53 protein-coding genes and 1 riboswitch (2 of these 54 only partly in view) are annotated in these 56,676 nt (G+C 63.8%); of the genes, 28 read left to right on the top strand and 25 right to left on the bottom strand.

Translation table 11 applies throughout. From position 1 onward, the window contains the following. Positions 1-90, bottom strand: partial view of a substrate-binding periplasmic protein gene (locus tag ACQKPS_RS11490; protein ID WP_427604089.1) — the start only. The gene continues 648 nt to the left of window position 1, outside the view; only the first 90 of its 738 coding nucleotides appear in the window; its start codon is at positions 88-90; the stop codon falls past the left edge of the window. A 168-nt stretch (positions 91-258) separates the two neighbouring features. On the opposite strand from ACQKPS_RS11490, the gene ACQKPS_RS11485 reads away from it, so the two are divergent. Then, on the top strand, positions 259-732 hold the full coding sequence (locus ACQKPS_RS11485) for a GNAT family N-acetyltransferase (RefSeq protein WP_254482822.1): 474 nt from the start codon (positions 259-261) through the stop codon (positions 730-732). Here the strand turns inward: ACQKPS_RS11485 and ACQKPS_RS11480 are convergent. The 9 genes from ACQKPS_RS11480 to tkt all read right to left on the bottom strand — a co-directional run bounded on the left by ACQKPS_RS11480 (position 707) and on the right by tkt (position 10,072). Next, the gene (locus ACQKPS_RS11480) at positions 707-1,003 is read right to left on the bottom strand and encodes a winged helix-turn-helix domain-containing protein (RefSeq protein WP_283724883.1); all 297 of its coding nucleotides are present in this window, start codon (positions 1,001-1,003) and stop codon (positions 707-709) included. The two genes, ACQKPS_RS11485 and ACQKPS_RS11480, sit on opposite strands and share 26 nt — an antisense overlap. A gap of 12 nt (positions 1,004-1,015) precedes the next feature. After that, positions 1,016-1,516 (bottom strand): M48 metallopeptidase family protein, encoded by a 501-nt coding sequence (locus tag ACQKPS_RS11475; RefSeq protein WP_027920691.1) that lies wholly within the window; start codon positions 1,514-1,516, stop codon positions 1,016-1,018. A 39-nt stretch (positions 1,517-1,555) separates the two neighbouring features. Further along, on the bottom strand, positions 1,556-3,676 hold the full coding sequence (locus tag ACQKPS_RS11470) for a putative bifunctional diguanylate cyclase/phosphodiesterase (RefSeq protein ID WP_313200726.1): 2,121 nt from the start codon (positions 3,674-3,676) through the stop codon (positions 1,556-1,558). A 198-nt stretch (positions 3,677-3,874) separates the two neighbouring features. Next, positions 3,875-4,939 carry a class II fructose-bisphosphate aldolase gene (fba, locus tag ACQKPS_RS11465; protein WP_008093958.1) on the bottom strand — a complete coding sequence of 355 codons (1,065 nt, stop codon included), beginning with the start codon at positions 4,937-4,939 and terminating at the stop codon, positions 3,875-3,877. A 100-nt stretch (positions 4,940-5,039) separates the two neighbouring features. After that, a complete protein-coding gene (locus ACQKPS_RS11460) occupies positions 5,040-5,369 on the bottom strand; it encodes an MliC family protein (protein ID WP_186601691.1) in 330 nt (109 codons plus the stop codon). 64 nt (positions 5,370-5,433) lie between these two features. Next, entirely contained in the window at positions 5,434-5,652 is a 219-nt protein-coding gene (locus tag ACQKPS_RS11455) for a hypothetical protein (protein ID WP_427604085.1), read from the bottom strand. Positions 5,653-5,684: 32 nt separating this feature from the next. Then, complete coding sequence (locus ACQKPS_RS11450; RefSeq protein ID WP_254482814.1) at positions 5,685-6,848, bottom strand: phosphoglycerate kinase; 1,164 nt, start codon at positions 6,846-6,848, stop codon at positions 5,685-5,687. Between the two features lie 12 nt (positions 6,849-6,860). Next, positions 6,861-7,922, bottom strand: coding sequence for an erythrose-4-phosphate dehydrogenase (gene epd, locus ACQKPS_RS11445; protein WP_283724886.1), 1,062 nt, complete (start codon positions 7,920-7,922; stop codon positions 6,861-6,863). Between the two features lie 152 nt (positions 7,923-8,074). Further along, positions 8,075-10,072 (bottom strand): transketolase, encoded by a 1,998-nt coding sequence (gene tkt / locus ACQKPS_RS11440; protein ID WP_427604083.1) that lies wholly within the window; start codon positions 10,070-10,072, stop codon positions 8,075-8,077. Positions 10,073-10,299: 227 nt separating this feature from the next. On the opposite strand from tkt, the gene ACQKPS_RS11435 reads away from it, so the two are divergent. The 4 genes from ACQKPS_RS11435 (at position 10,300) to ACQKPS_RS11420 (ending at position 14,869) form a co-directional block, all read left to right on the top strand. Further along, positions 10,300-11,292 (top strand): ArsR/SmtB family transcription factor, encoded by a 993-nt coding sequence (locus tag ACQKPS_RS11435; RefSeq protein ID WP_254482809.1) that lies wholly within the window; start codon positions 10,300-10,302, stop codon positions 11,290-11,292. Between the two features lie 19 nt (positions 11,293-11,311). Further along, on the top strand, positions 11,312-12,502 hold the full coding sequence (gene metK, locus ACQKPS_RS11430) for a methionine adenosyltransferase (RefSeq protein WP_103445962.1): 1,191 nt from the start codon (positions 11,312-11,314) through the stop codon (positions 12,500-12,502). 145 nt (positions 12,503-12,647) lie between these two features. Further along, positions 12,648-14,339 (top strand): NAD-dependent DNA ligase LigB, encoded by a 1,692-nt coding sequence (gene ligB / locus ACQKPS_RS11425; RefSeq protein WP_427604080.1) that lies wholly within the window; start codon positions 12,648-12,650, stop codon positions 14,337-14,339. Between the two features lie 131 nt (positions 14,340-14,470). Continuing rightward, positions 14,471-14,869, top strand: coding sequence for a DUF1090 domain-containing protein (locus ACQKPS_RS11420; protein WP_427604078.1), 399 nt, complete (start codon positions 14,471-14,473; stop codon positions 14,867-14,869). 30 nt (positions 14,870-14,899) lie between these two features. On the opposite strand, the gene ACQKPS_RS11415 is transcribed toward ACQKPS_RS11420, so the two are convergent. Then, positions 14,900-15,346, bottom strand: a complete 447-nt coding sequence (locus ACQKPS_RS11415) for a c-type cytochrome (RefSeq protein ID WP_254482804.1) — start codon at positions 15,344-15,346, stop codon at positions 14,900-14,902. A 119-nt stretch (positions 15,347-15,465) separates the two neighbouring features. On the opposite strand from ACQKPS_RS11415, the gene mltA reads away from it, so the two are divergent. Then, complete coding sequence (gene mltA / locus ACQKPS_RS11410; protein WP_254482803.1) at positions 15,466-16,617, top strand: murein transglycosylase A; 1,152 nt, start codon at positions 15,466-15,468, stop codon at positions 16,615-16,617. 93 nt (positions 16,618-16,710) lie between these two features. Here the strand turns inward: mltA and ACQKPS_RS11405 are convergent, their stop codons facing one another. Together ACQKPS_RS11405 and ACQKPS_RS11400 are read right to left on the bottom strand one after the other, a co-directional pair. Next, positions 16,711-17,097, bottom strand: coding sequence for an MAPEG family protein (locus ACQKPS_RS11405; protein WP_254482801.1), 387 nt, complete (start codon positions 17,095-17,097; stop codon positions 16,711-16,713). A 27-nt stretch (positions 17,098-17,124) separates the two neighbouring features. After that, positions 17,125-17,958: an EamA family transporter gene (locus ACQKPS_RS11400; RefSeq protein WP_427604076.1), complete on the bottom strand. Its 834-nt coding sequence runs from the start codon at positions 17,956-17,958 to the stop codon at positions 17,125-17,127. 312 nt (positions 17,959-18,270) lie between these two features. On the opposite strand from ACQKPS_RS11400, the gene ACQKPS_RS11395 reads away from it, so the two are divergent. Further along, positions 18,271-19,506: a cation:proton antiporter gene (locus ACQKPS_RS11395; protein ID WP_254482797.1), complete on the top strand. Its 1,236-nt coding sequence runs from the start codon at positions 18,271-18,273 to the stop codon at positions 19,504-19,506. Between the two features lie 32 nt (positions 19,507-19,538). Here ACQKPS_RS11395 and ACQKPS_RS11390 read toward each other — a convergent pair whose 3' ends face one another. Further along, entirely contained in the window at positions 19,539-19,940 is a 402-nt protein-coding gene (locus tag ACQKPS_RS11390; protein WP_054884326.1) for an acyl-CoA thioesterase, read from the bottom strand. 179 nt (positions 19,941-20,119) lie between these two features. After that, positions 20,120-20,216: riboswitch (S-adenosyl-L-homocysteine riboswitch) on the top strand. A 20-nt stretch (positions 20,217-20,236) separates the two neighbouring features. On the opposite strand from ACQKPS_RS11390, the gene ahcY reads away from it, so the two are divergent. From ahcY to ACQKPS_RS11370, 4 genes are all read left to right on the top strand, one after another. Continuing rightward, the gene (ahcY, locus tag ACQKPS_RS11385; protein ID WP_099815603.1) at positions 20,237-21,646 is read left to right on the top strand and encodes an adenosylhomocysteinase; all 1,410 of its coding nucleotides are present in this window, start codon (positions 20,237-20,239) and stop codon (positions 21,644-21,646) included. 126 nt (positions 21,647-21,772) lie between these two features. Then, the gene (gene metF / locus ACQKPS_RS11380; protein ID WP_254482796.1) at positions 21,773-22,618 is read left to right on the top strand and encodes a methylenetetrahydrofolate reductase [NAD(P)H]; all 846 of its coding nucleotides are present in this window, start codon (positions 21,773-21,775) and stop codon (positions 22,616-22,618) included. Between the two features lie 94 nt (positions 22,619-22,712). Continuing rightward, the gene (locus ACQKPS_RS11375) at positions 22,713-23,789 is read left to right on the top strand and encodes a hypothetical protein (RefSeq protein ID WP_427604073.1); all 1,077 of its coding nucleotides are present in this window, start codon (positions 22,713-22,715) and stop codon (positions 23,787-23,789) included. A 310-nt stretch (positions 23,790-24,099) separates the two neighbouring features. Then, entirely contained in the window at positions 24,100-26,001 is a 1,902-nt protein-coding gene (locus ACQKPS_RS11370; protein ID WP_283724892.1) for a DEAD/DEAH box helicase, read from the top strand. A 68-nt stretch (positions 26,002-26,069) separates the two neighbouring features. Here the strand turns inward: ACQKPS_RS11370 and ACQKPS_RS11365 are convergent, their stop codons facing one another. The 3 genes from ACQKPS_RS11365 to ACQKPS_RS11355 all read right to left on the bottom strand — a co-directional run bounded on the left by ACQKPS_RS11365 (position 26,070) and on the right by ACQKPS_RS11355 (position 29,246). Next, positions 26,070-26,669 carry a YceI family protein gene (locus tag ACQKPS_RS11365; RefSeq protein ID WP_427604070.1) on the bottom strand — a complete coding sequence of 200 codons (600 nt, stop codon included), beginning with the start codon at positions 26,667-26,669 and terminating at the stop codon, positions 26,070-26,072. A gap of 34 nt (positions 26,670-26,703) precedes the next feature. After that, on the bottom strand, positions 26,704-27,255 hold the full coding sequence (locus ACQKPS_RS11360; protein WP_283724893.1) for a cytochrome b: 552 nt from the start codon (positions 27,253-27,255) through the stop codon (positions 26,704-26,706). Between the two features lie 206 nt (positions 27,256-27,461). Beyond that, positions 27,462-29,246, bottom strand: a complete 1,785-nt coding sequence (locus tag ACQKPS_RS11355; protein ID WP_427604068.1) for a flavin monoamine oxidase family protein — start codon at positions 29,244-29,246, stop codon at positions 27,462-27,464. A gap of 213 nt (positions 29,247-29,459) precedes the next feature. On the opposite strand from ACQKPS_RS11355, the gene ACQKPS_RS11350 reads away from it, so the two are divergent. The 3 genes from ACQKPS_RS11350 to ACQKPS_RS11340 all read left to right on the top strand — a co-directional run bounded on the left by ACQKPS_RS11350 (position 29,460) and on the right by ACQKPS_RS11340 (position 32,211). After that, on the top strand, positions 29,460-29,951 hold the full coding sequence (locus ACQKPS_RS11350; protein ID WP_254482790.1) for a hypothetical protein: 492 nt from the start codon (positions 29,460-29,462) through the stop codon (positions 29,949-29,951). Between the two features lie 78 nt (positions 29,952-30,029). Beyond that, on the top strand, positions 30,030-31,436 hold the full coding sequence (locus ACQKPS_RS11345) for an adenosylmethionine--8-amino-7-oxononanoate transaminase (protein ID WP_427604066.1): 1,407 nt from the start codon (positions 30,030-30,032) through the stop codon (positions 31,434-31,436). A gap of 52 nt (positions 31,437-31,488) precedes the next feature. After that, positions 31,489-32,211, top strand: coding sequence for a 16S rRNA (uracil(1498)-N(3))-methyltransferase (locus tag ACQKPS_RS11340; protein ID WP_427604064.1), 723 nt, complete (start codon positions 31,489-31,491; stop codon positions 32,209-32,211). 8 nt (positions 32,212-32,219) lie between these two features. On the opposite strand, the gene trhA is transcribed toward ACQKPS_RS11340, so the two are convergent. From trhA to ACQKPS_RS11305, 7 genes are read right to left on the bottom strand one after another with little or no spacing between them, the layout of a single operon-like run. Further along, the gene (gene trhA / locus ACQKPS_RS11335; RefSeq protein WP_254482785.1) at positions 32,220-32,837 is read right to left on the bottom strand and encodes a PAQR family membrane homeostasis protein TrhA; all 618 of its coding nucleotides are present in this window, start codon (positions 32,835-32,837) and stop codon (positions 32,220-32,222) included. Between the two features lie 51 nt (positions 32,838-32,888). Further along, a complete protein-coding gene (locus ACQKPS_RS11330) occupies positions 32,889-33,362 on the bottom strand; it encodes a chemotaxis protein CheW (RefSeq protein ID WP_254482784.1) in 474 nt (157 codons plus the stop codon). Beyond that, on the bottom strand, positions 33,355-38,244 hold the full coding sequence (locus ACQKPS_RS11325) for an Hpt domain-containing protein (protein WP_427604062.1): 4,890 nt from the start codon (positions 38,242-38,244) through the stop codon (positions 33,355-33,357). The genes ACQKPS_RS11330 and ACQKPS_RS11325 overlap by 8 nt, the downstream gene beginning before the upstream one ends. A 9-nt stretch (positions 38,245-38,253) precedes the next feature. After that, positions 38,254-40,278 carry a methyl-accepting chemotaxis protein gene (locus ACQKPS_RS11320; RefSeq protein WP_427604261.1) on the bottom strand — a complete coding sequence of 675 codons (2,025 nt, stop codon included), beginning with the start codon at positions 40,276-40,278 and terminating at the stop codon, positions 38,254-38,256. A gap of 47 nt (positions 40,279-40,325) precedes the next feature. Next, the gene (locus ACQKPS_RS11315) at positions 40,326-40,880 is read right to left on the bottom strand and encodes a chemotaxis protein CheW (RefSeq protein WP_254482782.1); all 555 of its coding nucleotides are present in this window, start codon (positions 40,878-40,880) and stop codon (positions 40,326-40,328) included. Further along, positions 40,877-41,242, bottom strand: a complete 366-nt coding sequence (pilH, locus tag ACQKPS_RS11310; protein WP_136916931.1) for a twitching motility response regulator PilH — start codon at positions 41,240-41,242, stop codon at positions 40,877-40,879. The genes ACQKPS_RS11315 and pilH overlap by 4 nt, the downstream gene beginning before the upstream one ends. A gap of 46 nt (positions 41,243-41,288) precedes the next feature. Next, positions 41,289-41,690, bottom strand: coding sequence for a response regulator (locus tag ACQKPS_RS11305; protein WP_254482781.1), 402 nt, complete (start codon positions 41,688-41,690; stop codon positions 41,289-41,291). A 196-nt stretch (positions 41,691-41,886) separates the two neighbouring features. Here ACQKPS_RS11305 and gshB point away from each other — a divergent pair, with 196 nt between their 5' ends. The 14 genes from gshB (at position 41,887) to ACQKPS_RS11235 (ending at position 55,832) form a co-directional block, all read left to right on the top strand. Further along, a complete protein-coding gene (gene gshB / locus ACQKPS_RS11300) occupies positions 41,887-42,840 on the top strand; it encodes a glutathione synthase (RefSeq protein WP_254482780.1) in 954 nt (317 codons plus the stop codon). 91 nt (positions 42,841-42,931) lie between these two features. Further along, positions 42,932-43,837, top strand: a complete 906-nt coding sequence (locus ACQKPS_RS11295; protein ID WP_254482779.1) for an energy transducer TonB — start codon at positions 42,932-42,934, stop codon at positions 43,835-43,837. An 87-nt stretch (positions 43,838-43,924) separates the two neighbouring features. Next, the gene (locus tag ACQKPS_RS11290; RefSeq protein ID WP_254482778.1) at positions 43,925-44,494 is read left to right on the top strand and encodes a YqgE/AlgH family protein; all 570 of its coding nucleotides are present in this window, start codon (positions 43,925-43,927) and stop codon (positions 44,492-44,494) included. Continuing rightward, positions 44,494-44,919: a Holliday junction resolvase RuvX gene (gene ruvX / locus ACQKPS_RS11285; protein WP_254482776.1), complete on the top strand. Its 426-nt coding sequence runs from the start codon at positions 44,494-44,496 to the stop codon at positions 44,917-44,919. Before ACQKPS_RS11290 ends, ruvX begins: the two co-directional genes overlap by 1 nt. A 63-nt stretch (positions 44,920-44,982) precedes the next feature. Next, on the top strand, positions 44,983-45,501 hold the full coding sequence (gene pyrR, locus ACQKPS_RS11280; protein ID WP_254482774.1) for a bifunctional pyr operon transcriptional regulator/uracil phosphoribosyltransferase PyrR: 519 nt from the start codon (positions 44,983-44,985) through the stop codon (positions 45,499-45,501). A 13-nt stretch (positions 45,502-45,514) separates the two neighbouring features. Further along, positions 45,515-46,519, top strand: a complete 1,005-nt coding sequence (locus ACQKPS_RS11275) for an aspartate carbamoyltransferase catalytic subunit (RefSeq protein ID WP_254482772.1) — start codon at positions 45,515-45,517, stop codon at positions 46,517-46,519. Next, on the top strand, positions 46,516-47,787 hold the full coding sequence (locus tag ACQKPS_RS11270; protein WP_254482770.1) for a dihydroorotase: 1,272 nt from the start codon (positions 46,516-46,518) through the stop codon (positions 47,785-47,787). Before ACQKPS_RS11275 ends, ACQKPS_RS11270 begins: the two co-directional genes overlap by 4 nt. 226 nt (positions 47,788-48,013) lie before the next feature. Beyond that, the gene (gene hslV / locus ACQKPS_RS11265) at positions 48,014-48,544 is read left to right on the top strand and encodes an ATP-dependent protease subunit HslV (protein WP_054884302.1); all 531 of its coding nucleotides are present in this window, start codon (positions 48,014-48,016) and stop codon (positions 48,542-48,544) included. Between the two features lie 74 nt (positions 48,545-48,618). Beyond that, positions 48,619-49,962: an ATP-dependent protease ATPase subunit HslU gene (gene hslU / locus ACQKPS_RS11260; protein WP_254482769.1), complete on the top strand. Its 1,344-nt coding sequence runs from the start codon at positions 48,619-48,621 to the stop codon at positions 49,960-49,962. A gap of 165 nt (positions 49,963-50,127) precedes the next feature. Continuing rightward, on the top strand, positions 50,128-50,505 hold the full coding sequence (locus ACQKPS_RS11255; protein ID WP_103445993.1) for a gamma-butyrobetaine hydroxylase-like domain-containing protein: 378 nt from the start codon (positions 50,128-50,130) through the stop codon (positions 50,503-50,505). Positions 50,506-50,858: 353 nt separating this feature from the next. After that, entirely contained in the window at positions 50,859-52,538 is a 1,680-nt protein-coding gene (phaC, locus tag ACQKPS_RS11250; protein ID WP_427604057.1) for a class II poly(R)-hydroxyalkanoic acid synthase, read from the top strand. A 63-nt stretch (positions 52,539-52,601) separates the two neighbouring features. After that, positions 52,602-53,453, top strand: coding sequence for a poly(3-hydroxyalkanoate) depolymerase (gene phaZ, locus ACQKPS_RS11245; protein WP_060509739.1), 852 nt, complete (start codon positions 52,602-52,604; stop codon positions 53,451-53,453). Between the two features lie 68 nt (positions 53,454-53,521). After that, on the top strand, positions 53,522-55,204 hold the full coding sequence (gene phaC, locus ACQKPS_RS11240) for a class II poly(R)-hydroxyalkanoic acid synthase (RefSeq protein ID WP_427604054.1): 1,683 nt from the start codon (positions 53,522-53,524) through the stop codon (positions 55,202-55,204). 13 nt (positions 55,205-55,217) lie between these two features. Continuing rightward, positions 55,218-55,832 (top strand): TetR/AcrR family transcriptional regulator, encoded by a 615-nt coding sequence (locus ACQKPS_RS11235; protein WP_427604052.1) that lies wholly within the window; start codon positions 55,218-55,220, stop codon positions 55,830-55,832. A 96-nt stretch (positions 55,833-55,928) separates the two neighbouring features. On the opposite strand, the gene ACQKPS_RS11230 is transcribed toward ACQKPS_RS11235, so the two are convergent. After that, positions 55,929-56,676, bottom strand: partial view of a phasin family protein gene (locus tag ACQKPS_RS11230; RefSeq protein ID WP_427604050.1) — the 3' portion only. 53 nt of this gene lie beyond the right edge of the window; only the last 748 of its 801 coding nucleotides appear in the window; its start codon lies beyond the right edge, outside the window; its stop codon occupies positions 55,929-55,931.

Below are 56,676 nucleotides of genomic sequence, written 5' to 3'. Positions count from 1 at the left end.
GTCGGCCACCAGACGCAGTTTGTCCTGGCCGAATACAGGTGCTGCCAGGAACATGCCCAGCAAGCCCAACATGCGAAGCAGTGGCCGCATGCAGAAGTCCTTTTGCAGTGGAAGACACACGCTGAGGAAGGCGACGCGCAGATGAGAATACACAAAGGCTGCTATTCGGGCAGCGGCCAATGATGTCATTTAGCCTCTATTTTGGCCGAGGCGGGGAAATTTGCGATGATCGGCCATCCATTTCGAGGAGTTACCACCATGTCCATCCACTGGCTTTGCAAGCACCACTCCGACCTCGACACGCATGAGCTCTACGCCATCCTGCAACTCCGGACCGCCGTGTTCGTGGTCGAGCAACGCTGCGCCTACCAGGAAGTCGATGGCCAGGACCTGAAGGGCGACACCCTGCATCTCATGGGCTGGCAGGATGACAAGCTGGTGGCCTACCTGCGCCTGCTCGATCCGCAGTCGCAGGGCGGCGATGTGGTAATCGGCAGGGTAGTGACCTCGCCCGAGGCGCGCGCGCTGAAACTCGGCCATCCGCTGCTGCTGAAAGGGCTGGAAGCAGCCGGGCATTGCTGGCACGGGACACCGGTGTATCTGTCGGCGCAGGCACACCTGCAACGGTTTTATGCCCAGCACGGTTTTGCCGTGGTGGGCGAGCAATACCTCGAGGATGACATCCCGCATATCGGCATGCGCAAGGTCATGGATACCCCAGTACTGCCCTGATCTGCCGCAGGTGCCGGATGATCCACTGCTTGTCTATCGCCCCCCAGTCATGGATGCGGTAATGCCCGGCATGGTTGCGTGCGCCTTCCTGCTGCTCGAACTCGCAGACGATGTCCAGGTCGGCCAGTGCGGCGATAGTGTCCTGTGCCGTGCGCCGCGGCATGCCGGTGGCCTCCATCAGCGCCGGCACGCTGGTGGCGGTCTGGCTATCGATCAGCCACGCCACGTAGAGGCGGCGGTAGAAACTGCTCTTGGTCTTGCTCACATCCATGCTGCGTGATCCTTACAGGTTGCCTGGCAACTCCCGGTAGGTCAGGTAGACGCGCAGGTCGAATTCCAGTTGGTGGTAGGCCGGCTCCATGTGCTGGCAGAGCTGATAGAACGCCTTGTTGTGATCGCGCTCGCGCAAGTGCGCCAGTTCGTGCACCACGATCATGCGCAGGAACTCGGGCGCTGCCTCCTTGAACAGCGAGGCAATGCGGATTTCCTTCTTTGCCTTCAGCTTACCGCCCTGCACCCGCGAAACTGCGGTATTGAGCCCCAGGGCCCGATGGGTCAGGTCCAGGCGATTGTCGAACAGCACCTTGTCCAGGTTTGGCGCACTGCGCAGGTATTGCTGGCGCAAGTCCTGGGCATAGCCGTACAGCGCCTTGTCGCTCTGCACGTCATGGCGGCCCGGGTAGCGGCGCTGCAGGTACTCGCCCAGGCGGTCGCTGTCGATCATCTGCCGCACCTGCTCCTGCAGGTGCGGTGGGTAGGCTTGCAAATAGCGTAATACGGTCATGGCGTGGCATTCGGCGTAACGAATGCCGATTCTAGCCAATCACGGCAGCAGCCAGGGAAAAATCACCGGGAAGCCAGTGGCATCCGCCGCTGTCATCGGGTGCGCAACCAGAAAACCCTGGACGTAGGCGCAACCGTTTGCCTTCAGCCACGCAGCCTGGGCCTGCGTTTCGACCCCTTCTGCGATCACGGTGATGCCGTAGTCTGCACACAGGACGATGACGCTTCGCACCAATGCGGCATCCGCTGCCGAATCTGGCAGACGTGCCACCAGATGGCGGTCCAGCTTCAAGGTGTCGATGGGCAGGTCGCGCAACATGCGCAACGAACAGTCACCCGCGCCGAAATCGTCCAGCGCCACGCGAACGCCCAGTTCGCGCAGGCGGTGAATCTGCTTGATCGCCGCGTCGATGTTGTACATCAGCGAGGTCTCGGCGACCTCGACCTCCAGTTGCGACGGGTCGAGATGATAATCCTGTATCACCCGCTGCAGTTCATCGGCCAGGCTGGGCATGGAGAATTGTGCGCGGCTCAGGCTGATACCCAACACCAGCTCCGGGTCGAAACGCTGGCACCAGGCCTGGCGCTGAGCAGCGCCCTGGCGGTAGATCCAGCTGGCCAGGCGGTTGATCAGCCGAGCCTCTTCCAGCAAGGGTATGAACAGCCCGGGCGGCACATCGCCAACACTTGGGTGCTGCCAGCGCAGCAGCGCCTCGAAGCCCCGTAGCCTGCCATCGGCAAAGGCCACCTGCGGTTGATAGACGAGGCTGAAGTCCTGCACCTCGATGGCATTGCGCACGCTGTCTTCAAGCATCAACCGCGAGCGGGCGCGGCCATTGAGTTCCTGGTCATAGAAGCGGTATTGCTGGCGACCTGCCTGCTTGGCTGCATACATCGCCGTGTCGGCCGCGCGCAGCAGGCCTTCGACATTACCCCCGCAGTCGGGGAAAGTGGCGATGCCGATGCTGACGCCCAGGCAGATGTCGATGCCGTCCACCTGCTGCTGGATCGACACCCGCTCGAGCAGTTTTTCGGCATAGCGCCCGGCCTGCTCCGGGTACGGCAGGCCGTCGAACAATGCGGTGAACTCATCGCCGCCCAAGCGTGCCAGCAGCGCCTCGCTGCCCAGGCATTCCTTGATCTGTTCGGCCACCCAGAGCAGCACCCGGTCACCCGCTTCGTGGCCCAGCGAATCATTGATCCGCTTGAAGCCATCGAGGTCCATGTACATCAGGGCCTGGGCCTTGTTCGAGCGCTCGCCGCGCAGCAACGCGCCTTCGGCGGCCTGGTAGAAACCACGACGGTTGAGCAAGCCGGTCAGAGGGTCGGTCACCGCTTGGTATTCGAGTTGCTGATGCAGGTTACGCTCCACCGACATGTCCAGCACCGTGACCACCATGGCCTGCTGCTCCGCCGGTAACGGCGCGCATGACAGCGCAACGGGTACCAGCTGGCCACCGGGCGTGCGCAGGTGGGCATCATGCACCCGCACGATCTGCCGTGCGAGGTAGGCGTTGCGAAACTCGGACTCACTCCACAAGGTGGCATTGGCCAATTGCAGCAGATCGAGCAGTTGGGCACCCTGCAAGTGTTCCACCGAGCTCTGCAGCAAGCGCGAGATCGCCGGGTTGGCAAAGCTGATGGCACCCTCGGCGTCGACCACCAGGATGCCTTCGGCGGCATTTTCCAGGATCGAAGCGTTGAATGCACGGGCAGCCTCCAGCTCGCGGGTCAGCTGCTGCAGCATGCGCCGGCTGCGCTGCTGGTCGAGCTGCGCCTGCACCTTGGGCTTGAGAATCTGTGGATCGAACGGTTTGAACAGGTAATCCACCGCACCACTGGCATAGCCCTTGAGCACGGCGGCATCGGACTGCTCGTTGGCGGTGAGGAAGATAATCGGGGTCAGCCGGGTTCGCTGGCTGCCGCGCATCAGGCGGGCGACCTCGAAGCCGTCCATTTCCGGCATCTGCACATCGAGCAGTACCAGATCGACTTCATGTTCCAGCAATGTTCCCAGGGCTTCCATCCCCGAGCTTGCCGTCAGCACTTGCCAATCGTTGCGCGCCAGCAAGGCCCGCATACTGATCAGGTTTTCCGGGTAATCGTCTACCACCAGGAGAACCGATTTTCCATCCAGTGGTTCAGGGTAAGCGCCATCCATGCTGCTTCTCTTGTTTGACAGACTTCGACTTGCTATTGGATCCAGCTGATACTCTAGACCTGCAGTTGCGACAAGCAATGCAATCAGATCGCTATCAATTGATTAGTTTCACGGTAGCCGACTAACGGTCGCCGCGCAGCCTTTTCGACACATAAAAAAAACCCGCATCGCTGCGGGTTTTTCATTGACGCTGGGAGATCAGTTGACCTTGGCGGCCAGTTCACCCTTCAGATAGCGCTGGAACATGCCTTCCAGGGAGATCGGCTTGATCTTCGAGGCGTTGCCGGCAGTGCCGAACGCTTCGTAACGGGCGATGCACACGTCGCGCATGGCTTTCACGGTTTCACCGAAGAACTTGCGTGGGTCGAACTCGCTCGGGTTCTGTGCCATCAGGCGGCGCATGGCACCGGTGGACGCCAGGCGCAGGTCGGTGTCGATGTTGACCTTGCGCACGCCGTGCTTGATACCTTCGACGATCTCTTCGACCGGTACGCCGTAGGTTTCCTTGATGTCGCCGCCGTACTGGTTGATGATCGCCAGCCACTCTTGCGGTACCGAGGAAGAACCGTGCATCACCAGGTGGGTGTTAGGGATGCGCTTGTGGATTTCCTTGATGCGGTCGATTGCCAGGACGTCGCCGGTCGGTGGCTTGGTGAACTTGTAGGCACCGTGGCTGGTGCCGATGGCGATGGCCAGGGCGTCGACCTGGGTCTTCTTGACGAAGTCGGCGGCTTCTTCCGGGTCGGTCAGCATCTGGCTGTGGTCCAGCACGCCTTCGGCACCGATGCCGTCTTCTTCACCGGCCATGCCGGTTTCCAGCGAACCCAGGCAGCCCAGCTCGCCTTCTACCGAAACGCCGCAGGCGTGGGCCATGGCGACGGTCTGCTGGGTAACGCGGACGTTGTACTCGTAGTCGGTCGGCGTCTTGCCGTCTTCACCCAGCGAGCCGTCCATCATTACCGAGCTGAAACCCAGCTGGATGGAGCGCTGGCACACGTCAGGGCTGGTGCCGTGGTCCTGGTGCATGCACACCGGGATGTGTGGGAATTCTTCGATGGCAGCCAGGATCAGGTGGCGCAGGAACGGGGCACCGGCGTATTTGCGGGCGCCGGCCGAAGCCTGGACGATCACCGGGGAGTCGGTCTTGTCGGCCGCTTCCATGATGGCGCGCATCTGCTCAAGGTTGTTGACGTTGAAAGCTGGAACGCCGTAACCGAACTCGGCGGCGTGGTCCAGCATCTGGCGCATGCTAATGAGTGCCATTGTGTATCTCTCTCCCGACAAGCGTCGTTTGTTTCGTGCAAGCCTGCCGCAGGGGCGGTTGCTGTTCAAGTAGTGTGGGCCGCCTGCGCGGCCCGGCCAGTCACGGTGCCTTGCAGCCCCGCCCAATCAGATCGTTGGTTGCCACCCAGTACACCAGGCCTTCGTCGCCCTTGGTGTGGAAGGCCAGCACGCCATCGCTGTACAGCGCGCCAGAGGCGCCCGGCTCGGCCTTGAGCCGATAGACCTGGTCACCGCCGCCGAGGCGTACGTCAACCTGGTCCCGCTGTGCGTCAGCGAAGCGCCACAGCACTTCGGCCTGGGTGTCACAGACCCAGCGGGTCCAGTTGTCCGCCGGGGCCGAAGGTGCCGGCTGTATCAGCGAGCATCCTGCCAGTGTCGCCAGAGCCATCGAGGCCAGTAGCGCTTTCATTACACATCCTCTAGAGGACCACATAGCGGTCACTTGGTTGCCTGCTCCGACGAAACGCACAGCATCAGGGGCAACCCGGCGCCTGGCGCTGGTGTTCTTCGTCGTACTTTTCCAGGCCGTCCGGGCCAACGCGCTTGCTGATGACCGGCACGGTCTCGGCCTGCCACGCGGACTGGTAGCAGCCGCCCTTGGGCGGCTGCGCCGGGTCGGCATCCGAAGACGGGCTGCTGGCGCAGGCGCCCAGCAAGCCGGCCAGAATCATTACAGGCAATTGCTTGACCATCAGGTCGCTCCCTTTGCCAGGCGTCGCCATTGTCAGGCTTTTGCCCGCTCTTCCAGGATCGCCACGGCTGGCAGTACCTTGCCTTCGACGAATTCGAGGAAGGCACCGCCACCGGTAGAAATGTAGGAGATATCCTTGCCGACGCCATATTTGTCGATGGCTGCCAGAGTATCGCCACCACCGGCAATGGAGAACGCTGCACTTTCAGCGATGGCCTTGGCCAGCACCTTGGTGCCGTTGCCAAACTGGTCGAACTCGAACACGCCGACCGGGCCATTCCACAGAATGGTCTTCGACGACTTCAGCAGCTCGGCGAAGTTGGCAGCGGTCTGCGGGCCGATGTCCAGGATCATGTCGTCGGCGGCAACGTCGGCGATGGCCTTGACGGTAGCTTCGGCGTCCTCGGCGAACGCCTTGGCAACCACGACGTCGACCGGCAGCGGCACGCTGACCTTGGCGGCGATGGCCTTGGCGGTTTCTACCAGGTCAGGCTCGTACAGCGACTTGCCCACCGGGTGACCGGCAGCAGCCAGGAAGGTGTTGGCGATGCCGCCACCGACGATCAGCTGGTCGCAGACGCTGCTCAGGCTGTTCAGCACGTCCAGCTTGGTCGATACCTTGGAGCCGGCGACAATGGCCGCCATCGGCTTGGCCGGGGCTTTCAGGGCCTTGCCCAGCGCGTCCAGCTCTGCAGCCAGCAGCGGGCCAGCGGCCGCCACCTTGGCGAACCTGGCAACGCCATGGGTGGAGCCTTCGGCACGGTGAGCGGTGCCAAAAGCGTCCATCACGAATACGTCGCACAGCGCGGCGTATTTCTGGGCCAGCTCGTCGGCGTTCTTCTTCTCACCCTTGTTGAAACGTACGTTCTCGAACAGCACCAGGTCGCCGGCGCTGACCTGAATACCGTCCAGGTAATCGGCAACCAGCGGCACTTCACGGCCCAAGGCCTTGCTCAGGTAGTCGGCAACCGGCTTGAGGCTGTTCTCGGCAGAGAACTCGCCTTCGGTCGGGCGGCCCAGGTGCGAGCAGACCATTACCGCCGCACCCTTTTCCAGGGCCAGCTTGATGGTCGGCAGCGCTGCCAGGATACGCGCATCGCTGGTTACCACACCGTCCTTGACAGGTACGTTGAGGTCTTCGCGGATCAGTACGCGTTTACCTTGCAGGTCGAGGTCGGTCATCTTCAACACGGTCATGAATGCAGTCCTTCAGGGCTGTTTGCTGCGGGTTGGGTGAACGACGTGCAGATAGTGTTCGGCAACGTCGAGCATACGGTTGGCAAACCCCCATTCGTTGTCGAACCAAGCCAGCAGGTTCACCAGGCGGGGGCCTGAAACGCGGGTCTGGCTGGCATCGACGATCGCCGAATGCGGGTCATGGTTGAAATCACAGCTGGCGTGCGGCAGTTCGGTATAGGCCAGCAAGCCTTTCAGCGGGCCGCTCTGCGCGGCCTCGCGCAACACCCGGTTGACCTCGGCCGCACTGGTGTCGCGGGCGGTCTGCAGGGTGATGTCCAGGCACGAGACGTTGACGGTCGGCACGCGTACCGCTTTGGCCTGGATTCGCCCGGCAAGTTCCGGAAGCAAGCGCTCGATGCCGCGCGCCAGGCCTGTGGACACCGGTATCACCGACTGGAAGGCCGAGCGCGTGCGGCGCAGGTCCTCGTGGTGATAGGCATCGATCACCGGCTGATCGTTCATCGCCGAGTGGATGGTGGTGATCTGCACGTACTCGATGCCGAATGCCTGGTCCAGCACGCGCAACAGCGGCACGCCGCAATTGGTGGTGCAAGAGGCGTTGGACACCAGGCGTTCGCGGCCCGTCAGGCATTCCTGATTGATGCCATAGACCACGGTGGCATCGACATCGGCCTCGCTGGCCATCGGCTGCGAGAACAGTACGCGCGGTGCGCCAGCATCGAGGAAACGCTGGCCATCGGCGCGGGAGTGATAGACACCGGAGCACTCCAGCACCAGGTCGATACCCAGGGCGGCCCAGTCAATGCCTTCAGGGGTGGCGCTGCGCATGACCTTCACGCAGTCGCCATTGATATGCAGACAGTCGCCGTCGACCTTCACCTCGCCGGGGAATCGCCCGTGGGTGGAGTCGAAGCGTGTCAGGTATTCGATGCTGGCCTGATCGGCCAGGTCGTTCAGCGCAACGATCTCGAAACCGGCCTTTGCCCCTCGCTCGAACAGTGCGCGCAGGACACAGCGGCCGATGCGGCCGTAACCGTTGAGTGCAACTTTGTAGGGACGCGGGTGGGGCATTCGTTGGCTCGCTAACGCATGATGGCTATTGGGGCCGCCATGCGGCCCATTCGCGACACAAGGCCGCTCCCACAAAGACCGCGATGCAAGCGGACCCTGTGGGAGCGGCCTTGCGCCGCGAACGAGGGCCTACGGCCCTCGCCTTGCCTGTATCAGTCTTCCAGCAGCTCTTCGGCGGTACCCAGGATGTTTTCCAGGGTGAAGCCGAACTCCTCGAACAGTGCAGCGGCCGGAGCCGACTCACCGTAGGTGGTCATGCCGATGACACGACCTTCCAGGCCGACGTACTTGTACCAGAAGTCGGCATGAGCAGCTTCGATGGCAATACGCGCACCCACTTCCAGCGGCAGCACCGACTGCTTGTAGGCGGCATCCTGGGCATCGAACACGCTGGTGCAAGGCATGGAAACCACGCGCACCTTGCGGCCCTGCTCGGTCAGTTTGGCGTGCGCCTGAACGGCCAGGCCCACTTCCGAACCGGTGGCGATCAGGATCAGCTCAGGCTCGCCAGCGCAATCCTTGAGCACGTAGCCGCCGCGGCTGATGTCGGCGATCTGCTGGGCATCGCGCTCCTGGTGCTGCAGGTTCTGGCGCGAGAAGATCAGCGCCGACGGGCCGTCCTTGCGCTCCAGGGCGTTTTTCCACGACACGGCCGACTCGACCGCGTCGGCTGGGCGCCAGGTGTCCAGGTTCGGCGTGCTGCGCAGGCTGGTCAGCTGCTCGATCGGCTGGTGAGTCGGGCCGTCTTCGCCCAGGCCGATGGAGTCGTGGGTATAGACGTGGATCACGCGCTGCTTCATCAATGCCGACATGCGCACGGCATTGCGGGCGTATTCCATGAACATCAGGAAGGTCGCGCCATAAGGCACCAGGCCACCGTGCAGGGCGACGCCGTTCATGATGGCGGTCATGCCGAACTCACGCACGCCGTAGAACACGTAGTTGCCGCTGGCATCGTTGGCTTCTACGCCCTTGCAGCCCTTCCACAGGGTCAGGTTGGAGCCGGCCAGGTCAGCCGAACCGCCGAGGAACTCAGGCAGCAGCGGGCCGAAGGCGTTCAGCGCGTTCTGGCTGGCCTTGCGGCTGGCGATGGTTTCGCCCTTGGCGGCGACTTCGTTGATGTAGGCCTGGGCCTTCTCGCTGAAGTCGGCCGGCAGCTCGCCGCTGGCACGGCGCTTGAACTCGGCAGCCAGCTCCGGGTAGGCCTTGGCGTAGGCGTCGAAACGCTGGTTCCAGTCGGCTTCGGCCTTGGCACCGGCCGCCTTGGCATCCCATTCGGCGTAGATGTCGGCCGGGATTTCGAATGGACCGTGGTTCCAGTTCAGTTCCTTGCGGGCCAGGGCGATTTCGTCGTTGCCCAGCGGTGCGCCGTGGCAGTCTTCCTTGCCCTGCTTGTTCGGCGAGCCGAAACCGATGATGGTCTTGCAGCAGATCAGGGTCGGACGGTCGCTCTTGCGCGCGGTCTCGATGGCCATCTTGATTTCGTCGGCATCGTGGCCGTTGACGTTGCGGATGACCTGCCAGTTGTAGGCTTCGAAACGGGCCGGGGTGTTGTCGGTGAACCAGCCGTGCACTTCGCCGTCGATGGAGATGCCGTTGTCGTCGTAGAAGGCGATCAGCTTGTTCAGGCCCAGGGTGCCGGCCAGCGAGGCGACTTCGTGGGAAATACCTTCCATCATGCAGCCGTCGCCGAGGAACACATAGGTGTTGTGGTCGACGATGGTGTGGCCGTCACGGTTGAACTGGGCGGCCAGCACTTTCTCGGCCAGGGCGAAGCCCACGGCGTTGGCAATGCCTTGGCCGAGCGGCCCGGTGGTGGTCTCCACGCCTGGGGTATAGCCGTATTCCGGGTGGCCCGGGGTGCGGCTGTGCAGCTGGCGGAAGGCCTTGAGGTCGTCGATCGACAGGTCGTAGCCGGTCAGGTGCAGCAGCGAATAGATGAGCATCGAGCCGTGGCCGTTGGACAGCACGAAGCGGTCGCGGTCGGCGAAGTCCGGGTTGCTCGGGTTGTGCTTCATGTAGTCGCGCCAAAGCACTTCGGCGATATCCGCCATGCCCATGGGGGCACCTGGGTGGCCGCTGTTGGCCTTTTGCACGGCATCCATGCTGAGGGCACGAATGGCGTTGGCACGTTCACGACGGCTGGGCATCGCTGATCTCCTGGGGCTTGAATAGGTGGTGTCACGAAAAAGGCGGCCATTTTCGCCCACTGCGGGGGCTGGGGGCAATGACGGATGGTCGCAGTTGGGGGATTTTCCTGTGATTGGCCTGCATAACGGCGAAAAAACCGCCAGGCGCACCCCGCCCATCCGCCAATATCAAAACTTTTTGATATTGACCTTGCGGGGGCAGCCTCGCCTGTCTAGACTGCCGTCCCATGAACCTCCGTGCGCAACCGATCCCTCAGCAAAGCGACACACTGGCCGCCCTGTGCAAGGCCAGTGGCGACGAGCTGCGCCTGAACGTCCTGCGTGCCCTGGCCAGTGATTCGTTCGGCGTGCTGGAGCTGGCGCAGATCTTCGACGTCGGCCAGTCGGGCATGAGCCACCATCTCAAGGTGCTGGCCCAGGCCGAGCTGGTGGCCACGCGCCGCGAAGGCAATGCGATCTTCTACCGCCGTGCCCTGCCCGACGGCCAGCGTTTCGGCGGGCGCCTGCACATGGCCCTGCTCGATGAGGTCGACGACCTGACCTTGCCGGAAGATGTCCAGGCCCGTATCGCCCAGGTACAGCAACGCCGCGCCGCCACCAGCCAGGACTTCTTCCTGCGCGTGGAGGAAAAATTCCGCGCCCAGCAAGACCTCATCGCCGGCTTGCCGCAATACCGCGAAAGCCTGCTGGCGCTGCTCGACACGCTGAACTTCGCGCCGACCGCCAGCGCGCTGGAAGTCGGCCCCGGCGATGGCGGTTTCCTGCCAGACCTGGCACGGCGTTTCGCCCAGGTCACGGCCCTGGACAACAGCCCGACCATGCTCGAGCTGGCACGCCAGGTCTGCGAGCGCGAACGCCTGGGTAATGTAAACCTGCAGTTGGCCGATGCACTGGGTGCAACGGATGTGGACGCCGACTGCGTTGTGCTGAACATGGTCCTGCACCATTTCAGCGACCCGGCCCTGGCCCTGTGCCAACTGGCCAAACGGGTGAAGGCAGGCGGCAGCCTGTTGGTCACCGAACTGTGCAGCCATGACCAGGGTTGGGCGCGGGAAGCCTGCGGCGACCTCTGGCTCGGCTTCGAACAGGACGACCTGGCCCGTTGGGCCACAGCAGCCGGGCTGGTCCCCGGGGACAGCCTCTATGTGGGCTTGCGTAACGGTTTCCAGATCCAGGTCCGCCATTTTCAGCGGACGGCTGGCGACACTCACCATCGGTAAATTTTAGGAACCCGTCGAGATGAGCGAATACTCCCTTTTCACCTCCGAGTCCGTGTCCGAAGGGCATCCGGACAAGATCGCCGACCAGATTTCGGACGCGGTCCTTGATGCCATCATCACCCAGGACAAGTATGCCCGCGTGGCCTGCGAAACCCTGGTCAAGACCGGTGTCGCCATCATCGCCGGCGAAGTCACCACCTCCGCCTGGGTCGACCTGGAAGAGCTGGTGCGCAAGGTCATCATCGATATCGGCTACAACAGCTCCGACGTCGGCTTCGACGGCGCTACCTGCGCGGTGATGAACATCATCGGCAAGCAGTCGGTGGACATCGCCCAAGGCGTCGACCGCTCCAAGCCGGAAGACCAGGGTGCGGGCGACCAGGGCCTGATGTTCGGCTACGCCAGCAACGAAACCGACGTGCTGATGCCAGCACCGATCTGCTTCTCGCACCGTCTGGTCGAGCGCCAGGCCGAAGCGCGCAAGTCCGGCCTGCTGCCGTGGCTGCGCCCGGATGCCAAGTCGCAGGTCACCTGCCGTTACGAAAACGGCAAGGTCGTCGGTATCGACGCCGTGGTGCTGTCGACCCAGCACAACCCTGAGGTCTCGCTCAAAGACCTGCAGGAAGCCGTGATGGAGCTGATCGTCAAGCACACCCTGCCGGCCGAGCTGCTGCACAAAGGCACCCAGTTCCACATCAACCCGACCGGCAACTTCATCATCGGTGGCCCGGTGGGCGACTGCGGCCTGACCGGCCGCAAGATCATCGTCGACTCCTACGGCGGCATGGCCCGTCACGGTGGTGGCGCGTTCTCCGGCAAGGACCCGTCCAAGGTCGACCGCTCCGCCGCCTACGCCGGCCGCTATGTGGCCAAGAACATCGTTGCCGCCGGCTTGGCCGAGCGTTGCGAGATCCAGGTGTCCTACGCCATCGGCGTGGCCCAGCCGACCTCCATCTCGATCAACACCTTCGGCACCGGCAAGGTGTCCGACGACAAGATCATCCAGATCGTGCGCGAGTGCTTCGACCTGCGCCCGTACGCCATCACCAAGATGCTCGACCTGCTGCACCCGATGTATCAGGAAACCGCCGCCTACGGCCACTTCGGCCGCGAGCCGCAGCAGAAGACCGTCGGCGACGACACCTTCACCACCTTCACCTGGGAACGCACCGACCGCGCCCAGGCGCTGCGTGACGCTGCCGGCCTGTAATTTTTCCTGCAGCGGTAAATGAAAGCCCCTGCCGAGTGATCGGCAGGGGCTTTTTTGTGACATATCGGCTGACAACTGCGCGACGCAACGCTCGCTGCCGTTGCCTAGGCTGAGGCTTCCCCTCCGCCAAGCAAGGATGCTGGCCATGCCGTTGCTGCTCCTGTTTCTGCTCGTTCTATCGTTCCACGCGCAAGCCACTGGCTGTCCGAACTGGTCGGCCGAGCGGGCAGGTGCCGAAGTCACCCGCCTGCGCGAGGCGGTCAGCCAATGGGATGACCATTACCACCGCCTGGGCGAATCCCTGGTGGCCGATGAGGTTTATGACCAGGGCCGGCAACGCCTGCTCCACTTGCAAGGGTGTTTCGCCCTGGAGAGCGAGCTGGACTCACTGGCCAGCGCACGCGGGCCAATTGCCCACCCGATCCGCCACACCGGTGTCGGCAAGCTCCCGGATGAACAGGCCGTGGGCCAATGGATGGCCGGCAAGACAGGCGTATGGCTGCAGCCGAAGGTCGATGGCGTCGCGGTAACCTTGGTATATCGCCAAGGCAGGCTGGTGCAGTTGCTCAGCCGTGGTGACGGTACCCAGGGGCATGACTGGAGCCGGCATATAGAGGTTCTCCAAGGCATCAACCGGCAGTTGCCCACTCCACTGGACCTGGTCCTGCAAGGGGAACTGTACCTGCGCCTGGGTGACCATGTGCAGGCGCATGAAGGTAGCGTCAACGCTCGCGCTACCGTCGCGGGCTTGCTGGCACGCAAGCGGCTGGCCCGTGAACAAGGCGCAGCCATTGCGCTGTTTGTCTGGGACTGGCCGCAAGGGCCGAGCGATCAAGGCGAGCGTGTGGCTCAGCTGGCGGCACTGGGATTTCCCGATAGCCAGCGCTACAGCGTGGCTATCAGCAGCGCTGGCGAGGCGGCACACTGGCGCGAGCATTGGTATCGCTCTGCCCTGCCCTTTGCCACGGATGGGGTGATCCTGCGCCAGAACACACGGCCATCGGCCGAACGCTGGCAAACCAATGCGCCCTACTGGATTGCCGCCTGGAAGTATCCCTATGCCCGGGCGCTGGCCGAAGTGCGTGACGTGCGCTTTCGCATTGGCCGCACGGGCCGCATCACACCTGTCCTGAAGCTGCAGCCAGTAAGGCTTGACGACCGCCTTGTCACCCAGGTGAGCCTGGGCTCCCTGGCTCGCTGGCAAGAACTCGACATTCGCCCGGGAGACCATGTAGCCATCAGCCTGGCGGGGCTGACCATCCCGCGCTTCGAGCAGGTAGTGCTGCGCGCCACCGAGCGTGGTGCGGTCGCGGCGCCTGCGCCAGATCAATACAACGCTATGACATGCTGGCAGGCTAGCGAAGGCTGTGAAGACCAGTTCATTGCCCGGCTCACCTGGCTCAGCGGCAAACAGGGCCTGGCCATGCCGGGTACCGGGCCCGGTACATGGCGACGACTGGTACGAGGCGGGCAGGTCACATCGCTGGCAGACTGGCTGGCGCTGGATGCCGAGCGAATGGCCCAGTTGCCTGGCATCAGCGATAGCGGCGCCCTGCGCCTGCAACGAAGCTTCGAGGCTGGCCGTAGCAGGCCGTTCGCCCAGTGGATCAGCGGGCTTGGCGTGCCAATACCCCGCACTCTTCAACTCGAGGGCGACTGGGCAACCCTCACCCGGCGTTCAGCCAGGCAATGGCAAGCCTTGCCCGGTATTGGCGCATCCCGTGCCAGCCAGCTACACGCATTTTTCGCGGCAGAGCAGGTGCAGGCACTGGCGCAGCAGCTGAGCGAAAGCGGCATCCAGGGGTTCCCTGCTGCTGCCACCGGTGTGAGGCAATGAGTTTTTACAAAAACCGTTGTAGGAGATGGCCTGGATTGTTCCAGAAATATCCAACAAGGGTTCCTAAATAGGCAAAACCAAGGCAGGATTTGCCCCATCTTTTGCTGCCCCGCCCCCTCAAGGAGGCTTTGATGAAATTGTTTTCCACCCTGGCGCTGCTGACCACGCTTGGCCTGACTGCTGGCGCTGCCCAGGCCGCCCAGCCCGACGAGGGCCTGACCGGTTGCGCCGCCAAGCGCAGTGCCATCGAGAACCAGCTGAAAATCGCCCGCGACCACGGCAACGGCAACGGCGATCAGGTAGCAGGGCTCGAGGAAGCACTGCGTGGCGTCGACAATTGCACCGACGCCGGCCTGCGCAAAGAGCGCGAGCAGAAAGTGCTCGATGCCCGTCACGAGGTGGCGCAGCGCGAGAAGGACCTGAAGAAGGCCGAGAAAAAAGGCGACGCGGAAAAGATCAACAAGCGCAAGGACAAGCTTGCCGAGTCCCGTAAAGAGCTGCAGGAAGCGGTGGACGACCTGGATCGCTGATCTTCTGATCGCCCTTTGACACAGGGGCGATCAATGGTTGCGGAATTCGCTATGACACGCCTTGCACGCCGCCTCGACCTTGTCCATCGGCGCCTTCAGTTGCGCCGCGTCCAACGGCTGGGTCCGGGTCACGTCAACCAACTCACCGGTCACGCTCTCCAGTTGCCGGGCAAGTTCATGGAAGCGCGCCTGACGTTCCCACACCTCCGGTCGCGCGCTACTGTCACCCTCGTCCCGCGCTTGTGGAAAATGCTGCCACGGCGCATGGGCAAGGCCATCGAGCTTCAACGCACCTGCGGCGAATTTCACCCCGTCGAAGGGCAAGCGGCCGCGCAACATGCCGCCCATGTCTTCGCTGGTCTTGAGCATGTCCTTGAAGATTGCCTTGCGCTTGCCCAGCGGCGAATTGGGGTCGACCCGGTCACAGGCCGTCAGGGCAAGGGCAGCGAGCAGTACTACGGTCAATCGCTTGAACATCACAGTCACTTCAGCCTACGCAAAGGGGCGGCCAGTATCGCCGCCTGTCAGGCAAAGACCAATAGCCACATAAAACACAAGGGCGAATCTTCATGTTCGCCAGCCACAGGTAACCATTGATGAAATCTGCCCTGCGCCATCTGGCCTGGACACTCCCGGCACTCGCCCTGCTGGCCGGCTGCAACGGCGGCGAAAACGCCAAGCCCGAGCCTCATGCCATTGCTACCTATGCCCCTGCTACCTGGAAAGACCTGCCTGCGGTCAGCGATGAAGACCTGCTGGCCGGCTTCTACGCCTGGCGCAGCGGCTGCGAGAAACTCAAGCGCGACCCGGTGTGGGCCGCCACCTGTGAAGCGGCCGGCAACGACACGGCGAGTGCCACCCAGGTACGTACGTTCCTTGAGCAGAACCTGCAGGTGTATGGCCTGCGTGCCGCCGACAACAACGCCAACGGCCTGATCACCGGTTACTACGAGCCGGTCTACCCCGGCAGTCTGAAGCGCACCGAAGCGGCCCACGTGGCGGTTTATGGCGTACCCGAAGACATGATCGTGGTCGATCTGGCCAGCGTATACCCCGAACTCAAGGGCAAGCGCCTGCGTGGCCGCCTGGACGGTCGCGTGCTCAAACCCTACGACACCGCCGAGGTAATCAGCCGCGATGGCGTCAAGGCGCCTGTGCTGGCCTGGCTGACCGATCCGATGGACCTGCAATTCCTGCAGATCCAGGGTTCGGGCCGGATCCAGCTGGAGGATGGCCGCCAGCTGCGGCTGGGCTACGCCGACCAGAACGGCCACCCCTACCGGCCAATCGGCCGCTGGCTGGTGGAGCAAGGCCAGTTGAAAAAAGAAGACGTGACCATGGGCAGCATCCACGCCTGGGCCATGGCCAACCCGCAGCGCGTGCCGGAACTGCTGGCCAGCAACCCGAGTTATGTGTTCTTCAGTGCTCGCCCGGACAGCAACGAAGGGCCTCGCGGCTCGCTGAACGTGCCGCTGACCGCTGGATATAGCGTGGCCATCGACCGCAAGGTGATTCCGCTGGGTAGCCTGCTGTGGCTGTCTACCACGCGCCCGGATGGGTCGCCGGTGGTACGCCCGGTGGCGGCCCAGGACACGGGTGGAGCGATTGCCGGCGAGGTGCGTGCCGACCTGTTCTGGGGCACCGGGCCAGAGGCCGGTGAGCTGGCGGGGAACATGAAGCAGCAGGGGCAGATCTGGATGCTGTGGCCCAAGGGCAAGGCGTTGCCTGAGGTGCCTAAAGTGCCTTGATCGGCGGTGGATTCTTCGCGGGCTCGCCCGCTCCCACAGGTATCGCGTCAGCCTTGTGGGAGCGGGCAAGCCCGCGAAGCAGGCGACTCGGTTTCAGACGGAAACCACAAAGAACGCCACGATCATCGCCAACCCGGCAAACCACACCAGCGACCGCAGCGCTGCCCAGTCCGCCAGGTAGCAGATGATGTAAAGCAGGCGGCTGGTGATATACATCACCCCCAGCACATCCTGGGTTACCTGCTCGGCATTGCCGACGATATCCGCCACCAGTACCGCTGCGGCAAACGCCGGGAAGGCCTCGTAGCCGTTCTGCTGCGCGGCATGGGCACGCCTTGGCAGGCCCGACAACGTATCAAGGAAAGCACGCGGATCATGATTGTCCTTCAGGCCGAAGCGGCCACTGCTGACCTTGGCGATCAAGGCACACAGCGGGTTCAACAGCAGCGCGATCAGGATGCACCACAGGGCAACGGTCATGCTCATGACTCCTTGTTCGAAAATGGGTTAGAGCTTCATCACCAGCATACCTGCCAGGACCAGCCCGCAAGCTAGGAGTCTCGGCCCGCCAAAAGGTTCTTTGAGGTAGCGCATGCCCATCAGCACCACCAGGATCACACTCAACTCGCGCAGGGCCGCCGCTTCGGCCACAGACCCCAGGTGCATGGCCCACAGCACCAGTGCGTAACTGAACAGTACGCAAAAGCCCACCGCCAATCCCAAACGCCATTGGGAGCGCCAGAACAGCACGAATGGCGCCCGCCGCGCCACCCCGGCCAGCAACGGGAATGGCCAGGCGCTGAGCAGCGTCAACCACACCAGGTAATCCCAAGGCTTGCCCCACAAACGCACCGCCTGGCCATCGAACCAGGTGTAGCAACCGATACACAGGCCGATCAGCGCTACCACCGGCAACATCGACCAGGGCAACCGATCACCCCCTCCGCCTTGCCACAACAGGCAAGCCATGCCACACGGGATCAGCAGGATGCCGATGATCTGCTGCTGGGTGAGCGACTCACCTGCAAACGCCAGGGTCAGCCCCAATACGACCAGCGGTGACAAGCCACGCATCAGAGGATAGACCAGCCCCAGATCACCGACCCGATAGGCCTGGATCAGCAAGAACCGGTACAACTGCTCGGCCAGCGCCGAAGCCAGCAGCCAGGGCCAGATCCCGGCGGGCGGGATCTCAGTGAAGGCTACGGCACACACGGCGAACAGCAGCGCCACGGCATCCATGCTGGCGATCACCAACAGGCGCTCGGCGCTGAATTTGATCAGGGTGTTCCAGGTCGCGTGCAACAGGGCGGCGACCAAAACCAGGGAAGTTGCCAGCACGCCTTTGAATCCTTGTGACGTTTTTTGAGGGATGAATATATAGCGTTGGGCTGCGGGTTGCCTGGGATGTATACGCCGGTAGAGTTTCAGCGCCTGGGAGATCGAGCGCCGCGCGGGCGGCGCTCGATCTCCCAGGCGCTGAACATGTTGCGGCATGCCCCCAGCCGCCATAATGCGCCCTCTAACCACAACCACCCGGAACGTTTCCAACAATCCTGGTCAAATCCTGTGTCCCGACCCCCTCGCCAGATCATCAAAGAACTGCCCGAGCCATTCGGGTACGACTTGGAAGCCACTGTCACAGGATTCGGGATGCTTGAACTAGTTGCCGCGTTTATCTGCCTCACCACCCTCCTCACCTACGTGAATTACCGTTTCATCGGCCTGCCACCCGCCATCGGCGTGATGGTCACGGCGTTGCTGTTCTCCCTCATCCTGCAGGGCCTGAGCCTGATCGGCTTCCCCGGCCTGGAAGAACGCGTCGAAGGCCTGATGAACCAGATCGATTTCAACGACCTGCTGATGCACTGGATGCTGGCCTTCCTGCTGTTCGCCGGGGCATTGCACGTCAACCTCAGCGACCTGCGCAGCTACCGCTGGCCGATTGGCCTGCTGGCCACCCTGGGCGTGCTGATCGCCACCGTGGTGATCGGCTACCTGTCGCACTGGGTATTCGCCCTGTTCGGCTGGCAGGTGCCGCTGATCTACTGCCTGTTGTTCGGCGCGCTGATCTCCCCGACCGACCCGATCGCCGTGCTGGGTGCGCTGCGTACCGCCAATGCCTCCAAGCCATTGAAGACCACCATCGTCGGCGAATCGTTGTTCAACGACGGTACCGCGGTCGTGGTGTTCACCGTCCTGCTGGGCATCATCCAGCTGGGCGAGACGCCGGGCGTCGCCGACACAGCCCTCCTGTTCGCCCGCGAAGCCATCGGTGGGGTGCTGTTCGGCGGTGTGATCGGCTATGCCACCTACCGCATGATCAAGAGCGTCGAGCAGTATCAGGTCGAGGTGATGCTGACCCTGGCGCTGGTGATCGGTGGCTCGGCGATGTGCTACGAGCTGCATGTTTCGGCACCGATCGCCATGGTGGTCGCGGGGTTGATCATCGGCAACCTGGGCCGCAACCTGGCGATGAACGACATGACCCGCCGCTACATGGACGGGTTCTGGGAACTGATCGACGACATGCTCAATGCCCTGCTGTTCGCCTTGATCGGCCTGGAGCTGTTGCTGCTGCCGTTCAACTGGCTGCACCTGGCGGCGGGTGGTGTGCTGGCGCTGGCAGTGCTGCTCTCGCGGCTACTGACCGTGGCCCCGGCGATCGTGCTGTTGCGTCGCTGGCGGCCGGTGCCCCAGGGCACCATCCGCGTGCTCACCTGGGGTGGCCTGCGGGGCGGCGTGTCGGTGGCCCTGGCGCTGTCGCTGCCAATGGGCGACGAACGCGACCTGCTGCTATCGATCACCTACATCGTGGTGTTGTCGTCGATCCTGGTGCAGGGTTTGAGCATCGGGCGCGTGGTGCGCAAGGTCAGCGTACAACCTTGAAAACACTGGGGCCGCCCAGCGGCCCCAGACTGTCATTCGACTGCTGAATCCGGGAACTGGTCCTGGATGTACTTGATCTCGGTCCGCCCGTGCGCCGCCGGCAGGCCATCCTCACCCAGGTTGACGAAGACCATCTTGTCGACCGTCAGAATGCTCTTGCGGGTGATCTTGTTGCGTACTTCACACTTGAGGGTGATCGAGGTGCGGCCAAACTCGGTGGCGGTGATGCCCAGCTCGATGATGTCGCCCTGGCGCGAGGCGCTGACGAAGTTGATCTCCGACATGTACTTGGTCACCACGCGCTGGTTGCCTAGCTGGACGATCGCGTAGATCGCCGCTTCTTCGTCGATCCAGCGCAGCAGGCTGCCGCCGAACAGCGTGCCGTTGGGGTTGAGGTCTTCGGGTTTAACCCATTTGCGGGTGTGAAAGTTCATCTGTACTCCTGACCGGCTTGGCTAACGTGAAGTAATGATGGCAGAGCGGCCGCCACCGCTCCATTGAACATCGACTATCGTCGCGATAAATCGACAGAAAGCCTTGGGTGTGTCACACAGCCACGGCTATAATCGCTGCCGATTCTCATGGCTGCCCACACTGGCGGCCATCCCGCCACCCATCCGAGGGGCGCTGCAGCAGGCTCGGCCTGTCAGGCTCGGTTGGGGCGTTGTCCGCTGAAGCGGACGCTCAACGCACAACGGCGCCCATTCGCACACTACGAATGGAGGCTCTCATGAGCGCTGTAAACACGCCTGCTGGTTTTTCCGACTTCAAGGTCGCCGACATTTCCCTGGCCGACTGGGGCCGCAAGGAAGTCATCATCGCCGAATCGGAAATGCCCGCACTGATGGGCCTGCGCCGCAAGTATCAAGCCGAGCAGCCGCTCAAGGGCGCGAAGATCATCGGCTGCATCCACATGACCATCCAGACCGCCGTGCTGATCGAAACCCTGGTCGCACTGGGCGCCGAAGTCCGCTGGTCGTCGTGCAACATTTTCTCCACCCAGGACCAGGCCGCTGCCGCCATCGCCGCTGCCGGCATTCCTGTATTCGCCTGGAAAGGTGAAACCGAGCAGGAATACGAGTGGTGCATCGAGCAGACCATCCTGAAAGATGGCCAGCCTTGGGACGCCAACATGGTGCTGGACGACGGTGGTGACCTGACCGAAATCCTGCACAAGAAATACCCGGCCATGCTGGAAAAGATCCACGGCGTGACCGAAGAGACCACCACCGGCGTGCACCGTCTGCTGGACATGCTGGCCAAAGGTGAGCTGAAAGTCCCGGCGATCAACGTCAACGACTCGGTCACCAAGAGCAAGAACGACAACAAGTACGGCTGCCGTCACAGCCTGAACGATGCCATCAAGCGCGGCACCGATCACCTGCTGTCGGGCAAGCAAGCCCTGGTCATCGGCTACGGTGACGTGGGCAAGGGCTCGGCCCAGTCGCTGCGTCAGGAAGGCATGATCGTCAAGGTCACCGAAGTTGATCCGATCTGCGCCATGCAGGCCTGCATGGACGGCTTCGAAGTCGTTTCGCCATTCAAGGATGGCATCAACACCGGTACCGAAGCCGGCATCAACGCCGACCTGCTGGGCCGCATCGACCTGATCGTCACCACCACCGGTAACGTCAACGTCTGTGACGCCAACATGCTCAAGGCCCTGAAGAAGCGTGCCGTGGTCTGCAACATCGGCCACTTCGACAACGAGATCGACACCGCCTTCATGCGCAAGAACTGGGCATGGGAAGAGGTCAAGCCGCAGGTTCACAAGATCCACCGCACTGGCGCGGGTACCTTCGACCCGCAGAACGACGACTACCTGATCCTGCTGGCCGAAGGCCGCCTGGTGAACCTGGGTAACGCCACTGGCCACCCGAGCCGCATCATGGACGGTTCGTTCGCCAACCAGGTGCTGGCACAGATCTTCCTGTTCGAGCAGAAGTTCGCCGAACTGCCAGCTGCCAAGAAGGCCGAGCGCCTGACCGTGGAAGTGCTGCCGAAGAAACTCGACGAAGAAGTGGCCCTGGAAATGGTCCGCGGCTTCGGTGGCGTGGTCACCCAGCTGACCCCGCAACAGGCCGAGTACATCGGTGTGACCGTCGAAGGCCCGTTCAAGCCGGACGCCTACCGCTACTAAGCGGCAGGCTTGAAGCGACACGCTTCAACGCCGAAACCTGAACGATGCCCAAGCCAGATCGGCCACCACCGATCTGGCTTTTACTTGCAGCTTGCTGCTTGAGGCTTGCTGCTCGAGGAACGCCAGATGTCCCAAGATCGCCGTTACAGTTTCGAGTTCTTCCCAACCAAGACCGACGCCGGTCACGAAAAGCTGATGGGCGTGGCCCGCCAGCTGGCCCAGTACAATCCTGACTTCTTCTCTTGCACCTACGGTGCCGGTGGCTCGACCCGCGACCGCACACTGAACACCGTGCTGCAGCTGGAAAGCGAAGTAAAGGTCCCTGCCGCACCGCACCTGTCCTGCGTGGGTGACACCAAGGACGAGCTGCGCGCCCTGCTGGCCGAATACAAGGCCGCCGGCATCAAGCGCATCGTCGCCCTGCGTGGCGACCTGCCGTCGGGCATGGGGATGGCCAGTGGCGAGCTGCGTTATGCCAGCGACCTGGTCGAGTTCATCCGCCAGGAAACCGGCGACCACTTTCACCTGGAAGTAGCCGCCTATCCGGAAATGCACCCACAGGCGCGCAACTTCGAGGCTGACCTGGGCAACTTCGTGCACAAGGTCAAGGCCGGTGCCGACAGCGCCATCACCCAGTACTTCTTCAACGCCGACAGCTATTTCTACTTCGTCGAGCGGGCGCAGAAGCTGGGCGTGGACATCCCGGTGGTGCCCGGCATCATGCCGATCACCAACTACAGCAAACTGGCGCGCTTCTCCGATGCGTGCGGCGCCGAGATCCCGCGCTGGATTCGCAAGCAGCTGGAGGCATACGGCGACGATACGGCGAGCATCCAGGCCTTTGGCGAAGAAGTCATCACCCGCATGTGCGAACAACTGCTGCAAGGCGGCGCACCGGGCCTGCACTTCTATACCCTCAACCAGGCCGAGGCGAGCCTGGCGATCTGGAACAACCTGAAACTGCCGCGCTGAAACTTTTTGGCATCATCAGATTCTGAAACAATTAAGGCTTTAGTCGTAGACTAGGGCCTTATTTACTTTGTGGCTCTGATAGGTGTCGTCTGCAATGCAACATTTCCTGCCATCTCGCCCTCAGCTCGTGTACTTGGCGTTCGGCCCGGCCACCTATCATCAGGAAGCCTGCTTCAGCATTGTCAGCGCAATTACGCATCTGGGGGGCAGTGCCAATCTGGCCATCGACATCCAGGTCTATACCGACAATGCCGAGCCTTACGGCAAACTGCCAGTCACCGTTCATCTGCTCGACGAGGCTACCCGCAAGGCCTGGAACCAGCCACACGGCTATCATTTTCGCAGCAAGCATGTGCTGTTGCGCCAGGTGCTACAGCAACACCCTCAGGCGGTGCTGATCGACACCGATACCTTCTTCCGCAAGTCGCCGCTGCAGCTGTTCCAGCGGGTCAGACCCGGCACGTTGTTGTGCAATGCCATTGGCGCGCGCTATGGCGCGAACCAGCAGTGCCTGCTGTACACCAACCTGCTCGGCATTCTCGAGTCACGCGGCCTGGCCGACTGCCAGATGCCGCTGGTCAACTCCGGCGTGATCGGCCTCTGCGCCGAGGACACCGATGTACTGGACCGCTCCATTGCCATGATGGACGAGTTCTACCCGCTGGCCCGCACCGCCTACACCCTGGAAGAGTTCTGCCTGGCGGTGGCCGCTTACCGCAAGATGGAGCTGGCCGAATGCACAGACGTCATTCACCACTACTGGAGCCGCAAGGCCCAGTTCCGCGCCAAGATCCAGGCCTGGCTGGGTAAACACGGCCATGACCCACTGGGGCCTGCCGCGCTTGCCGATGTGGCATTGGTCAACGACCAACTGCCACGCCCTCCGGCCTTGCAGCGCTTGGGTTACAAGGCCTTGAGCCTAACCATGCCCAGCCGCGAGCGCCAGTTCGTACGCGAACTGCTGTATGGCTGCTACCCCTACCCCAACGAGTTCGATCGCGCTTGTGCATCGGCCTGGTGGGACAAGGCGCTGGAGAACCTCAACGAACGCCATGGGCGCATCGAGCCCGAGCAATTGCGTCAGTGCCTGCGCCACCCGAGCCTACGCCTGTCACTGGGCGGCCGGCGCAAGGATATCGAGGCGCACCTGCTGCGTTCGTCGCATCGCTGAGGCCCTACGAGGCGATTATCGAACACTTCATCGACGGCGCAGGCGATCTTGTGGGCGCCGTTGAGCAGCAGGAAAGCAGCACGCGGCGTCAGCTCTGTTATACTCGGGCCTTCCCGCCCGGCTCACGCCCGGACGCTCGGCCTCGCAACAGGCATCCCGATCGGCATCGACGCCCCTTGGCGTCCACCCTCCGCTTCCCGGATGTGCAGTGAAAGCCCAGCTGGACCGGACGCGATCGCATCCCCTGGATGCCCGTCGCGCCAGGCAGAACATCCCAACGGGCCCAGCCCACACGAGAACAGGATTGCCCATGTCCTTTGCTTCCCTCGGTCTCTCCGAGGCTCTTGTCCGCGCTATCGAGGCAGCGGGCTACACCCAGCCGACTCCGGTGCAACAGCGGGCCATTCCCGCCGTGTTGCAAGGCCGCGACCTGATGGTTGCCGCACAGACTGGCACTGGTAAAACCGGCGGCTTCGCCTTGCCGATCCTTGAGCGCCTGTTCCCGGCCGGCCACCCTGACAAATCCCAGCGTCACGGCCCGCGCCAGCCGCGCGTCCTGGTCCTGACCCCGACCCGCGAGCTCGCCGCCCAGGTACACGACAGCTTCAAGGTGTACGCCCGCGACCTGCCACTGGTCAGCGCCTGCATCTTCGGCGGCGTCGGCATGAACCCGCAGATCCAGGCCATTGCCAAGGGTGTCGACGTGCTCGTCGCCTGCCCGGGGCGCCTGCTCGACCTGGCCGGCCAAGGCAAGGTCGACCTGGCCCATGTGGAAATCCTGGTCCTCGACGAAGCCGACCGCATGCTCGACATGGGCTTCATCCATGACGTGAAGAAGGTCCTCGCCCGCCTGCCGGCCAAGCGCCAGAACCTGCTGTTCTCGGCGACCTTCTCCAAAGACATCACCGACCTCGCCGACAAGCTCCTGCACAACCCGGAGCGTATCGAGGTCACCCCGCCAAACACCACCGTCGAGCGCATCGAGCAGCGCGTCTACCGGCTGCCCGCCAGCCACAAACGCGCCCTGCTGGCGCATTTGATCACGCTGGGCGCCTGGGAACAGGTTCTGGTATTCACCCGCACCAAGCACGGTGCCAACCGCCTGGCCGAGTACCTGGAAAAGCACGGCCTGACCGCTGCCGCTATCCACGGCAACAAGAGCCAGAACGCCCGCACCAAGGCCCTGGCCGACTTCAAGGCCAACAGCGTACGCGTGCTGGTGGCCACCGACATCGCCGCCCGAGGCCTGGACATCGACCAGCTGCCCCACGTGGTCAACTTCGAGCTGCCGAACGTCGAGGAAGACTATGTGCACCGCATCGGCCGTACCGGCCGTGCCGGGCGCTCGGGCGAGGCCATCTCGATGGTTGCGCCGGATGAAGAAAAGCTGCTCAAAAGCATCGAGCGGGTCACCAAGCAGAAGATCCCGGATGGCGACCTGATGGGCTTTGACGCCAGCCAGGTAGAAGCTGAAAAGCCTGAAGTGCGCGAGCGCCAGCAGAACAGCGGCCGCGGCGGTCGCAACCAGCAGGCCCGCAGCGATGGCGGCAAAGACGCCAACGGCGGCCGCAAGGACAAGGGCAAGGACAAAGGCAAGGCCAAGCAGCAGGCAGCGGACAAGCCGGCCGACAAGGAAAAGTCCGGCGACAAGCAACAGCAGCAGCGCAAGCCGCGTGACAAGAAGCCGCGCCAGCAACAGCAGGCCAGCAACAGCCCTATCCCGAAAGCCGCTGCCGACCGTGATCCAGAGGAATTCCTGGACGACGATATCGACAACTTCGGCAACCGCGCCGACTACGTCAGCCCTTACCAGAACGCTAAAGGCCAAGGCCGCAACCGCCGTCCGGGTGGTGCAGGTCAAGGCCAGGGCCAGAGCCAAGGCACAAGCCAGCGCAGCAACAACGGCGGTGGCCAAGGCCGCAATGCAGGCGGCCAGCAGCGCAGCGGCGGCGGCGGTGGCGACAAGCGCCCACGCAATACCAACGGTGGTGGTGCACGTCGTGACAACAATGGCGGTGGCCGCAACCGCTCGGCCGGGCGTAACGATGCCTCGCGCCAGGAGCCGGCAGTGCGCAGCACCCGCGAACAGCACCAGCCCGTGATCATCCGCAAGGAATCCAAGCTCGACCGTTACCCGACGCCAGAGCAGCTGGATGACCTGCCGAGCCGCCCGCGTGGTGAGCGACCTGCGCTGCTCACCCGCAAAGGCTGAGTTCATGCATCAGGCATAAAAAAACGCCGCCCAATGGGCGGCGTTTTTTTATTGCCTGTTCAGCAATATCACTTCTGCTGAACACCTTCGAACACGAAGTACAGCTCAACTTTATCGGACAGCGGGCCCAGGTCCATGGATTTCGGCGCGAAATCCTTGCGGTTGATATCGAGCTTGCCCTCGAAGCCGGCACGGTAGCCGCCCCATGGGTCCTTGCCTTCACCAATGAAGGTGGCCTTGATCACCACCGGCTTGGTCACGCCGGTCAGGGTCAGATCACCGGCGACATCGGCAGTCAGTTGGCCTTCGGCGTTCTTGCCGGTCGGGGTCACCTTGGTCGACTTGAAGGTGGCAGTGGGGTACTCGGCTACGTCAAGGAAGTCTTTGCTCTTGATGTGCTTGTCCCGCTCGGCGTGGTTGGTATCCACGCTCACAGTCTTGAGGGTGACGTCGATCTTGCTGGCTTCAGGCTTGGCTGGGTCCCAGCTGAAGTTACCATCCCAGTCCTTGAAGGTACCGGTGATGAAGCTGTAGCCCAGGTGGCTGATCTTGAAATCAACGAACGCGTGCTGGCCTTCCTTGTCGATCTCGTACTCGGCAGCCATGGCCTGGCCGGCGGAGAACAGAGCGGTACCGAGCGCCAGAGCGGCAAAAGTCTTTTTCAACATCCTTACTTCCTTCCTATGCAATTGAGGTTGAGAGTCAAGCTTTGCGGCCCAGCATGCGGGTCAGGGTCGCGTCACGGTCGATGTAATGGTGTTTCAGGGCCGCCAGGGCATGCAGCACGGCGAAGATCACCAAGCCCCATGCCAACCACAGGTGGATCACGCCGGCGACGTCCGCCTGGTCGGGCAGGTCGCTGACCAGCGCCGGTACGTCAAACAGGCCGAACACCGGAATGCCGACGCCGTCGGCAGTGGAAATCAGGTAACCGGCGATCATCACCGCAAACAGCCCGAGGTACAGCGCCAGGTGCCCCAGCTTGGCCGCCACGCGGGTGAATGCCCCGTGGTTGGCCGGTGCCGGCGGTGGCGGGCTGATGAAACGCCAGACCACACGCAACAGCATCACCGCCAGCAATACCAGGCCGATGCTCTTGTGCAGGTCAGGGCCGGCCTTGCGCCAAGGGTCGTAGTAGCCGAGATCGACCATCCACAGGCCCAGGCCGAACAGGCCGAAGACTGCCAGTGCAACGCCCCAGTGCAGGACGATGCTGACCACGCCATAGCGAGATGGTGAATTGCGCAGTTGCATGATGACGTAGTTCCCCGTGAAAGCTGTGCACAGACTAGCGCGTAACGTATCGAATAAAAGCTTAAAAAACTGCTTTGGATTATCGAGAAATACGATTAATAGTGTGTAAGTTACCTATTAAGGAAACATTAACAATAGTTGGAGAGTTAGCGGTTTCCAGTACCGGCCCCTTCGCGGGTGAACCCGCGAAGGGGCCGGCAATGGATTCAGTTTGCCTTGGCCTGGGTATCGGCTACTGGCTTCTTCACCGGCTCTGATTTGACCGTGGCCTTCTTCGCCTCGACCGGCTTTTTCGTCTGCTTGGCTGCAGGCTTGTGCGCCGGGGCATGCTTGGCCGGGGCTGCCTTGGTCGCGGCGGGCTTGGTCGCGGCGGGCTTGGCCGGCTCTTCCTTGGCAACGACTGCAGGTGCAGGGGTAGCGGGGGCGACGGCAGGAGCTGGTGCCACTGCTGGTGCGGCTTCCTCAACCTTGGCAACCGGCGCAGCCTTCGCCTCAGGCTTGTCGGAACCGCCGAACAGACGGGAGAAGAACCCGCCGCCAGTGTCCTTCTTCGCCACTGCGGCACCGGCTGTCGCCGCTGCCGCGACGGTCGCAGCCTTGGCCGGGTCGAACGACTTGCCGGCGAGCAAGTCCTGTACCTGGCTGGCAGCACGCTGGCCGCTGCGCAGGGCGCCTTCGAGGGTGCCTGGGTAGAGCGCATCGGTGTGCTCACCGGCAAAGGTGATGCGCTGCACCGGGCGCTCCCACAGGCGCCAGTACTTGCTGATCTGCCCTGGGCCGTACGCCAGGTAAGCGCCACCGGTACCGGCATCGATGCTGTAACGCTTGACCTCGTAACCGGTGAACGCACCGCGGGCCTTTGGATAGAACGCATGCAGGCGGATCAGCACCTGGTCGACCATCTGTTTATCGCCAAAGGCCTGCAGCAGCCGCGCATTGTCACCCGACAGGTTGATCACCACGTTGGCACCGCCCTTGAGCGCCGGCTCGATCCACAGCATGCCGAGGCCGGCGTTACTGAAGATCTCGCCCGACATGCGCGCGCGACTTTCCCATACAGGTTGCTTGAACTTGAGCATCAGCTGGTCGCGCCAGCCGTAGTTGGTACCCTTGAGCGCCGCCATGTGCTGGGTGTCCAGGCCAGGGGTGATCTGGATCTTGGCCAGCGCCCGCAGAGGGACCGCCATCACCAGGTAATCAGCCTTGTAGTCGGTGCTGCCGACCTTGACGCTGACGCCGTCCTTGTCCTGCACGATCGCCGTGACCGGTGAGCTGGTCTTGATGGTCTTCAGTTGCTTGACGAATGCCTGGGCCAGCACCGGGCTGCCGCCAGGCAGGCGCGCGGCACGCAGGTCGCGATCACTGACGCCACGGTAGACGCGGTTCTGCTGCGCGAAGTAGAGCAGCGACAGGCGCGATGGCTCGTCGTAGCGGGTACGGATCTGCTGGTTGATCAACTGGCGTGCGGTGGCCGGCAATTGCAGCTTGTCGAGCCAGGTAGCGACGTTGATCTGGTCAAGGGCGAACAGGGTGCTGTTCGCCTGCGGGTTGAGCGGGTCATCGATCGAACGGGCCAGGTCGTCGAGGGTCTTCTCGTAGCGTTTGAGCGCCTCGGCGGTAGCCGGCTGCTTGGTGGTCAGGTCGGTGGCGCTGAAATACTCGCCGTCGATCAGGTAGCCGGGAGTACGTACGAACTCTGGGGCGGGCAGTGTTTCAAGCTTGAAACGGTCCAGGTACTGGTTCAGCACCGGCTGGGCCTTGGCGTTACCGATCCATTCGCTGGTGGCCAGGCCCGAACGGCCACCCATGCCGGACTTGGCCTCCAGCAGGGTGACCTGCCAACCCTTGCTCTGCAGTTCATAGGCCGCGGTCAGGCCTGCCAGGCCGCCACCCACGACGATTGCCGAAGGTGTCTTGTCCTTTGCCAGCGCGGCGCCGCTGGACACACCGATCAATACCAACGCGCACAGGCGCACCCAAGCAGCAGCCATGTCGGCAGACTCCGAGTTGAAAATTGCAGGGATGGGAAGAGGCAGGACTGCCCCGAGAATCGATGCGCTAAGAATACGTCAGGTATTCGGACCCTGCCAGCACGGCGATATCAAGTGCCTCTGGCAACTGGCATTTTTGTCAGTAGCCAGGCTTCTGGCCATTAGGCGAAGCTGGCGCAGGTGGCTGATAAAACCGACAAAAGGAGCTGCGCCATGACCTATGAGGAGCATTTCGCACAGGTAGAAAGGCAATTCTTGTGGCATAACCAGACCGTACTCACACCCTCAGGCCTGAAGATTCGCTCCAACGGCACGTCATGGACCGGCCTGCATGAAGCTTTCAAAGGCGATGAAGGCACCGAGCTGGTGATTGGCGAGCACAGTGACGTGGAAATCACCTTCAACCAGGAAGTCGAATGCCTGCGGCTGGAGTATTACGTTGTCTGCGACCAGCACTTCGACGATGTGCAGATGCTGCTGGACACCGACGGCTACGATAGGGACCTGATCGTCCCGGTCCCGCGCAATTTCTACTGGCTTACGCTCTCCGGCAGCGGCTATACCGATTTCAGGCCGGGCCCGGTTTCCACAGCCCCCTACCATCAAGTCATCCAAGGGCCTTTTCGTCGCCTGACCATATCCACTTCACAGGCCGGTACCGTTCATATCCGCAAGCTGGAATGGACCCGCACCTGCCGTCATTGAGTACCAGCGGTTGTCCTCCCCCCTGGCTTTGCTTAGGCTTACGCGGTCAAAGCAGGCAGTAAGTCAGGAGAAGTGCCCATGGGCCTCAACGATCAGTGGATGCAACGCGACCTCAAGGTCCTGTGGCACCCCTGCACCCAGATGAAAGACCACGAGCATCTGCCACTGATCCCGATCCGGCGCGGTGAAGGGGTGTGGCTCGAGGACTTCGACGGCAAACGCTACCTGGATGCCGTGAGCAGCTGGTGGGTCAACGTGTTCGGCCATGCCAACCCGCGCATCAACCAGCGCATCAAGGATCAGGTCGATCAGCTGGAGCACGTCATTCTCGCCGGCTTCAGCCACCAGCCGGTGATCGAGCTGTCCGAACGTCTGGTCGCCATGACCCCGGCAGGGCTCGACCGGGTGTTCTACGCCGACAACGGTTCGTCGTGCATCGAAGTGGCGTTGAAGATGAGCTTCCATTACTGGCAGAACATCGGCAAACCGGCGAAAAAGCGCTTCGTGACCCTGACCAACAGCTACCACGGCGAGACCATTGCCGCGATGTCGGTCGGCGACGTGCCCCTGTTCACCGAAACCTACAAGGCGCTGCTGCTCGACACCATCAAGGTGCCAAGCCCCGACTGCTACCTGCGCCCCGAGGGCATGGGCTGGGAAGAACACTCGCGCAATATGTTCGCCGCCATGGAACAGACCCTGGCCGAACACCACGAAACCCTCTCGGCAGTGATCATCGAGCCGCTGATCCAGGGTGCCGGCGGCATGCGCATGTACCACCCGGTGTACCTCAAGCTGCTGCGCGAAGCCTGCGACCGCTATGACGTGCACCTGATCCATGACGAGATCGCCGTTGGTTTCGGCCGCACCGGCACGATGTTCGCCTGTGAGCAGGCCGGCATCCGCCCGGACTTCCTGTGCCTGTCCAAGGCCCTGACCGGTGGCTACCTGCCGCTGGCCGCCTGCCTGACTACCGACAAGGTGTACCAGGCCTTCTACGACGATTACCCGACCCTGCGCGCGTTCCTACACTCGCACAGCTACACCGGCAACCCGCTGGCCTGCGCCGCCGCCCTGGCGACGCTGGACATCTTCGAGCAGGACAACGTGATCGAGGCCAACAAGGCCCTGGCCGCGCGCATGGCCAGCGCCACTGCGCACCTGGCCGACCATGCCCATGTCGCCGAAATCCGCCAGACCGGCATGGCCCTGGCCATCGAGATGGTCCAGGACAAAGCCAGCAAGGCCGCCTACCCATGGCAGGAGCGTCGCGGCCTGAAGGTGTTCGAGCACGCCCTGACCCGCGGCGCGCTGCTGCGCCCGTTGGGCAGCGTGGTGTACTTCCTGCCGCCGTATGTGATTACCCCGGAGCAGATCGACTTTCTCGCCGAAGTGGCCAGCGAAGGCATCGACATCGCCACCCGCGACAGCGTCAGCGTCGCCGTACCGGCCAACTTCCACCCCGACTTCCGCGACCCGGGCTAGTAAACCTGCAAGCCCACAGCGTCACATGATCCCTTTTCGCCCGAGCCGAACCATGAGACTGTCCCGCTTCTTCATCGATGCCCCCCTGAGCCTTGGCGAACACGACCTGCCCGAAGCCCAGGCCCACTACATTGGCCGCGTCCTGCGCATGGCCCCTGGCGATGCCGTGCAACTGTTCGACGGCAGCGGCCATGAATACCTCGGCCAGTTGCTCGAAGTCGGCAAGAAGACGGTACGCGTCAGCCTCGACCAGGCCGTCGCCGGCCAGCCCGATTCGCCGCTGCAGGTTCACCTCGGCCAGGGCCTGTCCCGCGGCGAGCGCATGGACTGGGCGATCCAGAAGGCCACTGAGCTGGGTGCCAGCGCCATCACCCCGATCATCAGCGAGCGTTGTGAAGTGCGCCTGAAAGACGAGCGTGCCGACAAGCGCCTTGCCCACTGGCGCCAAGTGGCGATCAGTGCCTGTGAACAGTGCGGCCGTTCGACGCTGCCGGTCATCCATCAACCCGTCACCCTGGCCGAATGGCTCAAGGGCACCGAAGCCGAGCTCAAGCTGGTCCTGCACCCGGTCGCCGAGCCACTGACCAGCCATGACAGGCCGGCAACGCTGGCCTTCCTGATCGGCCCGGAAGGTGGCCTGAGCGAGGCGGAAGTCGACCAGGCCAAGGCGGCTGGCTTCCATGCCGCACGCCTCGGGCCGCGGGTACTGCGAACCGAGACAGCGCCGGTGGTGGCGCTGTCGGTCGCGCAGCAGCTGTGGGGTGATTTTTCGTAAACAAAAAGCTAACGCACGTACAGCGACACCGCCACGAAGTGCATGAGGCTGCCGACGATTACGAACAGGTGCCAGATGCCATGTGCATGGCGCAGGCGACTGTCGAGGGCGAAGAAAATGATGCCGACGGTGTAGAACACGCCGCCGGCCGTCAGCCAGGCGAAGCCGGCAGTGCCAAGACTGTTCAGCAGCGGCTTGACCGCCACCAGCACGATCCAGCCCATCACCGCATAGATGATGATCGACAGGATGCGCGCTTCCGAGCGCGGCTTGATCTCTTGCAGCATGCCGATCACCGCCAGGCCCCAGACCACGCCGAACAGGCTCCAGCCCCAAGGCCCGCGCAGGCTGACCAGGCAGAACGGGGTGTAGCTGCCGGCGATCAGCAGGTAGATCGACAGGTGATCGAGCTTGCGCATGATCACCTTCGCCCGTCCGCGCGTGCTGTGGTAGAGGGTGGAAATGCTGTAGAGCAACAGCAAGGTGCTGCCGTAGATGGAGAAACTGACGATCTTCCAGGGGTCGCCCTGCAGGCCAGCAGCGACGATCAGCCAGATGGCACCGATACAGGCCAGGACGGCACCGACCAGGTGGGTCCAGGCATTGAAGCGTTCACCGTAGTACATGCAAACACAGACCTCCTGAGGTGGGCTGGGTTCCTGAGTCAGCCTTGCATCCTACCCAAGCACAGGTTGCAGTTCAGCGTCACGCACCAGCCTTTCCAGCCCGACCAGGTCCGGCACACGCGCCACCTGCTCGCCTACCTGCACCGCGGCCAGCTCCAGGCTGCCCAGCGGCACATCCACATAATTGAGCTGGCTATCGAGCTTGCACGAGCGCGGAATGTCCTGCAGCAGCACGGCCAGGTAGCGCAAGCCGGTGTCTCCGAGCGCATTCAGCACCACGATCCGCGCCCGCTCGCCACAGGGCGTCTCACCGCCGCAGGCGGCCTCGAAACCGATCAACGGCAGGCGCTGCTGCCGCCAGTCGATCCACCCAAGGTGCCAGGCCGGGTCACCCGGTTCGCACACCAGGTTGCGCTGGCCGATCAGTTCGACCACAGCGACATTGGGCAATACCAGGGTGCGGTCGCCCAGCGGCAGCAGCAGGCCGGTGAGGCTGCTGCGTTGCCCTGCTATCAGTTCAAGCATGGGTCTGGCTCCAGTGGGCGATGCTCTGCAGCAGCACAGACTCCTGATAGGGTTTGCCCAGGTAATCGTTGACGCCGATGGCCATGGCCCGGTCGCGGTGCTTCTGCCCGGTGCGCGAGGTGATCATGATGATCGGCAGGTCTTTCAGGCGCTCGTCGCGGCGAATGCGGGTGGCCACTTCGAAACCGTCCATGCGCGGCATCTCGATGTCGAGCAACAGCACGTCGGGGCGGTGCTCTTCCAGCAGGGCCATGGCATCGACACCATCCTTGGCCGTCATCACGCTCATACCATGGCGCTCCAGCAGGCGGCCGGTGACCTTGCGCACGGTGACCGAGTCGTCGACCACCATGACCAGCGTGGCCCGCCGGGGCGCCGGGCCGAACAAGGTGCGCTGCACCCCGCTGCCACCGGGCAAGCGCGCCAGCCGCCGCTGCTGGCCACGCAGCTGGCCCAGCAGGTCGAGGATCAGCACCACGCGGCCGTCACCGAGCAAGGTCGCACCCGACAAGCCCGCCACGGCGGCGAACTGCGGGCCAAGGCTCTTGACCACGATCTCACGGCTCGGCGACAGGCTGTCTACCTGGATGGCGAACGACTGCTCCTGGGAATGCAGCAGCAACACCGGCAGCGGCACGCTCTGCCCCAGCAGCACTGGGCGCGGCAGCCCTTGTAGCAGTTCACCGAGGTAACGCAACTCGTATTCGTGGCCGCCATACACATAACGCGGGGCGTCCAGCTGATAACAGATGGCCAGTTCGGCCGGAGGGACACGCACGATGCCTTCGATGGTGTTGAGCGGTATGGCGTACTGCTCCTCGCCCAGATGAACCATCAAAGCCCGGTTGACCGACACGGTGAACGGCAAGCGGATCAGGAACCGTGCGCCCTTGCCCTGGGCCGACTCGATGGTCATCGAGCCGCCCAGTTGCTTGACCTCTTCATGGACCACGTCCATGCCCAGCCCACGCCCGGAAATCTGGGTGATCTTCTCCGCCGTGGAAAAGCCGGGGCGCAGGATGAACTGCAGGATCTCGTGATCGCTCAGCTGTGCCTGCGGGTCCAGCAGGCCGCGCTTGATTGCCTTGCGCCGGACCGCCTCCAGCGGCACGCCAGCGCCGTCGTCGGTCATCTCGATAACGATGTCGGCGCCTTCATGCAGCAAGTTCAGGTGAATGGTGCCCTGCTCTGGCTTGCCCGCGGCCAGGCGAATCTCGCGCGCTTCCAGGCCATGGTCGACTGCATTGCGCAGCATGTGCTCCAGGGGCGCGACCATGCGTTCGAGCACGCTGCGGTCGAGCTCGCCCTCGGCGTTGCCGACCACCAGCTCGACCTGCTTGCCCAGTTCGCTGGCCACCTGGCGCACGACCCGCTGCAAGCGCGGCACCAGGCGTTCGAACGGCACCATCAGTGTCGCGGTCAGGCCTTCCTGCAACTGGCTGTTCACCCGGGCTTGCTGTTGCAGCAGGCTGTAGGCCTCCTGGGCACGCTGGGCAAGGGTTTCCTTGAGGTCTAGCAGGTCGGAGGCCGATTCGAACAAAGCCCGCGACAACTGCTGCAGTTGCGAATGGCGGTCCATCTCCAGCGGGTCGAAATCTTCGTAGGCGTCCCCCTCGAACGCCTGGCGGCTGCTGATCCGCCCCTGGGTCTCGATGTCCAGGCGCAGCAGCTGGTCGCGCATGCGCTCCAGGGTGGTTTCCATCTCGTTGAGGGCGAACTGGGCATCGTTGACTTGCTGTTCGATACGGCCGCGGATGACCGAATGCTCGCCGGCCAGGTTACCCAGGTCGTCGAGCAGCTCGGCGTCGACCTTGACCATGTCGCCCGGCACCCGTTCCGGTGCCGCGGCCGGTATTTCGGCCGGGGAGGTGTCCGCCGGGACCTGGCTGGCCGCACTGTCGGTCAGTGCGGCACTGCTGAAGTTACGGATGTAGTCGATCAGCGCGGTAGCGGTGTGCAGCGGCTGGCCCAGGCGCACGGCATCGAGCATGTGCGCCAGGCGGTCATGGCAGTTCTGCAGCAGTGCGAACAGCGCCGGGCTCGGCGGCAGGCGCCCGGCGGCGAGCAGCTCGTAAAGGAATTCCAGCTCATGGGCCAGGTCGCCGATGGCGCTGATCTCGACCATGCGCGCACCACCCTTGAGTGTGTGCAGGTCACGCAGCAGGTTCTCCACTTCGACGCTGTTGCGCGGGTCGGCCTGCCAGCGCGCCAGGGCGGCGGCGGCGCTTTCGACGATGTCCGAGCTTTCTTCGAGAAAGACCTCGAGCAGCTCCTTGTCGCCGGGGCTGTCAGCATCCTCTTCGTGCTCCAGCGAGCCCGCAAGCGGCGTAACCGCATCAGCGCTTACCAAGCCGGTCGCATCCGCCGCCAGCGCACCCTCCAACACGTCGCGCAGGGCGTCGACACAGTCAGGCCGTGGGCTGAGCGCCTGTCCGGCGGCCACTTCGTCGAGCATGTCCAGCAGGGCTTCATGGGCTTGCCGGGCAACAGCGAAAAAGCGTGGGCTGGCGCCCAGGCTGCCCTCTTCCACCGCGCCGTACAGATCGAGCAGTGCCTCACAAATGGCATCCATCTGCCACAGGTCGGCAAGGTGCGCGGCGTGGCCAAGGCTGGTCAGCTCATCGAGCAAGGTTTCCAGCGGTTCGCGCTGCCCGGGCTGCTGTTGCCAGCGCGACAGCAGCGACTCGGCATCCAGCAGGATGTCCATGGCCTGGGCCAGGAAACTGGCGATCAGCTGTGGGTCACGCTTGCCAGTGCGTGTGTGTTGAGGCTCGGCATGCAGGCTGGCCAGGCGCAGGTCCACCGCCTCGCCGACCTGCTCGATCAGCTGCGCCGCCCCCGGAATGGTCGCCAACGGTGTACTGCCGAGCTGCGCCAGGCCCTGCAGGAACAAGCCATGGGCAGTGTGCAGCCACTGCATCTCCGCTGCCTGCAACGGCAACTGGTGCCCTCGGTACTCACGTACCAGGCGGTCGAAGGCAGTGGCCAGTTCGGCGATCGGCATGACCCCGGCCATGGCAGCGCTGCCCTTGAGCGTGTGCAAGGCCCGCTGCAGGCTGTCGCTGACTTCGCTGCCCTGGCCGTCGGCGCCCTGCACAAAGCCTTCCAGGCTGGCAAGGTGGCCTTGCGCCTCGTTGCGGAAGATATCCAGCAATTGCGGGTCGAGGCCATCGATGTCGGCGCTGGCCGGGGTATCGTTCTCGGCCAAGGCGTGCAGATGGCTCGCCAATTGTTCGATTTCGCTCAATTGCGGCAACTGGCCAGCTGCAAAGTCGGCCAGCAAGTCCGGCAGATGGACAAACACTTGCTGCAGCGCCACGGCGCCTTCGGGGGTCAGGGCGATGCGCCCCTCCAGCACCCGATTGAGCAGGTGTTCACCGCCCCAGGCCAGCTCCGCTACCGCCTCGGCATGCACCATGCGCCCGCTGCCCTTGAGCGTGTGCAGGTCACGGCGCACCTCGATCAACGCGTCGCGCAGGCTGTTGTCGGCGCGCCAGCGCAGCCAGTGTCGCTCGATCTCCGGCAGCAATTCGCCGGCCTCTTCCAGGAACACTTTGCGCAATTCATCATCGATGCCATCGCTGCCATCCTGCGCCTCGGACGGGCCCGCATGGCTGCACTGCACGCCCAGCGCCGTCAGGCTGGTCCGGGCCATGTCGAGAAACGGCTGAGCGTCGGCCAGCGGGTCGGCGACCCGCCATTGCAGGTAACACTCGGCGGCGCTGAGGGCCTCGGCCAGGTGGGTCAGCTCGTCCGCAGGCGGCTCCTCCTCGAGGTGCTGCAACCAGCCCTGCACATAGCCCGCACAGCCGGCAAACACTTCGGCGGCGGCCGGCAGCATGAGCATCGCCAACGCGCCACGCACTTGCTGCAACAGCCCCGGCAGAGGCTGCAGGCGCTGACGGGGCCAGCCAGACTCCAGGCAATCGCCGATCAGGTCCTTGGCCTGCTGCAATACCGACAGTGACTCGTTCAGCACCAGCTGGCGAATCTCGGCCAGGTCCGAACCGGGCAGGCCGCCCTGCCCGCCTTCCTCCAGCGGCAGGACCATGCCGTTGAGCGTGGCCTCCACATACAGCAGCGCACCGGCCACATCCATCAATACCGCGTCGTCCACCGCACGCTCACCCTGGGCCAGGGCCTGCAGCGCCAGCACCTGGTCGATGATGACCCGGCGTGGCTGCTGGAAGCCCAGCACTGCCAGGGTGTCGGCCACATGGCGCAACGGTGCGAGCAGTGCGTCCAGGTCCTCGCTGTGCTGGCGGTCGCCGCGCACGAACTGGTCCAGGCGCTCCTTGATCCGCATCAGGTCGTCGCACAGGGCGCTGACCACCGAGCGCAAAGCGTCACGCCCCGGCCCGGCCTGCATCTGCTCCCGCCAGCTGCCCAAGGACAAGTCGAGGTTGGCCAGGTCATCGGAGCCGGCAAAGCGCTGCGCGGCACCGCTGATCAGGCTGGCCTGGGCCAAAGGCTCGACGCCGCGGCAGGCACGCAGCTGATTGAGCAGCGGCAGCATCACCAGGGGCAGGTCATGGCGCGCTCCGCGCAACCGCTCCAGGTAGGACGGCAACTGCTCCAGGCCTCGGAACAGCGGCCCCAGGCAGTCGCCGCGGGGGCTTAACTGCCCCTCGGCCAAAGCCTTGGCCAGCAACTCGAGCTCTTCAGCCAGGCGCGTGGCACCGCGCAGCTCGAGCATGCGTAGGCAGCCGTGCACTTGATGCAGGTTATCCACAACGAAGGCCAGCATCGACAAGTCGTCGGTCTCGCCGGCAAAGCGTTCCAGGGCCTGACGGGCCTGGCTCAGGCAATCGAGAATGGCGGCCCGGGTCCAGGCCAGGGCCACGGTATCGTGGCGTTCAGGGCTTACGACGGCAGAAGCCATGGGTGGTCCTCAGCTTCGCTCGGCGGGCGCCGGCAGGGTGAAACCAGAGACCGAGCGGCGCATTTCGCTAGCCATCCGCGCCAAGTGGCGGATGCTGTCGGCGGTGGCGCTGGAGCCGGCGGAGGTCTGCGCGGTGATCTGCTGGATCACCGCCATGGTGTGGGAAATCTGCCCTGCAGAAGAGGTCTGCAGCTGTGCGGCATCGGAGATGCTGTGGATAAGTTCGGCGAGGTTCTGCGATACGCCCTCGATCTCGGCCAGTGCCACGCCGGCATCCTGGGCCAGCCGCGCACCGCGCACCACCTCGGCGGTGGTCTGCTCCATGGAGATGACGGCCTCGTTGGTGTCCGCCTGGATGGTCCGCACCAGCGCTTCGATCTGCCGGGTTGCCGAGGACGAGCGCTCGGCCAGGCGCTGCACCTCATCGGCGACCACGGCAAAGCCGCGACCGGCCTCACCTGCCAGCGAGGCCTGAATCGCGGCATTGAGGGCAAGGATGTTGGTCTGGTCGGCGATGTCGTCGATCAGGCTGACGATGTCGCCGATTTCCTGGGAAGATTCGCCCAGGCGCTTGATCCGTTTGGCGGTGTCCTGGATCTGCTCGCGGATGTTGTCCATGCCATTGATGGTGTTATGCACCACTTCGTTGCCCTTGTTGGCGATCGCCACCGAGCGCTCGGCGACCTTGGCCGATTCATAGGCATGCGCGGAAACCCGGTCGATCGACTCGACCATATCGCCGACCGCCTCGGACGCCTCGCTGATCTGCTCGGCCTGGTGCTCCGAGGCCTTGGCCAGTTGGCGCGCGGTGTTCTGCGTGTCCTGCACGGCAGCCGCGACCTGCTCGGCGCTGTGGTTGATGGTGGCCACCAGGTCGCGCAGCTGATCGACCGAGTAGTTGATCGAATCGGCGATGGCACCGGTGAAATCTTCGGTCACCGACACGGTGACGGTCAGGTCGCCGTCGGCCAGCTCTTCGATTTCATCGAGCAGGCGCATGATCGCCTGCTGGTTGCGTTCGTTCTTTTCCGCGGTTTCCTGCAACTGGCGGTGGGTGGTGCGGACCATCACCAGGCCGATCAGGATGATCGAAGCCAGCGCCAGCAGGCCCAGCGCATAACCGCCGACGGTATCCAGGGTGCGGCCGCTGGCGAGGTTTTCGAAGCCGTTGGCCAGGTGCGAGGCCTCATCGAGCAAGGTTTGCGACAGGCTGAAGATGTTGCCCGCCGCTTCGCGCACGCGGAACAGCTCGGGCGAGGTTTCGAGGATTTCATCGACGGAACCTGCCACGAACTGGAACAGCTCGGCGATTTCCGCCAGGCGCGCGCGGGCGTCGGCGTCCTCGACGCGGGTCACCTGGATCGCCGGGTTGCCGCCGAGCATGCCCTCGAGCACCTGGCCGAAGCGGCTGGCATCGCGGCCGAAGGTATCGGCGGCCTGCGCCGCGGTGTCGTCGCCAGCCAGCACGGTATTGACCGACCCGAGGATACGCTCTGCCAGCAGCAGCTGGCGCTGGGCCACCACTACCTGATTGGCCGGGGCACCACTTTGCAGCAGGATCTCGACCACCTTTTCATATTCGACCTGCAATTGCGGTACGGTTTCGGCAAGGGTCGCCGCCACCTGGTGCAACGACAGCACGGTCTGTTCGCTGGCCAGAATGGTGTCGGTGTTCTTGCGCAGGTTTTCCCAGTCCTGGCGCACCGCTTCCATTTCATCGCGCACCGCAGGCGGCGCCCCTGGCAGGCCGGTGGACTTGTCACCTTCGCGCAGGTAGCTCCAGCGCCGCTCGAAGTCGTTGCGCGCATCCGACAGCAGCTTGAATGCCAGGGCCTTGCCCGCCGCGGCCTCGGTGGCGTTCTTGGCGATACGCTGGGACAACACCCGCAGCTCGCCGGCGTGGCCGATGTACTGTTTGTCGTGATTGGCCTGGGTATTGAGGTAGGCGAAGTTGGCGAACAACAGGATGATCGACAGGATCAGGATCACGAACAGCACGGTGATCTGCACGATGCTGCGCGTGCGGGGGGTCATGCTGGCGGGGGCGACGGGTGTGGCCGGCTTGTTCACGTTCGAAAGTCCTATAGCGCCACGTCAAGAAAGCCCGGCGCCTGGGCCAGGGCGAAGGGGCTGAAGATCGCCCAGTTGCGTTCACGCGGGAAGTGCCCCTGCACGAAGCGGGCAGCAGCCCGCAGCAATGGCTGCGGGGGCGACAGGTCCAGGCTGCTCAGGGCGAAATGCTGCAGCCCCAGTACCTCGTCAACCAGCAGGCCGACGAACAGGTCGTCATGGTCCAGCACCAGTACCCGTCGCTGCTTGCCTGGCGCAGCGGGGCCAAGGCCGAAGAAACTGCTCAGGTCCATGACCGGCAACAACCGGCCGCGCAGGTTGGCCACCCCGCACACCCAAGGCTGCACGCCGGGGACGCGGCTGCTGCGCGGCTCGCGCAGCACCTCGGCGACCTCGCCCATGGGGGCGACGAACCACTGCCCGGCGATGCGAAAACCGATACCGCTCCATTGCTGCAGGCGTGTGTCCTGCGGCGGCTGGTCGGCGACTAGCAGGCGGCAGCGCCGGTCGATGTCCAGCAACAGCTCGAAGGCGGTCAGCGACGCGCCCTGTGGGCGGGTGGTCAAGCGCCCAGCACTTCTTTGAGCTTGGCGATCAGCGCGTCCTCTTCCACCGGCTTGGTCAGGAAGTCGCGGGCGCCCTGGCGCGTGGCCCAGATACGGTCGGTTTCCTGGTCCTTGGTGGTCACCACCACCACAGGAATGGCGCGGGTTTCAGGGTCCTTGCTCAGCTGACGGGTCGCCTGGAACCCGTTCATGCCGGGCATGACGATGTCCATCAGCACCGCATCGGGCTTTTCCTGGCGGGCCAGGGCCACGCCGTCGGCTCCATTGTTGGCCTTGAGCACCTGGTGACCGTGCTTTTCCAGCCATTCGGTCAATCTGTACATCTCTGTCGGCGAGTCGTCGACAATCAGAACTCGGGCCATGCTGTTTCCCCATCAGGAAATGAAAGGCCGCGCCAGCGCGGCGTGGTCAGGGTGCGGTTTGTTCGGGCGCGACGAAACCGGGCACATGGGCCCTGATTGCGTCGAGCAGTTCTTCCTTGCTGAATGGTTTGGTCAGGAACTGGTCGGAACCGACCACCCGGCCGCGGGCCTTGTCGAACAGGCCATCGCGAGATGACAGGAGAATCACCGGGATGTCCTTGAAGGCACTGTTGTGCTTGATCACCGCACAGGTCTGATAACCGTCCAGACGGGGCATCAGCACATCGACGAAGATGATCTGTGGCTGGTGGTCAATGATCTTGGCCAGGGCATCGAAGCCGTCACTGGCGGTGATCACCTCGCAGCCCGCTTCGCCGAGCAACATCTGCGCGGTGCGGCGGATCGTGCGGGAGTCGTCGATCACCATCACCTTCAGGGGCTGTTCCATAAGTTGCGCTACCATCGCTGCACAGTGTGGGCTGCGAGCCACTGATGGCTTGCAGCTTGAAGCTGAGGGCATTTTTAGCACACTCCGGGGGGCCATTCCATCTACCGCCCCCTTGACCCGCGGCGTTCACGGCGCCACCCTGAGCCACTTTTCTTTCGATTGACCGCGGCCAACCGCCGCCAAGAGGAACCACCCCATGAGCGTTCGCCTCGGCATTGTCATGGACCCGATCGCGTCCATCTCCTACAAGAAGGACAGCTCGCTGGCCATGCTGCTGGCCGCCCAGGCCCGCGGCTGGGAGCTGTTCTACATGGAGCAGCGCGACCTTTATCTGGGTGCCGGCCAGGCCCGTGCGCAGATGCGCCCGCTGAAGGTCTTCGCCGACCCGGCGCGCTGGTTCGAGCTGGGCGACGAGCAAGACAGTGCCCTGGCCGAACTGGACGTGATCCTGATGCGCAAGGATCCGCCGTTCGACATGGAGTTCGTCTACAGCACCTATCTGTTGGAGCAAGCGGAGCGCGAAGGTGTGCTGGTGGTCAACCGCCCGCAAAGTCTGCGCGACTGCAACGAAAAACTGTTCGCCACCCAGTTCCCGCAGTGCATGGCGCCCACCCTGGTCAGCCGCCGCGTCGACATCCTGCGTGAGTTCGCCAACAGCCGGGGTGACGTGATCCTCAAGCCGCTGGACGGCATGGGCGGTGCGTCGGTGTTCCGCCATCGCAAGGACGACCCCAACCTGTCGGTCATCCTGGAAACGCTGACCCAGCATGGCACCCAGCAGATCATGGCCCAGGAATACCTGCCGCAGATCGTCGACGGCGACAAGCGCATCCTGATGATCGACGGCGAACCGGTCGACTACTGCCTGGCGCGTATCCCGGCCAGCGGCGAAACCCGTGGCAACCTGGCTGCCGGTGGTCGTGGTGAAGCCCGCCCGCTGACGGAACGCGACCGCTGGATCGCCGCCCAGGTCGGTCCGACCCTGCGTGAAAAGGGCCTGCTGTTCGTTGGCCTGGACGTGATCGGCGACTCTCTCACCGAAATCAACGTCACCAGCCCCACTTGCATCCGCGAGATCGACGCTGCCTACAACACCGATATCGGTGGCAAGCTGATGGATGCCATTGATCGCCAGCTCAAGGCGCGCTGACCGCCGACGCGGAGCAAATGCGCGGAGTGGGGTATGATGCCGGTCCTTTTCGACTGAGCTGCTGCCCCGCCCTGCGGTTGCTGGATACCTGATGACGCTGCCTGCCGACATCCCTTCCGACCTGCTGCCACCGCGCGTTCGCCCGGTGGACCGGCTTGGCTTTACCTTGTTCCTGGCTGCCCTGGTGCACCTGGCGTTGATCCTTGGCGTGGGCTTTACCGTGGTCAAACCCGCCGAAATCCGCCAGACCATGGACATCACCCTGGCCACCTTCAAGAGCGAAAAGGCACCGAAGAAGGCTGATTACCAAGCCCAGGCCAACCAGCAGGGCAGCGGCACGCTGGAAAAGAAAGCGGTGCCGACCACCACCGAAGTGGCGCCGTTCCAGGACAGCAAGATCAACAAGGTCACCCCGCCACCTGCGGCCAAGCCGGAGGTAGTTCCACCGCCCGCGCCGGAGAAATCCGCGGTGGCGACCAAGGCGCCGAAAGCGCAGAAGGTCGAGCCCAAGCCCAAGGAAAGCAAGCCACAGCCCAAGGCGCCAGCGGCCACCCCGGACTTCGACAGTTCGCAATTGTCGAGCCAGATCGCCAGCCTTGAGGCGGAACTTTCCAACGAACAGCAGATGTACGCCAAGCGTCCGAAGATTCACCGCCTCAATGCGGCTTCGACCATGCGCGACAAGGGCGCCTGGTACAAGGAGGAGTGGCGCAAGAAGGTCGAGCGGGTGGGTAACCTCAACTACCCCGACGAGGCACGCCGGCAACAGATATACGGCAACTTGCGCATGATGGTGTCGATCAACCGCGATGGCTCGCTGTATGAGGTATTGGTGCTGGAGTCATCCGGGCAGCCGGTGCTGGACCAGGCCGCCCAGCGCATCGTGCGGCTGGCGGCGCCCTTTGCGCCGTTTACCGGGGACCTGGCCGAGTTTGACCGGCTGGAGATCATCCGCACCTGGCGCTTTGCCCGCGGCGACCGCCTGTCCAGTAACTGATCCTCAGCCTGCTCTCTCTTCTTTGGGAGCGCGCAAGCCTTGTTGCGCACCTTGTCAGCCTCGCCACCTGGCGCCACACTATCCCCCATGAAAACCCTCACCCCGAGCTACCTCAAGCATCAGTTCCTGATCGCCATGCCGCACATGGCCGATCCGAACTTCGCCCAGACCCTCACGTACATCGTCGAGCACAACGCCAATGGCGCCATGGGCCTGGTGGTCAACCGACCACAGGAGCTGAACCTGGCCGACATTCTCGAGCAGTTGCGCCCCAACGAGGTACCTCCGGCCAGCACCCTGCAGGTGCCCATCTACCAGGGTGGGCCGGTCCAGACTGACCGCGGCTTTGTCCTGCACAGCAGCGAGTGCAGCTACCAGGCCACCGTCGGACTGCAGGGCCTGTCGCTGTCCACTTCGCAGGACGTGCTGTTTGCCATCGCCGAAGGCGTAGGGCCACAACAAAGCCTGATCACCCTTGGTTATGCCGGCTGGGAAGCGGGCCAACTGGAAGCTGAACTGGCCGACAACGCCTGGCTCAACTGCCCGTTCGACCCGGACATCCTCTTCGCCATGGCCAGCGAGCAACGCCTGGGCGCCGCCGCCCGCAGCCTGGGGATCAACCTCAGCTTGCTGACCAGCCAGGCGGGGCACGCCTGATGGCCGAACTGCGCCTGCTGCTGGGCTTCGACTATGGCAGCAAACAGATCGGTGTGGCCGTCGGCCAGGTGATAACCGGGCAGGCTCGCGAGCTGTGCACCCTGAAGGCGCAGAACGGCGTGCCGGACTGGGCTCAGGTGGAAAAGCTCATCAGCGAGTGGAAGCCCGATGCCATCGTCGTCGGCCTGCCGCTGAACATGGACGGCACACCCAGCGAAATGAGCGAGCGCGCGGAAAAGTTCGCCCGCCGCCTCAATGGCCGCTTCAACCTGCCGGTGCACACCCACGACGAACGCCTGACCACCTTCGAGGCCAAAGGCGAGCGCCTGGCCCGTGGCGGCCAGCGCGGCAGCTACCGTGACAACCCGGTCGACGCCATCGCCGCAGCCTTGCTGCTGCAAGGCTGGCTGGAGGCCAACACCTGATTTTTCCCGCGTTTACGTCGAGGCAATGACAACGCCCCCCCGGCGCCCCCCAGGAGATACGCAATGAGCCTACCCAATCCCGCCGACCTGATCCGGCAGATGGCTGTCGACCTTCGCGCCCATCTGGCCCGTCGCAATATCGCCGAGCCGCGCTTCATCGGCATCCGCACTGGCGGCGTCTGGGTTGCCCAGGCCCTGCAGGAAGCGATGGCCGACCAGAGCCCGCTCGGCACCCTGGACGTGTCGTTCTATCGCGATGACTTCAGCCAGAACGGCCTGCACCCGCAGGTGCGCCCCTCGGAGCTGCCCTTCGAAGTCGAAGGCCAGCACCTGGTGCTGATCGATGACGTACTGATGAGCGGCCGCACCATCCGCGCCGCGCTCAACGAACTGTTCGATTATGGCCGCCCGGCCAGTGTCACCCTGGTCTGCCTGCTCGACCTGGATGCTGGCGAATTGCCCATTCGCCCCAACGTGCTCGGCGCCACCCTGTCGCTGGCCGCCCATGAACGGGTAAAATTGACCGGACCCGCCCCGCTCGCCCTCGAGCGCCAGGACCTCGCCACCGCTTCTGTCCTTTAAGAGTCCCCTCGCGATGACGCCAATCGACGCCAAGCGCCCGCTGCAGCTCAATGATCAGGGCCAGCTGCGCCACTTCCTCTCGCTCGACGGTTTGCCCCGCGAACTGCTCACCGAGATCCTCGACACCGCCGACTCGTTCCTCGAAGTCGGCGCCCGGGCCGTGAAGAAAGTCCCGTTGCTGCGCGGCAAGACCGTATGCAACGTGTTCTTCGAGAACTCGACCCGTACCCGCACCACCTTCGAACTGGCCGCCCAGCGCCTGTCGGCCGACGTGATCAGCCTGAACGTGTCGACCTCCTCGACCAGCAAAGGCGAGACCCTGTTCGACACCCTGCGCAACCTCGAAGCCATGGCTGCCGACATGTTCGTCGTGCGTCACTCCGACTCCGGCGCGGCGCACTTCATCGCCGAGCACGTGTGCCCGGAGGTCGCGGTGATCAACGGCGGTGACGGCCGCCACGCGCACCCGACCCAGGGCATGCTCGACATGCTGACCATCCGCCGTCACAAGGGCAGCTTCGAGAACCTCTCGGTGGCGATCGTCGGTGACATCCTGCACTCGCGCGTGGCGCGCTCCGACATGCTCGCGCTGAAGGCCCTGGGCTGCCCGGACATCCGCGTGATTGGCCCGAAAACCCTGATCCCGGTCGGTATCGAGCAGTACGGCGTAAAGGTCTACACCGACCTTGCCGAGGGCCTGAAGGACGTCGACGTGGTGATCATGCTGCGCCTGCAGCGCGAGCGCATGGCCGGTGGCCTGTTGCCCAGTGAAGGCGAGTTCTACCGCCTGTTCGGCCTGACCACCGCGCGCCTGGCCGGGGCCAAGCCCGACGCGATCGTCATGCACCCGGGCCCGATCAACCGCGGCGTGGAGATCGAATCGGCGGTGGCCGACGGCAAACACTCGGTGATCCTCAACCAGGTTACCTACGGCATCGCCGTGCGCATGGCCGTGCTGTCCATGGCCATGAGCGGGCAGAACGCGCAACGTCAATTCGACCAGGAGAACGCTCAGTGACCATCAGCATTCTTGGCGCCCGGGTCATCGACCCTGTCAGCGGCCTGGACCAGGTCACCGACCTGCACCTGGATGGCGGCCGCATCGCCGCCATCGGCGCCGCCCCGGCCGGCTTCAGCGCCAGCCGCACGATCGAAGCCGGCGGCCTGATCGCCGCGCCCGGCTTGGTCGACCTTGGCGTCTCGCTGCGCGAGCCGGGCTACAGCCGCAAGGGCTCGATCGCCAGTGAAACCCGCGCCGCCGTGGCCGGTGGCGTCACCAGCCTGTGCTGCCCACCGCAGACCAAGCCGGTGCTGGATACTTCGGCTGTGGCCGAACTGATCCTCGACCGCGCCCGCGAAGCGGCCAACAGCAAGGTCTACCCGATCGGCGCCCTGACCAAGGGCCTGGAGGGCGAGCAACTGGCCGAACTGGTCGCACTGCGCGACACCGGTTGCGTGGCCTTCGGCAACGGCCTGAAGGAAATTCCCAACAACCGTACCCTGGCCCGTGCCCTGGAGTACGCCGCCACTTTCGACCTGACCGTGGTGTTCCACTCCCAGGACCACGACCTGGCCCAGGGTGGCCTGGCCCACGAAGGCGCCATGGCCAGCTTCCTCGGCCTGCCCGGCATCCCGGAGACCGCCGAGACCGTAGCCTTGGCGCGCAACCTGCTGCTGGTGGAACAGACCGGCGTGCGTGCGCACTTCACCCAGATCACCAGTGCCCGCGGCGCAAGGCTAATCGAACAGGCCCAGCAGTTGGGCCTGCCGGTGACCGCCGACGTGGCGCTGTACCAGCTGATCCTGACCGACGAGTCGCTGCGTGAGTTCTCCAGCCTGTACCACGTGCAGCCGCCACTGCGCACCGCCGCCGACCGCGACGGCCTGCGTGCGGCGGTTAAATCGGGGGTAATCCAGGCGATCTCCAGCCACCACCAGCCTCACGAACGCGATGCCAAGCTGGCCCCGTTCGGTGCCACCGAGCCGGGCATCAGCAGCGTCGAACTGCTGCTGCCGCTGGCCATGACCCTGGTCGAGGACGGCCTGCTCGACCTGCCGACCCTGCTCGCCCGCCTTAGCAGCGGCCCGGCCAAGGCCATGCGCCTGCCGGCCGGCGAGCTGAAAGTCGGCGGCGCCGCCGACCTGGTGCTGTTCGACGCCAAGGCCTCGACGATTGCCGGTGAGCAATGGCTGTCGCGTGGCGAGAACTGCCCGTTCATCGGCCACTGCCTGCCGGCGGCGGTGCGTTATACCTTGGTCGATGGGCACGTCTGTCACGAGGCCTGAGTAGGCCCTTCGCGGGCTCGCCCGCTCCCACAGGCTTAGCGCAGGCCTTGGCCTTGTGACAAACCTGTGGGAGCGGGCATGTCGGGGCGCCGAACCGCCGCGAAGGGGCCAACACAGATGCCCCTGCCAGGCGCGACCATTCATCCCCCGCGGTTGAAATCCTTCCCCCCACCCCCATATGAGTCTGCATCAGGCAATTTTGCCCCGCTGCGTGGAGACTCTCCCCTTGACCACCATCGTTTCTGTCCGCCGTAACGGCAAAGTCGTCATGGGCGGCGACGGCCAGGTATCCCTCGGCAACACCGTGATGAAAGGCAACGCCAAGAAAGTCCGTCGCCTGTACAACGGTCAAGTGATCGCCGGTTTCGCCGGTGCCACCGCCGACGCCTTCACCCTGTTCGAGCGCTTCGAAGCCCAGTTGCAGAAACACTCCGGCCATCTGGTGCGTGCCGCTGTCGAGCTGGCCAAGGAATGGCGTACCGACCGCTCCCTCAGCCGCCTGGAAGCCATGCTGGCGGTGGCCAACAAGGACGCATCGCTGATCATCACCGGCAACGGTGACGTGGTCGAGCCGGAAGACGGCCTGATCGCCATGGGCTCCGGTGGCGGTTATGCCCAGGCTGCAGCCCGCGCCCTGCTGAACAAGACCGACCTGTCGGCCCGGGAGATCACCGAGACCGCCCTGAACATCGCCGGTGACATCTGCGTGTTCACCAACCACAACCTGACCATCGAGGAGCAGGACCTGGCCGAGTAAGCAGCTGTTCTGGCGTCCCGCTCAGAGCGGGACTTTTCCACGCTGACCTACTCCGCTCGAGGACCATTTTCATCATGTCCATGACCCCCCGCGAGATCGTCCACGAACTCAACCGTCACATCATCGGCCAGGACGACGCCAAGCGCGCTGTCGCCATTGCCCTGCGCAACCGCTGGCGGCGGATGCAGCTGCCGGTCGAGCTGCGCGCCGAAGTGACGCCAAAGAACATCCTGATGATCGGCCCTACCGGCGTCGGCAAGACCGAAATCGCCCGCCGCCTGGCCAAGCTGGCCAACGCACCGTTCCTCAAGGTCGAGGCCACCAAGTTCACTGAAGTGGGCTATGTCGGCCGCGATGTCGAGTCGATCATCCGTGACCTGGCCGATGCCGCGCTGAAAATGCTGCGCGAGCAGGAAATCGTCCGCGTGCGCCACCGTGCCGAAGACGCCGCCGAAGACCGCATCCTCGACGCCCTGCTGCCGCAGGCGCGGGTCAGCAGCTTCAGCGAGGAAGCCGCGCAGACCAGCACCGATTCCAACACCCGCCAGCTGTTCCGCAAGCGCCTGCGCGAAGGCCAGCTGGACGACAAGGAAATCGAGATCGAAGTGGCCGACAACATGGGCGTTGAGATCGCCGCGCCACCCGGCATGGAAGAGATGACCAACCAGCTGCAGAGCCTGTTCGCCAACATGGGCAAAGGCAAGCGCAAGGCCCGCAAGCTGAAGGTCAAGGACGCCCTGAAGATGGTGCGCGACGAAGAAGCCAGCCGCCTGGTCAACGAAGAAGAGCTCAAGGGCAAGGCCCTCGAAGCGGTCGAGCAGCACGGCATCGTGTTCATCGACGAAATCGACAAGGTGGCCAAGCGTGGCAACGTCGGCGGTGCCGATGTCTCCCGTGAGGGCGTGCAGCGCGACCTGCTGCCGCTGATCGAAGGCTGCACCGTCAACACCAAACTGGGCATGGTCAAGACCGACCACATCCTGTTCATCGCTTCCGGTGCGTTCCACCTGAGCAAGCCGAGCGACCTGGTACCGGAACTGCAGGGCCGCCTGCCGATCCGTGTCGAACTGAAGGCGCTGACCCCGGAAGACTTCGAGCGCATCCTGAAAGAGCCACACGCGTCGTTGACCGAGCAGTACAGTGCACTGCTCAAGACCGAAGGCCTGAACATCGAGTTCGCTGCCGACGGCATCAAGCGCCTGGCCGAGATTGCCTACCAGGTGAACGAGAAGACCGAGAACATCGGTGCCCGCCGCCTGCACACCCTGCTCGAGCGCCTGCTCGAAGAGGTGTCGTTCAGTGCCGGCGACCTGGCCAGCAGCCACGACGAAGCGCCGATTGTCATCGATGCAGCGTATGTGAACGGCCACCTCGGTGAGCTGGCGCAGAACGAAGACCTGTCGCGCTACATCCTGTAAAAGCGGCGTCGTCTTATTCGCGGGACAAGCCCGCTCCCACAGGTTCACCACAATCTTCAAGATTGTGGTGAACCTGTGGGAGCGGGCTTGTCCCGCGAAAGGGCCCTTGAATCCCGCCACAGGAAGCTGGAAGCTTGCACCATCAGCTCCCGAGAGATTCAGACCATGGCCCGCCTGCCCACCGCCATCAACCTGCACAAAGCCTCCAAGACCCTCAGCCTTACCTACGCCCCCGGCGAGGTGTACCAGCTGCCCGCCGAATTTCTGCGGGTGCACTCGCCTTCCGCCGAAGTCCAGGGCCACGGCAACCCCATCCTGCAATTCGGCAAGATCAATGTCGGCCTCATCGGCCTGGAACCTGCCGGCCAATATGCACTGAAACTGACCTTCGACGACGGCCATGACAGCGGCCTGTTCACCTGGGAGTACCTCGAGCAGTTGTGCCTGCGCCAGGAGCAACTGTGGGCCGAGTACCTCGATGAGCTGCACAAGGCCGGCAAGTCCCGCGACCCGGCCGAATCGGTGGTCAAACTCATGCTCTAGCGCAAGCCTTCCAGGCATTAGAGCGCATTTTCTAATCTCATCTGTTTGAATGCCTTACAGACAACTCTTGAACGGGTTGTCTTGCGCATTACACGAAAGTCGGGTAACCAATGGAGCTGGCAAGTTCCCTGCATCGCCTTGAAGGCAATCAGGCACTGGTCGGTATGTAGAGGTCGCGAGCGAAAGCAGGCTGTCTTCACACGCAGAATCCCCCGCAGCTCATCGCCGAAAGCATCCGGCCCGCAGCACCGCTGTTCCTTATCACTGGTCACCCGAGTAGCAGTACCGGGCTGTCCGCTGTGCCTTGCGCCACAGCAATCCGGTACTCGTCTCAGGACAACGGAGCGTCGTAGATGAGTAACAAGAACAACGATGAGTTGCAGCGGCAGGCCTCGGAAAACACCCTGGGGCTGAACCCGGTCATCGGCATCCGCCGCAAGGACCTGCTGAGCTCTGCGCGCACCGTGCTGCGTCAGGCCGTGCGCCAACCGCTGCACAGTGCCAAGCATGTGGCGCACTTCGGCCTGGAGCTGAAAAACGTGCTGCTGGGCAAGTCCAGCCTCGCCCCGGAAAGTGACGACCGTCGCTTCCTGGACCCGGCCTGGAGCAAGAACCCGCTTTACCGCCGTTACCTGCAGACTTACCTGGCCTGGCGCAAGGAGTTGCAGGAGTGGGTCGGCAACAGTGACCTGTCGCCCCAGGACATCGCCCGCGGGCAGTTCGTCATCAACCTGCTGACCGAGGCCATGGCGCCGACCAACACCCTGTCCAACCCGGCGGCCGTCAAACGCTTCTTCGAAACCGGCGGCAAGAGCCTGCTGGACGGGCTGTCCAACCTGGCCAAGGATGTGGTCAACAACGGCGGCATGCCCAGCCAGGTCAACATGGACGCGTTCGAGGTCGGCAAGAACCTGGGCACCAGCGAAGGCGCCGTGGTCTACCGCAACGATGTACTGGAGCTGATCCAGTACAGCCCCATCACCGAGCAGGTGCATGCCCGCCCGCTGCTGGTGGTGCCGCCGCAGATCAACAAGTTCTACGTCTTCGACCTGAGCCCGGAAAAGAGCCTGGCGCGCTTCTGCCTGCGCTCGCAGCAGCAGACCTTCATCATCAGCTGGCGCAACCCGACCAAGGCCCAGCGCGAATGGGGCCTGTCGACATACATCGATGCGCTGAAGGAGGCGGTCGATGCGGTACTGGCGATCACCGGCAGCAAAGACCTGAACATGCTTGGCGCCTGCTCCGGCGGCATCACCTGCACCGCGCTGGTCGGCCACTATGCCGCGCTGGGCGAGCAGAAGGTCAATGCCCTGACCCTGCTGGTCAGCGTGCTGGACACCACGTTGGACACCGAGGTTGCACTGTTCGTCGACGAACAGACGCTCGAAGCCGCCAAGCGCCACTCCTATCAGTCCGGCGTGCTCGAAGGCAGCGACATGGCCAAGGTATTCGCCTGGATGCGCCCCAACGACCTGATCTGGAACTACTGGGTCAACAACTACCTGCTCGGCAACGAGCCACCGGTGTTCGACATCCTGTTCTGGAACAACGACACCACCCGCTTGCCTGCCGCCTTCCACGGCGACCTGATCGAACTGTTCAAGAACAACCCCCTGACTCGCCCGCAAGCCCTGGAAGTGTGCGGCACCGCCATCGACCTGAAGAAAGTCCAGTGCGACATTTTCAGCGTCGCCGGCACCTCCGACCACATCACCCCGTGGCAATCGTGCTACCGCTCGGCGCACCTGTTCGGCGGCAAGATCGAGTTCGTGCTGTCCAACAGCGGACACATCCAGAGCATCCTCAACCCGCCTGGCAATCCCAAGGCCCGCTTCATGACCGGCGCCGACCGCCCGGGCGACCCGGTAGCCTGGCAAGAAAACGCCGAAAAGCATGCCGACTCCTGGTGGCTGTACTGGCAGACTTGGCTGGGCGAGCGCGCTGGCGACCTGAAAAAGGCCCCGACGCGCCTGGGCAACCGTGCCTATGCCGCCGGCGAGGCGGCACCCGGCACTTACGTACACGAGCGTTGAGTCGCAATGCCGTGGCCGCCTGCAGCGTGCCACGGTACATTTTCAAGCCATAGAGCCACGCGCATGCCGCTACCCTACATCTTCCGCACCGTCGAGCTGGACGACCAATCCATCCGTACTGCGGTGCGCCCGGGCAAGCCGCACCTGACGCCGCTGCTGATCTTCAACGGCATCGGCGCCAACCTGGAGCTGGTGTTCCCTTTCATCGAGGCACTCGACCCAGACCTGGAAGTCATTGCTTTCGACGTGCCCGGCGTGGGCGGCTCGTCCACCCCGCGCCACCCGTACCGCTTTCCCGGCCTGGCCAAGCTGACCGCACGCATGCTGGATTACCTGGACTACGGCCAGGTCAATGTCATCGGCGTGTCCTGGGGCGGCGCGCTGGCCCAGCAATTCGCCCACGACTACCCCGAGCGCTGCAAGAAGCTGGTACTTGCAGCCACCGCCGCCGGTGCGGTGATGGTGCCGGGCAAGCCCAAGGTGCTGTGGATGATGGCCAGCCCCAGGCGCTACGTACAGCCATCGCATGTCATCCGCATCGCGCCGCTGATCTACGGTGGCGGTTTTCGCCGCGACCCCGACCTGGCCATGCACCATGCGGCCAAGGTGCGCTCGGGCGGCAAGCTGGGGTATTACTGGCAACTGTTCGCCGGCCTTGGCTGGACCAGCATCCACTGGCTGCACAAGATCCAGCAACCGACCCTGGTGCTGGCCGGCGATGACGACCCGCTGATCCCGCTGATCAACATGCGCCTGCTGGCCTGGCGAATTCCCAATGCCCAGCTACACATTATCGACGACGGTCATCTGTTCCTGATCACCCGGGCCGAGGCTGTCGCCCCCATCATCATGAAGTTTCTCCAGCAAGAGCGTCAGCGCGCGGTCATGCACCCCAGTCCGGCCTCTGGTGGCTGAATTGTTGCTTGCTGTTGCACGAGCACGACTGATGAGTACGACCGTGGCCTGACAAGGGAGTTGTTGCCATGAAAGAAAAACCGGCCAAAGGAACGTCAACGCTTCCCGCCACCAGCATGAACGTGCAGAACGCCATCCTCGGCTTGCGGGGTCGCGACCTGATTTCCACCTTGCGCAGTGTTGGCCGCCACGGCCTGCGCAATCCGTTGCACACCGCCCGCCACCTGCTGGCCCTGGGCGGGCAACTGGGCCGGGTGATGCTTGGCGACACGCCCTATCAGCCGAGCGCGCGTGATGCACGCTTCAACGATCCGACCTGGAGCCAGAACCCGTTCTACCGACGCGGCCTGCAAGCCTACCTGGCGTGGCAGAAACAGACCCGCCTGTGGATCGAGGAAAGCCACCTGGACGACGATGACAGGGCCCGTGCGCACTTTCTGTTCAACCTGATCAACGATGCGCTGGCACCGAGCAACTCGCTGCTCAACCCGTTGGCCGTCAAGGAAATGTTCAACACCGGTGGGCAGAGCCTGGTGCGCGGTGTCGCCCACTTGCTCGACGACCTTCGCCACAACGACGGGCTGCCCCGTCAGGTCGATGAGCGCGCCTTCGAAGTCGGCGGCAACCTGGCTGCCACGCCCGGCGCCGTGGTGTATCGCAACGAGCAGCTGGAGCTGATCCAGTACAGGCCGATGAGTGAAAAGCAGCATGCCCGGCCGGTGCTGGTGGTGCCGCCACAAATCAATAAGTACTACATCTTCGACCTGCAGCCGACCAACAGCTTCGTCCAGTACATGCTCAAGAACGGCCTGCAGGTGTTCATGGTCAGCTGGCGCAACCCTGACCCTCGCCACCGCGAGTGGGGCCTGTCGAGTTATGTACAGGCGCTGGAAGAGGCTCTGAACGCCTGCCGCAGCATCAGCGGCAGCCGCGACCTGAACTTGATGGGCGCCTGCGCTGGCGGTTTGACCATGGCGGCGCTGCAGGGCCACCTGCAGGCCAGGCACCAACTGCGCCGGGTACGCAGTGCCACCTACCTGGTCAGCCTGCTAGACAGCAAGTTCGACAGCCCGGCCAGCCTGTTCGCCGACGAACAGACCATCGAGGCGGCCAAGCGGCGCTCGTACCAGCGCGGTGTGCTGGACGGCGGCGAGGTGGCGCGGATCTTCGCCTGGATGCGGCCCAACGACCTGATCTGGAACTACTGGGTCAACAACTACCTGCTCGGCAAGACCCCGCCGGCCTTCGACATCCTCTACTGGAATGCCGACAGTACGCGCCTGCCGGCCGCGCTGCACGGTGACCTGCTGGACTTCTTCAAGGTCAACCCGCTGACCCACGCCGCAGGCCTGGAGGTGTGCGGCACCCCCATCGATCTGAAGCAGGTCGACCTCGACAGCTTCACCGTGGCGGGCAGCAACGATCACATCACGCCATGGGACGCGGTGTACCGCTCGGCCTTGCTGCTCGGTGGCGACCGGCAGTTCGTGCTGGCCAACAGCGGGCACATCCAGAGCATCATCAACCCACCCGGCAACCCCAAGGCGTACTACCTGGAAAACCCCAGGCTATCGAGCGACCCCCGCGCCTGGTTCCATGACGCGCAGCGCCGCGACGGCAGCTGGTGGCCGCTGTGGCTGGAGTGGATCACGCCGCGCTCCGGCCCGCTCAAGGCGCCCCGCACGGAACTGGGCAACGCCACCTATCCGCCGCTGGGCCCTGCGCCAGGCACCTATGTCCTGACCCGATGAGCTAGCTGACTGGATGAAGACCCGAGACCGTATCCTCGAATGCGCCCTGCAGCTGTTCAACTCGCAGGGCGAACCCAATGTCTCGACCCTGGAGATCGCCAACGAACTGGGCATCAGCCCGGGCAACCTGTATTACCACTTCCACGGCAAGGAGCCATTGATTCACGGGCTGTTCGAGCGTTTCGAGGAAGCCTTGATGCCGTTGCTCGACCCACCGCTGGAGGTGCGCCTGGAGGCCGAGGACTACTGGCTGTTCCTGCACCTGATCGTCGAGCGCATGGCCCAGTACCGGTTTCTGTTCCAGGACCTGTCCAACCTGACCGGTCGCCTGCCCAAGCTGGCAAGGGGCATGCGCAGCCTGATCAACGCACTCAAGCGCACCTTGGCGGCACTGCTTGCCAGCCTGAAGGGTCAGGGGCAAGTGGTCAGTGAGACGCAGGCATTGGGCCAACTGGTTGAGCAGATCACCCTGACCTTGATGTTCTCGCTGGATTACCAACGGGTACTGGGGCGCGAGGGGGATTCGGGGATCGTGGTGTACCAGGTAATGATGCTGGTGGCGCCGCATCTGCAGGTGCAGGCACGGGCGGCGGCGGAGGAGTTGGCGGTGCGGTATCTGGAGGGGTAACCGGTGGGAGATGTACTGCTGCACCGACGTCTTCGCGGGTAAAGCGCAGCGGCGGTGCGCCGCTGCGCTTTACCCGCGAAGGGCGCTACACCGCTATCAGAGCAACGAACCGGTGCTGGCCGGTGCCGATGGCGGGTTGCTGGCCGGGGCCGCAGTAGGCGCCGGCGCTGCTGTAGCGGCCGGCGCGGCGCTGGCCGCCGGTGCTGCCGGCTTGGCGGCTGCCGGTTTGGCCGGGGCCTTCTTCACCGCCGGCTTCTTCGCTGCGGCTGGCTTGGCTGCAACAGGCTTGGCAGCCGGTTTAGCTGCAGGCTTGGCCGCGGCAGTCTTGGCAGCTGGTTTAGCTGCAGGCTTGGCAGCGGCAGCCTTGGCAGCCGGTTTAGCCGCTGCAGGCTTGGCCGCTGCGGTTTTTGCCGCTGGCTTGGCCAGTGGCTTGGCCGCCGCCTTGCTCGTTGCCGGCTTGGTAGCTGCAGAGCGCGAGGAGATCGGGGTGACCGAAGCGCCGGTCAGTTTCTCGATCTGCTTGGTCAGTGTGTCGACCTGCTGGTGCAGGGCCTTGATTTCGTTGCGGCTCGGCACGCCCAGTCGCGAGATGGCGCTGTTCAGGCGCTTGTCGAAGGCTTCTTCGAGCTCGCTCCACTTGCCCAGTGCACGATCCTTGACGCCAGACACGCGCGAAGTGGTCGAGGACTTGGCATTTTCAGCCACATCTTCGGCAGTCTTCTTCGCCTGCTTTTCGGCCTTCTCGCCATCCTTCACCAGCGAGTCGAACAGCTTCGGGCCGTCCTGGTCGACTTTCGAATAGATACCCAGCCCCGCCAGCCAGATCTTGCGGGAGTACTTCTCG

Origin of the sequence: Pseudomonas sp. NPDC086566 (assembly GCF_050280885.1) — a bacterium.
GTDB classification, from domain to species: domain Bacteria; phylum Pseudomonadota; class Gammaproteobacteria; order Pseudomonadales; family Pseudomonadaceae; genus Aquipseudomonas; species Aquipseudomonas vlassakiae.
The sequence above is the reverse complement of the archived record's forward strand: the minus strand, read 5'-3'. Positions and strand labels throughout refer to the sequence as shown.

Coding starts and splice junctions, on each gene's coding strand:
- phaC (WP_427604057.1), top strand. CDS start 50,859: ATGAGTAACAAGAACAACGATGAGTTGCAGCGGCAGGCCTCGGAAAAC.
- ACQKPS_RS11295 (WP_254482779.1), top strand. CDS start 42,932: ATGACGCTGCCTGCCGACATCCCTTCCGACCTGCTGCCACCGCGCGTT.
- ACQKPS_RS11480 (WP_283724883.1), bottom strand. CDS start 1,003: ATGGATGTGAGCAAGACCAAGAGCAGTTTCTACCGCCGCCTCTACGTG.
- ACQKPS_RS11355 (WP_427604068.1), bottom strand. CDS start 29,246: ATGGCTGCTGCTTGGGTGCGCCTGTGCGCGTTGGTATTGATCGGTGTG.
- ahcY (WP_099815603.1), top strand. CDS start 20,237: ATGAGCGCTGTAAACACGCCTGCTGGTTTTTCCGACTTCAAGGTCGCC.
- phaC (WP_427604054.1), top strand. CDS start 53,522: ATGAAAGAAAAACCGGCCAAAGGAACGTCAACGCTTCCCGCCACCAGC.
- ACQKPS_RS11415 (WP_254482804.1), bottom strand. CDS start 15,346: ATGTTCAAGCGATTGACCGTAGTACTGCTCGCTGCCCTTGCCCTGACG.
- ACQKPS_RS11450 (WP_254482814.1), bottom strand. CDS start 6,848: ATGACCGTGTTGAAGATGACCGACCTCGACCTGCAAGGTAAACGCGTA.
- ACQKPS_RS11475 (WP_027920691.1), bottom strand. CDS start 1,516: ATGACCGTATTACGCTATTTGCAAGCCTACCCACCGCACCTGCAGGAG.
- ACQKPS_RS11420 (WP_427604078.1), top strand. CDS start 14,471: ATGAAATTGTTTTCCACCCTGGCGCTGCTGACCACGCTTGGCCTGACT.
- trhA (WP_254482785.1), bottom strand. CDS start 32,837: ATGTACTACGGTGAACGCTTCAATGCCTGGACCCACCTGGTCGGTGCC.
- ACQKPS_RS11455 (WP_427604085.1), bottom strand. CDS start 5,652: ATGGTCAAGCAATTGCCTGTAATGATTCTGGCCGGCTTGCTGGGCGCC.
- gshB (WP_254482780.1), top strand. CDS start 41,887: ATGAGCGTTCGCCTCGGCATTGTCATGGACCCGATCGCGTCCATCTCC.
- ACQKPS_RS11370 (WP_283724892.1), top strand. CDS start 24,100: ATGTCCTTTGCTTCCCTCGGTCTCTCCGAGGCTCTTGTCCGCGCTATC.
- pyrR (WP_254482774.1), top strand. CDS start 44,983: ATGAGCCTACCCAATCCCGCCGACCTGATCCGGCAGATGGCTGTCGAC.
- metF (WP_254482796.1), top strand. CDS start 21,773: ATGTCCCAAGATCGCCGTTACAGTTTCGAGTTCTTCCCAACCAAGACC.
- tkt (WP_427604083.1), bottom strand. CDS start 10,072: ATGCCCAGCCGTCGTGAACGTGCCAACGCCATTCGTGCCCTCAGCATG.
- ACQKPS_RS11350 (WP_254482790.1), top strand. CDS start 29,460: ATGACCTATGAGGAGCATTTCGCACAGGTAGAAAGGCAATTCTTGTGG.
- ACQKPS_RS11435 (WP_254482809.1), top strand. CDS start 10,300: ATGAACCTCCGTGCGCAACCGATCCCTCAGCAAAGCGACACACTGGCC.
- mltA (WP_254482803.1), top strand. CDS start 15,466: ATGAAATCTGCCCTGCGCCATCTGGCCTGGACACTCCCGGCACTCGCC.
- phaZ (WP_060509739.1), top strand. CDS start 52,602: ATGCCGCTACCCTACATCTTCCGCACCGTCGAGCTGGACGACCAATCC.
- ACQKPS_RS11460 (WP_186601691.1), bottom strand. CDS start 5,369: ATGAAAGCGCTACTGGCCTCGATGGCTCTGGCGACACTGGCAGGATGC.
- epd (WP_283724886.1), bottom strand. CDS start 7,922: ATGCCCCACCCGCGTCCCTACAAAGTTGCACTCAACGGTTACGGCCGC.
- ACQKPS_RS11375 (WP_427604073.1), top strand. CDS start 22,713: ATGCAACATTTCCTGCCATCTCGCCCTCAGCTCGTGTACTTGGCGTTC.
- ACQKPS_RS11235 (WP_427604052.1), top strand. CDS start 55,218: ATGAAGACCCGAGACCGTATCCTCGAATGCGCCCTGCAGCTGTTCAAC.
- ACQKPS_RS11320 (WP_427604261.1), bottom strand. CDS start 40,278: ATGACCCCCCGCACGCGCAGCATCGTGCAGATCACCGTGCTGTTCGTG.
- fba (WP_008093958.1), bottom strand. CDS start 4,939: ATGGCACTCATTAGCATGCGCCAGATGCTGGACCACGCCGCCGAGTTC.
- ACQKPS_RS11485 (WP_254482822.1), top strand. CDS start 259: ATGTCCATCCACTGGCTTTGCAAGCACCACTCCGACCTCGACACGCAT.
- ACQKPS_RS11470 (WP_313200726.1), bottom strand. CDS start 3,676: ATGGATGGCGCTTACCCTGAACCACTGGATGGAAAATCGGTTCTCCTG.
- ACQKPS_RS11325 (WP_427604062.1), bottom strand. CDS start 38,244: ATGGCTTCTGCCGTCGTAAGCCCTGAACGCCACGATACCGTGGCCCTG.
- ACQKPS_RS11395 (WP_254482797.1), top strand. CDS start 18,271: ATGCTTGAACTAGTTGCCGCGTTTATCTGCCTCACCACCCTCCTCACC.
- ACQKPS_RS11275 (WP_254482772.1), top strand. CDS start 45,515: ATGACGCCAATCGACGCCAAGCGCCCGCTGCAGCTCAATGATCAGGGC.
- ACQKPS_RS11405 (WP_254482801.1), bottom strand. CDS start 17,097: ATGACCGTTGCCCTGTGGTGCATCCTGATCGCGCTGCTGTTGAACCCG.
- ligB (WP_427604080.1), top strand. CDS start 12,648: ATGCCGTTGCTGCTCCTGTTTCTGCTCGTTCTATCGTTCCACGCGCAA.
- ACQKPS_RS11255 (WP_103445993.1), top strand. CDS start 50,128: ATGGCCCGCCTGCCCACCGCCATCAACCTGCACAAAGCCTCCAAGACC.
- ACQKPS_RS11340 (WP_427604064.1), top strand. CDS start 31,489: ATGAGACTGTCCCGCTTCTTCATCGATGCCCCCCTGAGCCTTGGCGAA.
- ACQKPS_RS11360 (WP_283724893.1), bottom strand. CDS start 27,255: ATGCAACTGCGCAATTCACCATCTCGCTATGGCGTGGTCAGCATCGTC.
- ruvX (WP_254482776.1), top strand. CDS start 44,494: ATGGCCGAACTGCGCCTGCTGCTGGGCTTCGACTATGGCAGCAAACAG.
- pilH (WP_136916931.1), bottom strand. CDS start 41,242: ATGGCCCGAGTTCTGATTGTCGACGACTCGCCGACAGAGATGTACAGA.
- ACQKPS_RS11290 (WP_254482778.1), top strand. CDS start 43,925: ATGAAAACCCTCACCCCGAGCTACCTCAAGCATCAGTTCCTGATCGCC.
- ACQKPS_RS11345 (WP_427604066.1), top strand. CDS start 30,030: ATGGGCCTCAACGATCAGTGGATGCAACGCGACCTCAAGGTCCTGTGG.
- ACQKPS_RS11390 (WP_054884326.1), bottom strand. CDS start 19,940: ATGAACTTTCACACCCGCAAATGGGTTAAACCCGAAGACCTCAACCCC.
- ACQKPS_RS11305 (WP_254482781.1), bottom strand. CDS start 41,690: ATGGAACAGCCCCTGAAGGTGATGGTGATCGACGACTCCCGCACGATC.
- ACQKPS_RS11330 (WP_254482784.1), bottom strand. CDS start 33,362: ATGCTTGAACTGATAGCAGGGCAACGCAGCAGCCTCACCGGCCTGCTG.
- hslU (WP_254482769.1), top strand. CDS start 48,619: ATGTCCATGACCCCCCGCGAGATCGTCCACGAACTCAACCGTCACATC.
- metK (WP_103445962.1), top strand. CDS start 11,312: ATGAGCGAATACTCCCTTTTCACCTCCGAGTCCGTGTCCGAAGGGCAT.
- ACQKPS_RS11365 (WP_427604070.1), bottom strand. CDS start 26,669: ATGTTGAAAAAGACTTTTGCCGCTCTGGCGCTCGGTACCGCTCTGTTC.